At 42.4% G+C, this 54305-nt stretch carries 58 protein-coding genes and 1 pseudogene; 25 read left to right on the forward strand and 34 right to left on the reverse strand.

From position 1 onward, the window contains the following. Positions 1–393: 393 nt before the first annotated feature. The 4 genes and pseudogenes from NI455_RS11460 to ftsY all read right to left on the reverse strand — a co-directional run bounded on the left by NI455_RS11460 (position 394) and on the right by ftsY (position 3980). A complete protein-coding gene (locus NI455_RS11460) occupies positions 394–1008 on the reverse strand; it encodes a DUF2057 family protein (protein WP_253114260.1) in 615 nt (204 codons plus the stop codon). Between the two features lie 211 nt (positions 1009–1219). Then, positions 1220–1813, reverse strand: coding sequence for a nitroreductase family protein (locus tag NI455_RS11465; RefSeq protein ID WP_004278677.1), 594 nt, complete (start codon positions 1811–1813; stop codon positions 1220–1222). 196 nt (positions 1814–2009) lie between these two features. Further along, positions 2010–2699: pseudogene (locus NI455_RS11470) on the reverse strand (nitroreductase family protein). A gap of 177 nt (positions 2700–2876) precedes the next feature. Further along, a complete protein-coding gene (gene ftsY, locus NI455_RS11475) occupies positions 2877–3980 on the reverse strand; it encodes a signal recognition particle-docking protein FtsY (RefSeq protein ID WP_004278679.1) in 1104 nt (367 codons plus the stop codon). A gap of 177 nt (positions 3981–4157) precedes the next feature. Between ftsY and NI455_RS11480 the strand changes: the two genes are divergently transcribed. Further along, on the forward strand, positions 4158–5567 hold the full coding sequence (locus tag NI455_RS11480; protein WP_253114263.1) for a M16 family metallopeptidase: 1410 nt from the start codon (positions 4158–4160) through the stop codon (positions 5565–5567). Beyond that, on the forward strand, positions 5567–7141 hold the full coding sequence (locus tag NI455_RS11485) for a M16 family metallopeptidase (RefSeq protein WP_253114266.1): 1575 nt from the start codon (positions 5567–5569) through the stop codon (positions 7139–7141). Before NI455_RS11480 ends, NI455_RS11485 begins: the two co-directional genes overlap by 1 nt. Here NI455_RS11485 and NI455_RS11490 read toward each other — a convergent pair. Together NI455_RS11490 and NI455_RS11495 are read right to left on the reverse strand one after the other, a co-directional pair. Further along, positions 7065–7388, reverse strand: a complete 324-nt coding sequence (locus tag NI455_RS11490; RefSeq protein ID WP_253114269.1) for a hypothetical protein — start codon at positions 7386–7388, stop codon at positions 7065–7067. The genes NI455_RS11485 and NI455_RS11490 overlap by 77 nt on opposite strands. Positions 7389–7486: 98 nt before the next feature. Continuing rightward, positions 7487–7846 carry a hypothetical protein gene (locus NI455_RS11495; protein ID WP_034436454.1) on the reverse strand — a complete coding sequence of 120 codons (360 nt, stop codon included), beginning with the start codon at positions 7844–7846 and terminating at the stop codon, positions 7487–7489. A gap of 224 nt (positions 7847–8070) precedes the next feature. Between NI455_RS11495 and NI455_RS11500 the strand changes: the two genes are divergently transcribed. The 3 genes from NI455_RS11500 to NI455_RS11510 all read left to right on the forward strand — a co-directional run bounded on the left by NI455_RS11500 (position 8071) and on the right by NI455_RS11510 (position 9372). Next, complete coding sequence (locus NI455_RS11500; protein WP_004278686.1) at positions 8071–8304, forward strand: SEL1-like repeat protein; 234 nt, start codon at positions 8071–8073, stop codon at positions 8302–8304. Between the two features lie 151 nt (positions 8305–8455). After that, complete coding sequence (locus NI455_RS11505; RefSeq protein ID WP_004645256.1) at positions 8456–8836, forward strand: DUF2750 domain-containing protein; 381 nt, start codon at positions 8456–8458, stop codon at positions 8834–8836. A 104-nt stretch (positions 8837–8940) separates the two neighbouring features. Further along, positions 8941–9372, forward strand: a complete 432-nt coding sequence (locus NI455_RS11510) for a CBS domain-containing protein (RefSeq protein WP_004278688.1) — start codon at positions 8941–8943, stop codon at positions 9370–9372. Between the two features lie 129 nt (positions 9373–9501). On the opposite strand, the gene trpB is transcribed toward NI455_RS11510, so the two are convergent. The 9 genes from trpB to NI455_RS11555 all read right to left on the reverse strand — a co-directional run bounded on the left by trpB (position 9502) and on the right by NI455_RS11555 (position 17209). After that, entirely contained in the window at positions 9502–10710 is a 1209-nt protein-coding gene (gene trpB / locus NI455_RS11515) for a tryptophan synthase subunit beta (protein WP_253114270.1), read from the reverse strand. Positions 10711–10817: 107 nt separating this feature from the next. Beyond that, the gene (locus tag NI455_RS11520) at positions 10818–12005 is read right to left on the reverse strand and encodes a vWA domain-containing protein (protein WP_253114271.1); all 1188 of its coding nucleotides are present in this window, start codon (positions 12003–12005) and stop codon (positions 10818–10820) included. Between the two features lie 13 nt (positions 12006–12018). Beyond that, positions 12019–12870 carry an AAA family ATPase gene (locus NI455_RS11525; protein WP_005262763.1) on the reverse strand — a complete coding sequence of 284 codons (852 nt, stop codon included), beginning with the start codon at positions 12868–12870 and terminating at the stop codon, positions 12019–12021. A 21-nt stretch (positions 12871–12891) separates the two neighbouring features. Beyond that, positions 12892–13275, reverse strand: coding sequence for a hypothetical protein (locus NI455_RS11530; RefSeq protein WP_005106668.1), 384 nt, complete (start codon positions 13273–13275; stop codon positions 12892–12894). Positions 13276–13296: 21 nt separating this feature from the next. Then, a complete protein-coding gene (locus NI455_RS11535) occupies positions 13297–13602 on the reverse strand; it encodes a YcgL domain-containing protein (RefSeq protein ID WP_004278695.1) in 306 nt (101 codons plus the stop codon). Between the two features lie 130 nt (positions 13603–13732). After that, on the reverse strand, positions 13733–14875 hold the full coding sequence (locus NI455_RS11540; RefSeq protein ID WP_004278697.1) for a ribonuclease D: 1143 nt from the start codon (positions 14873–14875) through the stop codon (positions 13733–13735). 178 nt (positions 14876–15053) lie between these two features. Next, positions 15054–15650 carry a recombination mediator RecR gene (gene recR, locus NI455_RS11545; RefSeq protein WP_005100074.1) on the reverse strand — a complete coding sequence of 199 codons (597 nt, stop codon included), beginning with the start codon at positions 15648–15650 and terminating at the stop codon, positions 15054–15056. 13 nt (positions 15651–15663) lie between these two features. Further along, on the reverse strand, positions 15664–15993 hold the full coding sequence (locus tag NI455_RS11550) for a YbaB/EbfC family nucleoid-associated protein (protein ID WP_004278699.1): 330 nt from the start codon (positions 15991–15993) through the stop codon (positions 15664–15666). A gap of 28 nt (positions 15994–16021) precedes the next feature. Continuing rightward, the gene (locus tag NI455_RS11555) at positions 16022–17209 is read right to left on the reverse strand and encodes an O-succinylhomoserine sulfhydrylase (RefSeq protein WP_005100072.1); all 1188 of its coding nucleotides are present in this window, start codon (positions 17207–17209) and stop codon (positions 16022–16024) included. 142 nt (positions 17210–17351) lie between these two features. On the opposite strand from NI455_RS11555, the gene NI455_RS11560 reads away from it, so the two are divergent. The 10 genes from NI455_RS11560 to NI455_RS11605 all read left to right on the forward strand — a co-directional run bounded on the left by NI455_RS11560 (position 17352) and on the right by NI455_RS11605 (position 25452). Continuing rightward, complete coding sequence (locus tag NI455_RS11560; RefSeq protein ID WP_005252044.1) at positions 17352–18449, forward strand: alpha/beta fold hydrolase; 1098 nt, start codon at positions 17352–17354, stop codon at positions 18447–18449. 62 nt (positions 18450–18511) lie between these two features. Next, positions 18512–19384 carry an NAD(P)-dependent oxidoreductase gene (locus NI455_RS11565; RefSeq protein WP_005106663.1) on the forward strand — a complete coding sequence of 291 codons (873 nt, stop codon included), beginning with the start codon at positions 18512–18514 and terminating at the stop codon, positions 19382–19384. An 86-nt stretch (positions 19385–19470) separates the two neighbouring features. Continuing rightward, a complete protein-coding gene (locus NI455_RS11570) occupies positions 19471–19740 on the forward strand; it encodes a YARHG domain-containing protein (RefSeq protein WP_004278704.1) in 270 nt (89 codons plus the stop codon). A gap of 31 nt (positions 19741–19771) precedes the next feature. Next, the gene (locus tag NI455_RS11575; RefSeq protein WP_004278705.1) at positions 19772–20185 is read left to right on the forward strand and encodes an HIT family protein; all 414 of its coding nucleotides are present in this window, start codon (positions 19772–19774) and stop codon (positions 20183–20185) included. A 344-nt stretch (positions 20186–20529) separates the two neighbouring features. After that, complete coding sequence (locus tag NI455_RS11580) at positions 20530–21663, forward strand: porin (RefSeq protein ID WP_253114272.1); 1134 nt, start codon at positions 20530–20532, stop codon at positions 21661–21663. 436 nt (positions 21664–22099) lie between these two features. After that, on the forward strand, positions 22100–22291 hold the full coding sequence (gene cydP, locus NI455_RS11585; protein WP_004645265.1) for a cytochrome oxidase putative small subunit CydP: 192 nt from the start codon (positions 22100–22102) through the stop codon (positions 22289–22291). Continuing rightward, entirely contained in the window at positions 22291–23877 is a 1587-nt protein-coding gene (locus NI455_RS11590; RefSeq protein WP_253114273.1) for a cytochrome ubiquinol oxidase subunit I, read from the forward strand. Before cydP ends, NI455_RS11590 begins: the two co-directional genes overlap by 1 nt. Further along, complete coding sequence (gene cydB / locus NI455_RS11595) at positions 23874–25019, forward strand: cytochrome d ubiquinol oxidase subunit II (protein ID WP_004731264.1); 1146 nt, start codon at positions 23874–23876, stop codon at positions 25017–25019. The genes NI455_RS11590 and cydB overlap by 4 nt, the downstream gene beginning before the upstream one ends. A 25-nt stretch (positions 25020–25044) precedes the next feature. After that, positions 25045–25146, forward strand: a complete 102-nt coding sequence (gene cydX, locus NI455_RS11600) for a cytochrome bd-I oxidase subunit CydX (RefSeq protein ID WP_191112112.1) — start codon at positions 25045–25047, stop codon at positions 25144–25146. Between the two features lie 3 nt (positions 25147–25149). Continuing rightward, on the forward strand, positions 25150–25452 hold the full coding sequence (locus NI455_RS11605) for a cyd operon YbgE family protein (RefSeq protein ID WP_253114274.1): 303 nt from the start codon (positions 25150–25152) through the stop codon (positions 25450–25452). Positions 25453–25473: 21 nt separating this feature from the next. On the opposite strand, the gene NI455_RS11610 is transcribed toward NI455_RS11605, so the two are convergent. From NI455_RS11610 to pyrG, 7 genes are all read right to left on the reverse strand, one after another. Next, a complete protein-coding gene (locus tag NI455_RS11610) occupies positions 25474–26142 on the reverse strand; it encodes a DUF6988 family protein (protein ID WP_005247214.1) in 669 nt (222 codons plus the stop codon). Between the two features lie 91 nt (positions 26143–26233). Beyond that, positions 26234–27373 (reverse strand): rod shape-determining protein RodA, encoded by a 1140-nt coding sequence (gene rodA / locus NI455_RS11615; protein ID WP_004645269.1) that lies wholly within the window; start codon positions 27371–27373, stop codon positions 26234–26236. Positions 27374–27485: 112 nt separating this feature from the next. Beyond that, positions 27486–28199 carry a 2-C-methyl-D-erythritol 4-phosphate cytidylyltransferase gene (gene ispD / locus NI455_RS11620; RefSeq protein WP_253114275.1) on the reverse strand — a complete coding sequence of 238 codons (714 nt, stop codon included), beginning with the start codon at positions 28197–28199 and terminating at the stop codon, positions 27486–27488. After that, positions 28168–28560: a septum formation initiator family protein gene (locus NI455_RS11625; protein ID WP_004645271.1), complete on the reverse strand. Its 393-nt coding sequence runs from the start codon at positions 28558–28560 to the stop codon at positions 28168–28170. The genes ispD and NI455_RS11625 overlap by 32 nt, the downstream gene beginning before the upstream one ends. Positions 28561–28567: 7 nt before the next feature. Next, positions 28568–29857: a phosphopyruvate hydratase gene (gene eno, locus NI455_RS11630; protein WP_004278719.1), complete on the reverse strand. Its 1290-nt coding sequence runs from the start codon at positions 29855–29857 to the stop codon at positions 28568–28570. Between the two features lie 59 nt (positions 29858–29916). After that, the gene (gene kdsA, locus NI455_RS11635; protein WP_004278721.1) at positions 29917–30774 is read right to left on the reverse strand and encodes a 3-deoxy-8-phosphooctulonate synthase; all 858 of its coding nucleotides are present in this window, start codon (positions 30772–30774) and stop codon (positions 29917–29919) included. A gap of 32 nt (positions 30775–30806) precedes the next feature. Further along, entirely contained in the window at positions 30807–32447 is a 1641-nt protein-coding gene (pyrG, locus tag NI455_RS11640; protein WP_005100051.1) for a CTP synthase, read from the reverse strand. A gap of 225 nt (positions 32448–32672) precedes the next feature. On the opposite strand from pyrG, the gene NI455_RS11645 reads away from it, so the two are divergent. Beyond that, a complete protein-coding gene (locus tag NI455_RS11645) occupies positions 32673–33095 on the forward strand; it encodes a hypothetical protein (protein WP_370940779.1) in 423 nt (140 codons plus the stop codon). A 56-nt stretch (positions 33096–33151) separates the two neighbouring features. On the opposite strand, the gene NI455_RS11650 is transcribed toward NI455_RS11645, so the two are convergent. The 3 genes from NI455_RS11650 to NI455_RS11660 all read right to left on the reverse strand — a co-directional run bounded on the left by NI455_RS11650 (position 33152) and on the right by NI455_RS11660 (position 36921). Further along, positions 33152–34264 (reverse strand): YheT family hydrolase, encoded by a 1113-nt coding sequence (locus NI455_RS11650; protein WP_243475151.1) that lies wholly within the window; start codon positions 34262–34264, stop codon positions 33152–33154. A 70-nt stretch (positions 34265–34334) separates the two neighbouring features. Continuing rightward, positions 34335–34745 (reverse strand): nuclear transport factor 2 family protein, encoded by a 411-nt coding sequence (locus tag NI455_RS11655; protein ID WP_114541138.1) that lies wholly within the window; start codon positions 34743–34745, stop codon positions 34335–34337. 151 nt (positions 34746–34896) lie between these two features. After that, positions 34897–36921: an NADPH-dependent 2,4-dienoyl-CoA reductase gene (locus NI455_RS11660; protein WP_253114276.1), complete on the reverse strand. Its 2025-nt coding sequence runs from the start codon at positions 36919–36921 to the stop codon at positions 34897–34899. Positions 36922–37087: 166 nt separating this feature from the next. Here NI455_RS11660 and NI455_RS11665 point away from each other — a divergent pair, with 166 nt between their 5' ends. The 4 genes from NI455_RS11665 (at position 37088) to NI455_RS11680 (ending at position 40292) form a co-directional block, all read left to right on the forward strand. Further along, positions 37088–37636: a PadR family transcriptional regulator gene (locus tag NI455_RS11665; protein ID WP_148334890.1), complete on the forward strand. Its 549-nt coding sequence runs from the start codon at positions 37088–37090 to the stop codon at positions 37634–37636. 14 nt (positions 37637–37650) lie between these two features. Then, complete coding sequence (locus NI455_RS11670) at positions 37651–38583, forward strand: alpha/beta fold hydrolase (protein WP_180181305.1); 933 nt, start codon at positions 37651–37653, stop codon at positions 38581–38583. A gap of 19 nt (positions 38584–38602) precedes the next feature. Next, the gene (locus NI455_RS11675; protein ID WP_180181306.1) at positions 38603–39307 is read left to right on the forward strand and encodes an SIR2 family NAD-dependent protein deacylase; all 705 of its coding nucleotides are present in this window, start codon (positions 38603–38605) and stop codon (positions 39305–39307) included. 85 nt (positions 39308–39392) lie between these two features. Continuing rightward, positions 39393–40292 carry a LysR substrate-binding domain-containing protein gene (locus tag NI455_RS11680; RefSeq protein ID WP_253114280.1) on the forward strand — a complete coding sequence of 300 codons (900 nt, stop codon included), beginning with the start codon at positions 39393–39395 and terminating at the stop codon, positions 40290–40292. A gap of 293 nt (positions 40293–40585) precedes the next feature. On the opposite strand, the gene map is transcribed toward NI455_RS11680, so the two are convergent. Further along, entirely contained in the window at positions 40586–41380 is a 795-nt protein-coding gene (gene map / locus NI455_RS11685) for a type I methionyl aminopeptidase (RefSeq protein ID WP_253114283.1), read from the reverse strand. A 350-nt stretch (positions 41381–41730) separates the two neighbouring features. Between map and brnQ the strand changes: the two genes are divergently transcribed. Further along, entirely contained in the window at positions 41731–43017 is a 1287-nt protein-coding gene (gene brnQ, locus NI455_RS11690) for a branched-chain amino acid transport system II carrier protein (protein WP_148334894.1), read from the forward strand. A 586-nt stretch (positions 43018–43603) separates the two neighbouring features. Then, positions 43604–43822 carry a hypothetical protein gene (locus NI455_RS11695; protein WP_004645284.1) on the forward strand — a complete coding sequence of 73 codons (219 nt, stop codon included), beginning with the start codon at positions 43604–43606 and terminating at the stop codon, positions 43820–43822. 113 nt (positions 43823–43935) lie between these two features. On the opposite strand, the gene NI455_RS11700 is transcribed toward NI455_RS11695, so the two are convergent. Continuing rightward, positions 43936–44394 (reverse strand): hypothetical protein, encoded by a 459-nt coding sequence (locus NI455_RS11700; RefSeq protein ID WP_253114285.1) that lies wholly within the window; start codon positions 44392–44394, stop codon positions 43936–43938. A gap of 118 nt (positions 44395–44512) precedes the next feature. On the opposite strand from NI455_RS11700, the gene NI455_RS11705 reads away from it, so the two are divergent. After that, positions 44513–45376, forward strand: a complete 864-nt coding sequence (locus tag NI455_RS11705; protein WP_253114287.1) for an alpha/beta hydrolase family protein — start codon at positions 44513–44515, stop codon at positions 45374–45376. Positions 45377–45529: 153 nt separating this feature from the next. On the opposite strand, the gene gltS is transcribed toward NI455_RS11705, so the two are convergent. The 7 genes from gltS to NI455_RS11740 all read right to left on the reverse strand — a co-directional run bounded on the left by gltS (position 45530) and on the right by NI455_RS11740 (position 52330). After that, positions 45530–46753 (reverse strand): sodium/glutamate symporter, encoded by a 1224-nt coding sequence (gene gltS, locus NI455_RS11710; protein WP_253114289.1) that lies wholly within the window; start codon positions 46751–46753, stop codon positions 45530–45532. 124 nt (positions 46754–46877) lie between these two features. Further along, positions 46878–47099: a hypothetical protein gene (locus tag NI455_RS11715; protein WP_253114291.1), complete on the reverse strand. Its 222-nt coding sequence runs from the start codon at positions 47097–47099 to the stop codon at positions 46878–46880. Positions 47100–47107: 8 nt separating this feature from the next. Further along, complete coding sequence (locus tag NI455_RS11720; protein WP_253114293.1) at positions 47108–47929, reverse strand: hypothetical protein; 822 nt, start codon at positions 47927–47929, stop codon at positions 47108–47110. A 78-nt stretch (positions 47930–48007) separates the two neighbouring features. Then, positions 48008–50647 carry a bifunctional aconitate hydratase 2/2-methylisocitrate dehydratase gene (locus NI455_RS11725; protein WP_253114295.1) on the reverse strand — a complete coding sequence of 880 codons (2640 nt, stop codon included), beginning with the start codon at positions 50645–50647 and terminating at the stop codon, positions 48008–48010. Positions 50648–50944: 297 nt separating this feature from the next. Further along, positions 50945–51214, reverse strand: a complete 270-nt coding sequence (locus NI455_RS11730; RefSeq protein ID WP_253114300.1) for a hypothetical protein — start codon at positions 51212–51214, stop codon at positions 50945–50947. A gap of 209 nt (positions 51215–51423) precedes the next feature. Further along, the gene (locus NI455_RS11735; RefSeq protein ID WP_216986116.1) at positions 51424–51783 is read right to left on the reverse strand and encodes a hypothetical protein; all 360 of its coding nucleotides are present in this window, start codon (positions 51781–51783) and stop codon (positions 51424–51426) included. A 112-nt stretch (positions 51784–51895) separates the two neighbouring features. Next, positions 51896–52330: an I78 family peptidase inhibitor gene (locus tag NI455_RS11740; protein ID WP_253114303.1), complete on the reverse strand. Its 435-nt coding sequence runs from the start codon at positions 52328–52330 to the stop codon at positions 51896–51898. A gap of 345 nt (positions 52331–52675) precedes the next feature. On the opposite strand from NI455_RS11740, the gene xseA reads away from it, so the two are divergent. Together xseA and xseB are read left to right on the forward strand one after the other, a co-directional pair. After that, positions 52676–53947: an exodeoxyribonuclease VII large subunit gene (gene xseA, locus NI455_RS11745; RefSeq protein ID WP_253114306.1), complete on the forward strand. Its 1272-nt coding sequence runs from the start codon at positions 52676–52678 to the stop codon at positions 53945–53947. Continuing rightward, on the forward strand, positions 53937–54131 hold the full coding sequence (gene xseB, locus NI455_RS11750; protein ID WP_253114308.1) for an exodeoxyribonuclease VII small subunit: 195 nt from the start codon (positions 53937–53939) through the stop codon (positions 54129–54131). Before xseA ends, xseB begins: the two co-directional genes overlap by 11 nt. Positions 54132–54305: the final 174 nt, after the last annotated feature.

A 54305-nucleotide genomic window follows, 5' to 3' on the forward strand; every position in this document is an offset into this window, starting at 1 on the left:
TAATTTCTACCATCAATCAATGAAAATAATTTCGATCAATCAACCAGTAAAAATCCACACAAGTTGTTCTTCATAATCTCTTAATGATCTTTCTTAAAACCTCATCAGCTTTAAGCTCCAACCCAATCATTTAACGTTTCGTTTCATGCATTGCGTTGGTGTGCTGCGTATTCTATACAGTTTCAAAACGAGCGCAAGGGATTTTCTTAAAAATATCCAAAAAAACCAACCATACGTTTATTTTTTAATCTAAAAGGCTATTTTTAACACTTTTTTTGCGTTTTTCTAGCTAATTCCGCATGAAAAGTTTAAGCAAATGTTAATTTTCCAGCCCTCATCTCATAAAAAAAGATCACCCTAATGGTGATCTTTTTGATTCTTCATCAAAATATTTTAATTTGTCTGCTCAGCGAGCCAAGTCATAAATTTTTGACGTTCAGCTTTAGAAGCTTTCTGCCATAATTGAATCAGCTGCTGATCATTCTGGTCTGCTGACTGAGTATATACAGCTGAAGGTTGATTAACTGGTGTCGCAGCTTGAGTTGTCATATCTACTTTTTTAGTCAACACGCGATTTCCAAACCATGGTTTCGCTGCATCTTTAGCGCCCGCCTGCTGGACTAAGAGCTGATTTTTCGCATCATATAGGCCAATAATGGGCTGATCTTTATATTTTTGCGCTGCATCAAAATCTTTAGGCGCCTGAATAAGTGCTAAACGGTAAGTTTCACCATCTTTAAGGCTTGGTGTTTTTACCGTAACCACACCTGACTTTAAAATGTCATGTGAATTGTCTGAATGCTGGAAAAATTCGTTATAGCGTACGCTGATCGCATTTACACCTGCATCCAAGCTATAAGTCTGATTAGAACGTAATAGACCCGAGTTCACCTCTTGATCATTTACGGCAACAATTTTTATTTCTTCAGGTACTGTGACGGTCACTGCCGAAAAAACTGGTGTGCTAAACAGAAACACTGCTGCAGTTGCCGCAATACGTAAACCCATATCCTATACTCATTTTTGGTTGTTTATTAAAAATTAGCTGCACTATGCCGCGTCTAAATGACAATCTTATGACAAAAGCTGGAGCGATACAGCCTGTGTTCTTAGCATTTATTTGGCTAGACATATTACATCACATCTAAATACAACTCGAAGACATAAAAAAGAAGCATCAACGTGCTTCTTTTAAATCTACTTTTTAATCTAAAATTATTTATGCAAAGGTCTTAAAGCGCTCTGCATCATCCATAAAGGTTTTTTCCCCTGCAGGAGCTTCAATCGAACCAAATACCAGTTGAGCGCGAAGCTTCCAGTGAGATGGTATTTCGAAAGTTTGTGCAACTTCTTCATCAATAATTGGATTGTAGTGCTGTAATGAAGCACCAATATTTCTTTCTGCCAAAGCGGTCCAGGTTGCAAACTGTGCAATAGCAGAAGAATGCTCAGACCAGACCGGGAAGTTATCGGCATAAAGTGCAAACTGCTCCTGCATCGACTTCACCACGTTCTGGTCTTCATAAAACAGTGCGGTACCATAACCTGCAGCAAAAGCATTGATCTTGCTATTGGTTGATTCAAATGCATCTGCTGAAACCAGATCACGTAAAGTTTCACGTACAATATGCCAGAAAGTATCATGTGATTGACCAAATAAAATCACCACACGCGAGGTTTGCGAGTTAAAAGATGACGGACTGTGCTTCACCGCATCTTTAATGATTTTCTCAATTTCTGCTTGATCCAGCTCTACATTTTTTCCAATTGAATAAATGCTACGGCGTTGTTTGATTTGATCTAAAAATGCCATGAATTCACCTCTATATATTTTGATTATTAAAAAATCGATAAAGTCATACTACGTGCTTTAAGCACCCAAGACAGGTGCATTTCGATAACAATGTGTTTTATTTATAGAACAATCAGATTTAGATCTGGGTAGCGTATTTGTATCTGATTTTATCCGCAGCTTCCATGCTGTCACATATAAAGTTCTCTATAAACTTTTAATTAAATACTTTGAAACGGTGCTGATCCGGCTTTTGTAATTTTTCTTCTACTGTTTGTTCAATTGATCCAAAGCAAAGTTGGGCTCGCAACAACCAGTTCTTTTCAATTTCAAAATGCTCAGCGACCCTTTCATCAATCAGTGGATTGTAGTGCTGTAAGGATGCCCCTAAGCCAGAATCTGCCAGCGTCGTCCACACAGCAAATTGCGCCATACCGGAAGTTTGTTCCGACCATGCTGGAAAATCTTCACTATTTAATGGCATTTTCTTTTGTAATTGTTGAATCACGGCTTGATCTTCATAAAACAAAACCGTGCCATAGGCAGCAGCACATTGATTTAACTTGATTTCCATCCCTTCGTAAATATATGCCGGCATATGCTGACGCTGTACCTGTTTCACAATTTTCCAGAATTAATGATGAGAATCTGCGAATAACACCACAATGCGCGTAGTTTGAGAATCATAAGCCGAAGGACAACTCCGCACTGCTTCCTGAATGATTTCGCTAAGATAAGCCTGACTAGAATGTACCCGCTTACCGAGTTGATCGATACTACGGCGCTTTTTCAATTGATCGACAAAAGTCAATTCTAAATCATCATTCAGTTTATTTTTTCTTGAAAATTTAAAATCCTTGGTTATATCGCTTGTTAATACCTGACCAATCTTATTTAGCAATGCCATTTTCTACCCCACAAAAAACAAGCCAAATCAGCTTAGAGAATCCCCTAAAATTATAAGGCCTTTATTAAGATAGGCAGATTTAGTGGTGGTTTTACTGTCGGTTTTTACAACACTCGAACTGGCTAAAAACAATAAACTCCGCACTTGGCGGAGTTTATGTGAAGCATTGCGCATTATTTATTTTTCAGTTTCAAATAATGCAGCAACAAAAGATTTGGCAGAGAATGGACGCAAGTCATCAATTTTTTCACCGACACCAATAAAGCGAATCGGCACATGAGTACGACTGGCGATATTAAACAGTACCCCACCTTTGGCAGTACCATCAAGTTTGGTAATAGTTAAGCCCGTCAAGCCTACCGCCTCATCAAACATCTCGACCTGATTAATAGCATTCTGACCAGTACCGGCATCGACCACCAACATCACTTCATGAGGTGCAGTGGCATCAATTTTCTGCATTACACGTTTTACTTTAGTCAATTCCTGCATCAAATGACCTTTGTTATGCAAACGGCCCGCTGTGTCTGCAATCAATACATCCACACCTTTGGCACGCGCACTTTCAAAAGCATCGAAAATCACTGAAGCTGAGTCAGCACCATGACCCTGAGCAACAACCGCAATATTATTACGCTCACCCCAGATCTGGAGCTGTTCAGTTGCAGCCGCACGGAAAGTATCGCCTGCTGCCAACATGACGGTCTTGCCTTCACCTTGCAGGCGCTTTGCCAACTTGCCAATGGTAGTCGTTTTACCGACACCATTCACACCAACTACCAGAATCACATAAGGCGATTTATTCGGATCAATATGCAGCGGTTTTACCCGTGGTGCCAATAAAGCCACCAGTTCTTCCTGAAGCGCTTTATAGAGTGAATGCGAATAGATCAAATCACCACGTGCCGTACGTTCAGTCAGGTTAGCGATAATGGTCTTGGTGGCTTCCACACCGATATCGGCCACCAGAAGCTGCTCTTCGACTTCTTCTAATAATTCATCATCAATTTCTTTACCACCGATCAGGATATTTACCATCCCATCGGCAAGGTTTTTACGGGTTTTGGTTAAACCCACTTTCATACGGCTAAAGAAGCCACCTTTCGCCGCAGAATCTTCATTTTCAGTTTCTGTTTCGACAGGTGCAGAAACTACAGCTGTTTCGCTTGGCGTTTCTACGATAGGCACATTGACCGCAGGTAAGCTCGGTAATGTGACATCATCATCTCCGATATCAGCATCAATCAAAAATTTGTTTTGCCCATTAGATTGCTGTTGCATGCCGAATCCTTGAAAAGCATTGCGTTAAAAACCCAGATTCTACCATAACTTGCCTGCTTTGCAGCTAGCAATGCAAATGCTGGACAAACATACCAAAAAGCTACAGCTCTCGGTTGCTTTCAAGCACGCATTTATTAAAAATAACTCTAAATACAAACGCCTATTTCAGGAGATCTAGTGTTCATCACCTTTTTGACTATCTCCTCTTTCTCGCAAATGATCAAACAGACGCTTTATCCACTCGGTGCAGCAGTCTTGCTTAGCCTGAGTTTTAACTCGGTTCAGGCACAAACCCGAAGCGAATTGTCACGGACTACTTTTGAAACCACGTTAAGTAACGGTTTAAAAGTCATTATTCGGGAAGACCATCGTGCGCCCATGGTAATGACACAAATTTGGTACAAAGTCGGCAGTAGTGATGAATCCGGAAATATTCTGGGGGTATCCCATGCACTTGAACATATGATGTTCAAAGGCACTCATAAAGTCCCAAATGATGAATTTACCCGTCTTAGCCGGATTTATGGCGGCAGTATCAATGCGGCCACCTTTACCAATTACACCAATTATTATCAGCTTTATCCTAAGGCCTATTTTCCTATGGCCCTGGAACTTGAATCTGACCGGATGAGTAATTTATTACTTCGACAGCAGGACTTCGAGCCAGAAATTAAAGTCGTCATGGAAGAACGGCGCCAGCGCACCGATGACAATCCGCGTGCGCAAGCCTTTGAACGGTTTAAATGGATCAGTTATCCGACCAGCCACTACCGTCAGCCGGTGATTGGACATATGAAAACCCTGAATAATATTCAGTTGAATGATGTCAAAAAATGGTATCGGGATTGGTACAGTCCGAATAATGCCATTCTGGTGATTGTTGGAAATGTAGAATCTGAAGCTGCTTTGGCTCAGGTACAAAAATATTTTGCTGACATTCCCGCACGCCCAACACCAGCACGCAATGATGTACTGGAGTTTGAGCGTTTGGGTTATCGCCATATGGAGATTAATAGCAATGTTCATGTGCCCAATCTGTACATGACCTGGAATGTAAAATCCCTTGGCACTGCCAAAAACCCCCAAGATGCTTATGCCTTGACCATTATTCGCAGTCTTTTGGACAGTGGCATTTCTTCGCGCCTGCAAGACCGTTTGGTACGTGATCGTAAAATTCTGACCTCTGTCAGCGTTTCTTATGATCCCTATAATCGCGGCGACAGCCTGTTTGGTATTTCTGCCTTACCTGCGCCGGGTATCTCTTTACAAGAGGCACAACAAGCAATTCAGGATGAAGTGGATTTACTCAAAACTACCGCCATAACCCAACAGGAAGTGGATCGTATCAGTACCCGCTTTATTTCCAATTTGATTTATAGCCAGGATGATATTGCCGGCCAGGCCAAAATGATTGGTAATCTGGAGGTCAATGGCTTGAGTTATCGCCTGATGGATGAATTACCGAAACACTTTGAAAGTGTCAGTATTCAGGATATCCAGCGTGTCGCAAACGCCTATTTTGTACGTGAAAATCTCAGCACGCTTTATCTCTCTCCTGAACAAAACACCCAGCAACGGGGATTATAATGCTTCAACTTCGTTCATTTTTGCTTATTTCAATTTTAAGTCTTAGCTCGGCTACCCATGCAAAAAACTATCTGGATCCCCAGCCTAACCAAAATGATAATCCGAGTCAGTTACAGTCTATCCCTTTGCTGCAAAGCTTAAAAAATATTAATCAGCAACGGGATTTTCAGGCGCCTTATATTCATGATCTGAACAATCGCTACAAAGTACGCACGCTGTTTGTTGAAACGCAAGATCTTCCCATGGTAGATATCCAGCTGACCTTTAATGCCGGTTCGGCCCGTGATCAGGAAATTGCCAAAGGCCTATATGGTCTATCCAATATGGCAGCCAAGTTGATGCGTGAAGGAACCGACAAATATAGCGCCAATCAGGTGGCGGAAGTTTTTGACCAAACCGGAGCACAATTCAGCGTACAAGCCTATCGGGACATGTTTGTGGTCCGTCTGCGTACGCTTTCAGACCCGGAAAAACTGGAACCCGCATTGAGCATGCTGATGGAGGTTCTTAAGAATGCGTCATTTAAACCGTCCAGCATTAATCTGGCTTTAAGCAATACCCAAGTGGGACAAAAACAGCTGCAGGAAAACCCAAGCCGACTGATGGATATCCGTTTTTATCGCGCTTTATATGGTCAGCACCCTTATGCAGAACCAATCAGCGGCACCCAAGGCAGCACCAAAAAAATTAATGCAGAATTATTGAAAAAATTTCGTGATCAGTTTTTGGTGGCGCAAAATATGAATATTGCCATTACTGGCAAACTCAGCCCGAAACAGGCACTCGAACTGTCTGAACGAATTGCCGGCAACTTACCTCAAGGGCAAAAAGCAGAAACATTGCCACAGCCTGAAATTCAATCTGGTTTTGAAGTGGTACATCTACCCTATAACTCGTCTCAGGCGCATGTCACCTTTGGGCATTTAGGCCCAACTCGCTTTACTGAAGATAAACTGGCTTTAGAGGTCGCCAATCGCATGTTTGGCGGTAGCGGATTTAATGCGGTATTGATGCAGGAACTACGGGTGAAACGTGGTTTTACTTATGGCGCTTATAGTTCATTGAGCTTTAGTCAGGCACCCGGCGTATTCAGCTTTAAGTATTCCACGCGTCAGGATCAACTGCTAGACAGCATTCAGGTCGCACATCAAGCATTTATCCACTTTGTCAGCCAACCTATTGATACTCAGCGTCTGGAAGAAACCAAAGCAGGCATGTTACGTGCTTTTCCTAATAATTACAGCAGTAATGCCACCATTAATGCCCAGCTAGGCAATATGGGTTTTTATAGTGAGCAAACTGATTATTTATCCAGTTATCCAGAACGCTTGGCTAAAATCACAGCGGCAGATGTACAAAATGCAGTGCGCAAGCATTTTCATCCTGATCACTTAACCCTAGTCGTCGTCAACAAAGAACTGGATCAAAATGCCTTGAAAATGCGTTTGGAGCGAAATTTAATGGATGCCAATTATTACTTACCAACAAATCCTATGCCTAAGGCATCTCCACAGAGACCGGCGGAAGCTGACGTGCCCGAAGCGATTCCTGCTGATAAGCCTGCATCAATTTAAGGTACTGCCCACGACGGATATGCTGCTGCTCTAACAAGGCGAGTGCCATATCTTGGGTTTGGGGAAGGTTTTGCTGTTTAGACAGTTGTTGAATCTGGGTGACTTGGGAAAGGCTAAGCGGACGATATAAAGCAAATGCGGCTAAAAGTAGAATGATCGCAATAATAAAAATAACCACACTGTTATAAATCTGTTCCAGTTTGATTCTGCTGAAAAATTGGCTTAGTTTTTCTGTATCTATAGACATACACTACCTCAGGTTAGAGGTAGTGTATGGTCGCAGTTACATAAGTTCAAGTCAGCGCACTGAATATTCACAAGAGCTGAATCCTGCTATTTCGAGGACTAATTCATGATTCTGGTAATAATTGTTGAATACAGCACCAATGCAACAACAAGCAATACCAGTGCAATTGCAAATTTACTTAAACCCGCTTCTGCTTCAGGCGGATGCAGACGATCCTCATCTGCAATGCGGACCAGCTCACCATTATAAAGCTTATAAAACTGCTCACGCTGGTTTTCATCCAGCGCACGGGTAAAGTCGTAGACTTCTTTACGTTGTGCCAGTCCATAATCACCCAGATGGGTATGTTTACTGAATATAGCTTGATCGAGTTTTTTACGATGCAAATCGGCAAGTTCCATAATTTGACCTGCAGTCGGAGGCATATCAAATTTCACACCATCTAAAGTTCTTGTCATCATGGCCTTCTCCTTATTGTTTGCTATCCATTTACAATGTAGCTTAATAATATTTATAGTTGTGTATAGTTTAATCAGTTAAACTATAACTTAAGTAAACAAATAAAATCGAATAGTTGACTTTTCCATTATTTTGTAATATTAGTTTAACAATACTAATTTATATTTGTATTTAGACTAAATAGTCTATCCTGTAATCATAATTAAAATTAAGGAGTTTTTATATGATACAACAACTCTCTCAACACGATCTGGAACATCTGTACGCAGATGCCGTGAATACCATTCAATCGCAAATGAACTTTGCTGATGCAGTAAAACAGCTTGAAGAAGCCGCTCGTGCTGGCCATGGTAAAGCAGCGCTTTTTTTAGCAGAACTTTATTATCAAGGTTTCCGTGTAGAACGAGATTCACTCAAAGCCCAGTACTGGCAAAACATGGCCACCATGCAAGCATAAAGAAACGTCACCTAGGTGGCGTTTTTTTCAGCCCTTTTTTCAATAAATAGCAATCAATACATATTTTCTTACGAATCCTTGCAAAGCTGAAACAGTAATTTCATATAAAGTTTCTAGAATAGAGCCTGAACTCCAATAGCACTTTATTCTAATGAAACCACGAAAAATTATTCAATTTGATCCGATCTGCAAAAACTTTCTGTTAAAGATCACGATGCTTAAATCTTTGATGAATTGTGGCGAGCTATGGGGCGCATATCACCAAGGCTGGGCGATGATGCGTGACCAGGAAGACTGCATCTTCCCATTCTGGCTCAATCCGCTGGATGCTAAAAATTATGCCCAGCAGCATTGGCCGGATTACATCCCGCGTAAAATCAATTCTGAAGATTTTGAAAATGCATTATTGCCGACCCTGTCGCGACTGAATGTTACGCCAGCCCTGTTCAACACCAATGGAACCAAACTCAAACTGACTGCTGCACAGATGCGTCATCTGTTTTTTTCGCAACAAAGACTGCACATTGCTTAAATAACATGCTATTTATAAAGACTAAAACCTAAACACTTAGAGATGTTCAGGTTGAATACATACTCTAGGATTAATAATAAATTAACCAATAAGGATGATTAAGCATGACCAATGTGGCACAGGTGCTCAGTGAAAAAATGCATCAAGCTATTTATACCATCCGTCCAGATTCTACTGTTTTAGAAGCCATCACCTTGATGGCGGATAAAGGAATCGGGGCGCTTGTGGTAACCCATGAAGACAATGTGGTGGGGATTTTGTCAGAGCGGGATTACACGCGTAAGATCGCCCTGATGCAAAGAACCTCATTCGACACCACTGTCAATGAGATCATGACCTCTAAAGTGATTACCGTAAATACAGCTACTAGCGTAGAAGACTGTTTATCTCTGATGACTGAACGCCACCTACGCCACTTACCCGTAGTCGAACATGAAAAACTGATCGGTCTGATTTCAATTGGGGATTTGGTCAAAGCCGCCATGGATGACCAACGCAAATTAATTGAACAGTTACAGCAATATATTTCAGGTTAAAACACCATCTAGCTTTCTCTAAGGCATTTGAAGATCACTTAAGTGACACCAAGATAAAGTTTTATATCTGATCCATAAAAAATCCCGGTACGTGTACCGGGATTTTCTAGATTAACCTTCTGAATAAAATCAGTTGAGACCTAATTTTTCTGCAGCGTAATCTGAGTCTTTATCACCACGACCCGATAAGTTCACTACAATCTTGGTATCTTTTGGCAGTTTCCCTGCTTCACGAATGGCCCAAGCCACCGCATGTGAGCTTTCTAATGCAGGTACAATGCCTTCTACGCGTGACAAGGTCATGAATGCATCCAGACATTCCTGATCGGTCGCAGTCGTATACTCGACCCGCCCCAAATCTTTCAGCAAACTATGCTGTGGCCCCACACCTGGATAATCCAGACCAGAAGCAATTGAATGCACTGGCAATGGCTCGCCTTGTTCATCTTCCAGAACATAACAGGCCATACCATGTAACTGGCTCGGCTTACCTAGAGTTAAAGTAGCTGAATGCATATCGGTATCTAAACCATGACCTGCTGGCTCAACGCCAACCAGCTTCACATCCGGTTCATTTAAAAATGCAGTGAATGCGCCGACTGCATTAGAACCACCACCAACACAAGCAACGATATAATCAGGATTTGTACCGAAACGCTCATTGGCCTGAACTTTAATTTCATCGCCAATAATCGACTGAAAATCACGTACCATCATCGGGAATGGGTGCGGTCCAACCACCGAACCAATGGCATAGATGTAGTTTTTCGGGTCTTTTAAATATTCTTCAAAAGCACTGTCGACTGCATCTTTGAGTGTGGCTGTACCGCGAGTCACAGAAATCAGTTTGGCACCCAGAATTTTCATTTTCACGACATTTGGATGTTCTTTTTCAACATCCACTTGACCCATATGAATTTCACATGGAATACCCACCAAGGCACATGCAGTTGCCAAAGCAACACCATGCTGGCCGGCACCGGTTTCTGCAATAACTTTGGTTTTACCCATATATTTGGCAAGTAGTGCTTCACCCAGACAGTGGTTGATCTTGTGCGCCCCGGTATGGTTCAGGTCTTCACGTTTTAAATAAATCTGTGCTCCACCGAGCTGCTCAGAAAGGCGTTTGGCATGAAATAGTGGACTTGGACGACCGACGTAATGAGCAAATAGGTCTTTCAGTTCATTCTGAAACTCTTCAGTCTGACGAATTTCCTGATAGGCCACATTAATATCATCCATGGCCTGTTTCAGATCGGGTGGAATAAACTGACCGCCATACTGACCAAAAAAACCCTCTTCATTCGGTAACGCAATACCATTAATTTGATGAGCCATAATCATGCCTGAAATTTTAAATAAGAGATAATGAGTGACTTTATACTAGAATAATTTGTTTTAAATCACTAATAACTCTAACTAAAGTCACTTATAGATAAATGGAATTAACGCGCCAGATATTTAGTCATGTCTTCAATGCCTTTCAGCGTCATTGGAAACATATGATTTTCAAATATTTGCTGGATCAGACCAATAGTATGGGTGTAATGCCAGTATTTTTCTTCTTCAGGATTCAGCCAAGCGGTTTTATCAAAATGCTGACGTAGACGCTGCAACCAAACTTGCCCAGCCTCATCATTCATATATTCAACCGAACCACCGACAGAATTCAGCTCATACGGCGCCATACTGGCATCACCGACCACAATCACCCGGTAATCACGGCCATAGGTATTGAGTAAATCCCAGGTATTCATACGTGAACTGGAACGACGAACATTGTCTTTCCAGACATAGTCATACAGACAGTTATGGAAATAAAAATATTCCAGGGTTTTGAATTCGGTTTTCGCAGCACTGAACAGCTTTTCACACTGAGCAATATGCGCATCCATCGAACCACCGATATCAAACAGCATTAAAACTTTAATACGGTTACGACGCTCTGGCACCAACTGCACATCCAGAATGCCCTGCTTGGCCGTTTCACGAATGGTGCCGTCAATATCCAGTTCTTCTGCTGCACCCTGACGGGCAAATTTTCGTAGACGGCGCAATGCCATCTGCATCTGGCGACTTCCTAAAATCTGTTCATCATCCAGATTGCGGTATTGACGCTGCTCCCAGACTTTCACCGCAGAACGCTTACGCCCCGGCCCGCCAATACGCACACCTTCGGGATGATCGCCATAGGCACCAAAGGGTGAAGTGCCACCGGTACCAACCATCTTGTTACCGCCCTGATGTTTTTTATGCTGTTCGCGCAGACGCTCTTCCAGCATTTTCATCAGTTCTTCCAGCGATCCGGCCTTTTTCAGCTCTTCGCGCTGCTCCGGGGTCAGATGCTTCTCGAGCAATTCGAGATCGAACCAGTCTTTGGGCAGCTTATGCACCTGATTTAGCAAGTCATCCAGATCAAAGGTCGCGATACCATCAAAATAGTCTTTCATGGCGCGATCGAACTTGTCGAAATAGCGCTCGTCTTTGACCATTACAGTTTTGGCCAGCTGATAGAACTCGTCCTGATCGGCAAAGACCAGACCTGCAGCAACTGCCTGATTCAGGTCAATCAATTCGCGGGTCGATACCGGTACACCGTATTTGCGTAAGGTATAAAACAGTCGCACAAACATGCGTGTTTCTCCCTTAACGACGTGACATAAATGCTAGACGTTCGAGCAACTGCACATCTTGCTCATTCTTGATTAATGCACCGTACAAAGGTGGAATTGCTTTAGATTTATCAGTATTGCGCAGAATATCTTCCGGCATGTCGTCAGCCATGAGTAGACTGAGCCAGTCGATCAGTTCAGACGTTGAAGGTGGTTTTTTTAAACCCGGAATCTGGCGCAATTTAAAGAAAACCTGTAAGGCTTCATTCACCAGTGTGGTCGAGATATTGGCAAAATGCACATCAATGATTTCACGCATGGTGGCTTCATCTGGGAATTCGATGTAATGGAAGAAGCAACGACGCAGGAAAGCATCTGGCAATTCTTTTTCATTATTTGAGGTAATGATCACGATTGGGCGCTGAGTTGCGGTAATGGTCTCGCCTGTCTCGTACACATAGAACGACATTTTATCGAGTTCATGCAGCAAGTCATTTGGAAACTCGATGTCTGCCTTGTCAATTTCATCAATCAGCAGAACACAGCGTTCTTCACTGGTAAATGCTTCCCACAATTTGCCCGGCTTGATGTAGTTCTTGATGTCATAGACACGGTCATCACCCAACTGGCTATCGCGCAAGCGCGATACTGCATCATATTCATACAGACCTTGCTGTGCTTTGGTAGTAGACTTGATGTGCCAGGTGATCAGTTCCAAACCCAGACTTTCTGCAACTTGCTCGGCCAGTAAAGTCTTACCTGTACCCGGCTCCCCTTTGACCAGCAACGGTTTTTGCAAACTGCGTGCAGCTTTCACCGCAAGTTTTAAACTGTCAGTCGCGATGTACTGATCGGTACCTGAAAATTGTTGAATATCAGCAGACATGATTGAACCTTATTTTTTTACTTACAGCGGTGAACTTTTCTCGTGAACACGAATATTGCTTTTGTTCGACACATAAGTCGACCAGCAATAGCCAATCACAGATCCGATCCCAATGACAAATAAAATAAGTGACGCATTAATCCAAACCAGGGATTGCTCTTTGGTCAACACCCCAAATAACAGACCGAAGATCGCAGGTGCAATAGAAGCATTCGCCCCCTCAGATACCGTCGGTGTCAACAGAATGGCAAAGGCCACAATCCACAAAAAACCGCCCATAGGTTTAGGTAGACGTTTGGTTACGCCATACCAGCACCATAAAGCAATCAGGCTGCCGAGCAAATAAACTGCTACGGCAATGCTCTGTTCAGGAATTGAGTCTAATACAGCCACATAACCATTCATTTCACAACTCCTGAATTAACATTAAGCACCGCGTAAACCTTCTGGTGCGACCGCATTTGGATCAATCAAGCCCTCTGGCGGCATTTGCAGGAAGAAACCGCGAGTTTCAATAGAATCCATAACATGCAAGACATTGGCACGTGCCAGTTTACGTGATTCACTTAATTCAAGATGCATGACAAAAGTCGCACGTCCAAATGCTGCCTGTACTGCTTCAGTTAATACACTTAAAGGCTCGAATGTTTCAGCTTCGCTTTCATTCGCAGGACGCGCCACATACAGATACATTTCACTTTTTTTGCTGGATTTGTAGATAGACACTTGCATATTTCAAACGACTTTTCTGGAAAAACAACCGCAAGGATACATCAAAAAAAAGACAGAAACATTAGCCACGTCTCATGCATCAGTCGTGATTTTGTATAATTGCTTTTTCTTTAACCAATCCTGCAACCAATCACTCGCTGACTTTCATCTGGGTAGACAGATAAGATTCATCCTGATGCAATACCTGAATCAGTGGCTGAGTTAATAACTCATAGCGCCAGCCAAGTAGATAATCCGGCAGATCCTGCTCGTCCTTATGAAAGACTACATGCTGATACAAGGCATTCAGCCATTTCTTACGCATCAGGACTTCTTTCGGAATTGAGGTTTCATTGACGACATTCTGAATAATTGAATCAATTTTTTCGCCGATATCTTTGGAAGAATGGCGAATTGGACGTGCCAGACGTAAAGGCCAGTTTGCCGGCTCCGGCAGGAATTTCAGTAAATCTAAAATGGTTTTGCCATGCTCACGAACCACATTCGAACGAATGTCTTTCACATGACTCAGCTGGAAATTATTGCGCGGGAATTTTTCCACCAGATCAATCATGCTGGCATTTTTCAAAATGAAACTGCGTGGCTGATTCAGTGCTTTGGCAATCTGATCACGCCAAACCATTAATTGCTGCAATTGCATCAGCTGACGGCGTGAATGCCGGTAATTGCCGACATCCTGATACAACAAGGCAGTTGGGGTATCTTCGCCAATTTCCTGAGTCAGAAAACGGCAATCTTGCAAGGCAAAATCCAGCAGATCTTTCGAATCCAGATCCTGTTTAATTTTCTCTGACAGTTGCACCAGATAATGCACATCATTGGCAGCATAGAGCAACTGTTCGGAACTGAGTGGACGCGCCAACCAGTCAGAACGGGTCTGGTCTTTTTCGATATCGACTTCCAGCATCTGCTTCAATGCATTTTGATAGCTGACTTGCAGACCATGCCCAAGAAAAGACATGCCAACCTGAGTGTCAAATACATTACTCAGCGATTTCTTCTGGGTATAGTGATAGATCAGGTCGATATCTTCACTACAAGCGTGAAAAATATTCTGCTGTGCGTTAAAAATTTTATTAAGGAACTCAGTCAGATCCAGCGTGGTTCCATCCAACAAATAGACCTTGTTGTCTACGTTAATCTGAAAAACACCCAGCTTAGGCCATAAGGTATCAACCTTGATAAACTCGGTATCCAGCCCATAAACTGAATTCTGATCCATCAGCTTCAGTACATGAGTTAAGTCGTTTTGATGTTGAATAAATTGAAACATAGAACTGAGTCTAAGATTAGATTCTCGATAGATCCATATTAACTGATCTATAGAATTTTTGTATAAAAAATAACGTCAATTCTGCCCTATTTCCTAAAAAATGGCGCTTACTTATCAGGATTTATATTCTAATTAATATCTTTTTTATATTAAAACTAACAAGATATTTAAGCTTAGCTTACTTCATGCGCATCCGGTTATGTACTGCCTGACTCAAGGTATGACTGTCGACATATTCCAGCTCACCACCTTGTGGTACGCCCTGGGCAATTCGGGTCATCTGGATCGGCAAATGCTTACTGGCCTCAACCAGATAATGCGCCGTAGCCTGACCTTCTACCGTGGCATTGGTTGCCAGAATCACTTCTTTCACCTGACCATTGGCCAAACGATGCAATAAGTACGGAATACCGATTTCTTCGGGACCAATACCATCCAGTGGCGATAAATGTCCGCCCAATACATGATATTTACCTCTGAAACTACCACTTTGCTCAATCGCCATGACATCTGCAGGTGATTCCACTACACAGAGCAGTTCATCATCACGATCCAGAGAGCTGCAAATATTGCAGACTTCGTCTTCGGTCAGAGAATGACAGACTGAACATTCATGAATGTGATTGGTTGCCTCAGTCAGCGCATGTGCCAGACCAATAGCACCCTCACGATTTTTCATGATCATATGCAATGCCATACGTTGAGCCGATTTTGGCCCAACGCTTGGCAAAATGCGTAATGCTTGAACGAGTTGATCAAAACGATCACTAAACATTGCGCATTCTTCCTTAGAACATACCTGCAAGACCAGGCGGTAAACCCATACCTGAGTTCGCTGCTTTCATTCTTTCGTCAGATACCACTTCTGCCTGACGTGCTGCATCATTCATTGCTGCTGCAATCAGGTCTTCGATCATGTCTGGATCATCCTGAAGTAATTCAGGATTGATTTCGATACGCTTCACTACGTTACGGCAAGTCATGGTTACTTTCACCAGACCGCCACCCGCCTCGGCATGCACTTCAGTTTGCGCAAGCTCTTCTTTGGCTTTTTTTACGTTGTTTTCAACTTCTTTCTGCATGCGCTGAGCTTGCTGCATCAACATGTTAATGTTCATAAATATCTCCGAACATAAATTTATAAAATTAAATCAGGTCTAAACCGCGACGAATATCCTGGATAATATCACCAATCTCTTCCAAACCAACAGATACGCGAATCAAACCTTCGCGAATACCGGCAGCTTCTTTGGCTTCAGGCGACAATTTACCATGTGTCGTGGTTGCCGGATGGGTAATGGTCGATTTCACATCGCCCAAATTACCGGTAATCGAGATAAACTGGGTATTGTCGATGACAGTCCATGCTTCCTCACGGCCACCTTTGACTTCAAAAGACACAATACCGCCAAAACCGCTCTGCTGTTTGGCTGCCAGTTCATGACCGACATGTTCAGGCAAGCCCGCATAATATACTTTTTCCACTTTTGGATGCTGGTTCAAAAATTCAGCCAATTGCTGTGCACTTGCTGAATGTTCACGCATACGCAAACGTAGTGTCTCCAAGCCTTTTAGAAAAACCCAGGCATTGAATGGGCTCATTGACGGGCCGGTGGTACGGACATAGCCGAAGATTTCTTCCAGCAGCTTATGATTACCTACCACTGCACCACCCAAGGCACGGCCCTGACCATCCAGATATTTAGTCGCAGAATACACCACCAGGTCTGCACCAAATTTGATTGGTTGTTGTAACACCGGTGTACAGAAGCTGTTATCAATCGCCAATAAAGCATCATTGGCATGCGCAATATCGGCGAGTCCCTGTATATCAGCTACTTCTGCTAAAGGATTCGATGGAGACTCAACAAAGAGAATTTTAGTTTCAGGCTTGATGGCATTTTTCCATGCATCAAGATCAGTCAAATCGACGAAATCAACACTGACACCAAATTTTGCGACATATTTTTCAAACATGGAAACCGTAGAACCGAAGACTGCACGTGAACAAATCACATGATCGCCGGCTTTTAAGAATGCCATCATCACTGCCATAATGGCTGCCATACCCGAACTGGTGGCGACGGCGCGCTCTGCACCTTCAAGTGCAGCCAGACGCTTTTCAAACATGGCAACGGTCGGATTGGTAAAGCGAGAATAGATATTGCCCGGCTCCTGGCCTGAGAATTTAGCTGCGGCTTCTGCAGCATTTTCATACACAAAAGACGATGTTAGAAAAATCGGTTCGCCATGCTCACCTTCAAAAGTGCGGGTATGACCGGTACGAATGGCTAAAGTTTCTAATTGGTAAGAAATATCGTCTTGCTGGCTCATCACTTTACCTCAGCCCTCAGGCTGCCTTTTGTAAAAATTTGCCAACATTTTGAGCGCCTAAGCTATTTCAGGTCAAGGCATAATAAGCGATTATTGCTTAGACTTCGATCAATCCTCCCGCGGATACGGATATTTTATTTACATGATTCAGTTAAAACAAAACTTTCAGCGCCAGCAAAAAAAATTGAAACACCTCAGCACCCGGGTGTTTAATGCCTCCTCACTGATCCTGTCGCAAAAAACCCCTTTTGAATATATTGCCGGCACCGAGTTTTGCAAGATTCGTTATTACGCTTCACCTGAGAAAAAATATAAGGAGCCTCTGGTTTTCATCGCACCGTTAGCCATTAATATGGATATCTATGATCTGTATCCTTATCGCTCTCTGGTCAAGCATTTTCAGCATAGCGGTTTTGATGTCTATCTGGTGGAATGGAAACGCTTTAACTTTAAGCACCGTCACCTGAATTTTTTATCTTTTATCGATGCAGCCATTCCTCAATCCATTGAAACCATCTGCAAGCATTCAGGCAGTCAGTTCATTTCCTTACACGGCTGGAGTATGGCTGGGGTGTTTGTCACGCTCTATACAGCCCTGCATTCGCCTGAACATGTCAAGAATCTGATCGTGGTGGGCAGTCCTATCGACAGTTATGCGTCAGGACGTGTCGGCAAACTTTTTTCTACGACCAATAAACTGATTTCTAAAAATAAGAATTTGCAACAGGCCATTCATCAAGGATTGATCCCGAAGCAATATATTCATACGCCGGGTATTGTAAATGCCTTGGGCTTCAAGTTACTCGATCCGATCGGCTGGCTCAAAAGCCAGAAGCAGTTTTTGCTGAATCTGGATCATGTCGAAGATGTCTATGAACATGCCACCATGGGAAATTTCCTGAACAAGATGATTGATTATCCAGGTGGGATTAATCAGGACATGGTGCTGCATTTATGGCTGCAAAATCCTTTAAAACAGGGTTCTATCACTTTGGATGGCCGTGTCGTTGATCTTAAAAATATCAGCTGCTCCCTGTTGGTAGGTGCAGGTCAAACCGATCAGATTGTCACAGAACAGTCAGCTAAGCCTTTGATGGAATTGACAAGTAGCCAAGATAAGACGTTTACTCTTATACCGGGTGGTCATCTTGGACTAATGTCGAACCAGAAAACGGCAAATACATTCTGGCCCAAAATGACGACCTGGCTGGTGCAGCGCTCTACACGTCTTGATGTTTAGTGTAGATTCCCCGCACCAGAAAAAAATATTAAATAGCTTTAAACATATTCAGAGGGTACAGCATGATTCAGTCAGTGGCATTTATCGGCCTAGGTGCAATGGGTTTTCGTATGGCTGCACATTTACCCAAGCAGTTTGATACGGTCTATGTCTGGAACCGCAGCTTTAACAAAGCAGAGCAACATGCTGCTGAATATGGCACCCAAGCCGTCACACTGGAACAGGCCGTACAGGCAGATGTGATTTTTTCATGCTTGCCAACTAGCGCTGACGTTGAACGACTTCTGGAAAATTTACCGCTTAAATCCGGTTCAGTCTGGGTCGACTGCACCAGTGGTGTACCGGATTCTGCCCAAAAACTGGCAGTACAACTGGCTGAACATGGGGTAATCTTTCTGGATGCACCGGTCAGCGGTCAAACCATTGGCGCTGAAAATGGCACGTTAACTGTGATGGTGGGCGGTAATACAGAGGGTTATGAAAAAGCCCTTCCTGCGATGCAGGCTTTTGGCAAACTGATCAAGCATGTCGGTGAATCTGGCGCGGGTTTTGCAGTGAAGGCCGTAAATAATATGTTAATGGCTGTAAACCTGTGTGCTGTCGCAGAAGGCTTTACTACACTGAAAGCGCATGGGGTAAACCTGCATGAAGCACTGGATTGTATTAATGCTTCCAGCGGTAAAAGTATGGTGACTGAAACCGTTTTGCCGCAGCGTATTTTAAACCGCAGTTTTCCTGTAACCTTTGCCCTGCCACTCTTGGCCAAAGATACAGGCATTGCAATCGACCTTGCGCGTGAAGCCAAACTTTCTGCGCCTGTGCTCTCGTTGACCCAGAATCTGATTCAAGCGGCCAGCGATCTGTCGGATAAAAACAGTGATTTTTCCAGTGCTGTGAAAATGTATGAATCATGGAGTAATATTACCATCGAGTAATATCTCGCCATTGAATAATGATAACGAAACCTCATATTGTGACTAGTAGGCAGGCACATATAGTGGATAACCCAGAGGAAACTCTCATGAAGAAATTTTCTGTTGCAGCATTGATTGGCTTTGCAACTTTGTTCGGGGCTTCAACATCGGTTCTTGCATCTGAACAAGAGTGCAAAAAATTAAAAAATGATCATGACGTGATTTATGCGTCTAAAGGTTTCTGTTTCAAAGATCCTGAAGCAAAAGCCAAGTTTGGTAATGACAATTGCTATACAACCAAGCCAAAATTCTCGGAAAAAGAGCAACAACGTCTTGACGCGATCAAAGATCGTCAGAAAGAATTGAACTGTAAATAATTCAGTTTAATGACGCTCAAGGAATATACTTATGACTTATGATGATCAGAATATTTTTGCACGAATTCTACGCGGTGAACTTCCTGCGATAAAAGTGTATGAAGATGACCAGGTTCTTGCATTTATGGACATCATGCCTCAGGCAGAAGGTCATACTCTCGTGGTTCCGAAAACTCCGGCGATCACTTTACTGGATCTACCCCCTGAAGCTGCAGCCTATACGATTCAGATCGTACAGAAAGTTGCAAAAGCTATTGAAAAAGGTTTAGGTGTGGACGGTATCGTGCTGATGCAATTATCAGGGGCCGCAGCGGGTCAGACCGTACCACACGTACATTTCCATCTGGTTCCTACCTCTTTGCACAATCTGGGCAAACATGCAGCACAAATGGGCGACCAGGAAAAAATTAAAGCGCTGGCTGAGAAAATTAAAGCTGCCCTTTAAGCTATTCTTAATACCTAAAAATGGAGCCTCGGCTCCATTTTTTATGTCTAATGTATTTCACTCTTGATTAAGCCAATAAAATATCAGTAAAAGTCACCTAGCCTATTTTTAAGTTTTGCAGCAAACACCGAGCTTAGCTGTATTTGCATCAATCCTGCTTACCCCACTCGTAATCCTATAAAAAATAAGACAATGATTGTCTTTAATATTTCTGAAATATTTCCTTAATCATATTGACTTATTTGTAATGAATACTTGGCACCAATAGAGCAGTAGATGTTTCAAAACAATACTGAAACTTGTTTTTAAGACGATGAATAAAAAAGTCTTTATTGGAGCAACACATGAAAAAAACGTTATCTGCATTAGCAATCGGGGCAACAATTTTAACACCAGTGATGGCAGCTGCTGCTGATGTTAAAGTGTATGGTCGTGCACACGTTTCTTTAGATTATCTGGATGATGGCCAGGATTATAACGAAGTAGGTCTTTCTTCAAACTCTTCACGCCTAGGCTTTAAAGCTGAACAAAAACTAGAAAATGGTATGACCGTATTTGGTCAAATCGAACAGGAAATTAACTTTGCAAGTGGTTCTGCAAATGATGATGTTGAATTTGCAACTCGTGATACTTTTGTTGGTTTAAAAGGTGATTTCGGTCAAGCACGTATCGGTCGTTTTGACAGCCCATTCAAAGTAGCACGTGGCCCGGTCAACGTCTTTGGTGATATGGTCGGTGATGTTCGTAACGTCACACGTGCTGGCAACTTGCGTTTTGATGAACGTAATAACAATACCATTGAATATAAATCACCTAAGTTTGGCGGCGGCTTTAATGTTTTAGCAGCACTTTCTTTACACGAAGGTAATAGCCCTGATAGCGTGTCAACGTCTTCACCAAAAACTACTGTAATTGAAACTGTGAATGGTCCAGTAACAGTAGTCGTACCGGGAACCACAACTACTACCAATAAAGATAATCGCGATGATAAAGCATACGACCTCGCTTTAACCTATAAAGAAGGTAAAGTTGATTTTGCTGCTGCCTATGAACATTATGAAGAAGATGCAGGTCGTGGCGAACGCGATGGTTTCCGTATTGCTGGTGCTTACAAAATCACCCCTGAATTCAATCTGGGCGGTTTATACCAATTCCTTCAACATGATAATTCTGAAGCAAACCCAGATGCACAAGTATTTGGTGTAGCCGGTGAATATAAATTTGCACCAAAAACCTCATTCCGTGGTGAAGTATTCCACCGCGATGTCGATGCCGATGATGCGAATGCAACTTTACTGGCAATCGGACTTGAGCACCGTTTAGATCCAACAGTCCGCATTTATGGCAACATAGCAACTGTATTAAATGATGAAAACTCAAACCTTACCCCTTGGGCACAAGGTCGTACCAATACTGTAGGTGGCGTACGCGGTGAAGACAGTCTAGGACTTTCCCTAGGCATGCGTTACGACTTCTAAGTCCAGTCTCCCTCACAAAGCTTAAAAAGAACATGCCTCCAGCATGTTCTTTTTTTGGTGTGTTTTTTATCAATATAAATATAGTGAGAAAGATTGTGACACTGATATTCAACCCTCATAAAACCAACCAGTTTAGTTTGATTAATTTTATTCTTTATTTTAAAACCAAGCATTTTAATCAGATTAAAAAATATTAATCCAACTAAAATAATCTACATTAAAATATATAAATATAAGCATTTTAGTCGGATTTAAAAACCGATAGAATTACATAAAATAATAAAAAATATTTAGAATAAATTTTAACTCATATAAATATATATTTAATATTTTCAAACATTTATAAATATATATTTATTTAAACTGTATCGTCTATTTATTTTTTATTTACAATAGATTAATAATATACAACAAGTCATATAACAGGCTTAGTCGAATGAGCTTAGTTCCCAAAAATCTAAACCAGAGAGTGGTTAGAGAAATAACTGCCATTTTAATTATCAAGGTTATTTTACTCATGATAATTAAAAATATCTGGTTTGATGCGCCTACGATTCCTAAAAATTTTGACAACCAAGTCGCCGAGCGTATCGCCGGCAATCCTTCCCAAATCCAGGAGACACGTTGATGATTTCTGAAAGCGTGGTCGATCTCTCGCGGTTCCAGTTCGCCATGACCGCGATGTATCACTTTATTTTTGTTCCACTGACGCTAGGTCTGGCATTTCTGCTTGCCATTATGGAAACCACCTATGTGATTTCCGGCAAAGAAATCTATAAAGACATGACCAAGTTCTGGGGAAAACTGTTTGGTATTAACTTTGCCTTAGGGGTAACCACCGGCCTGACCATGGAGTTCCAGTTCGGAACCAACTGGGCTTATTACTCGCATTATGTCGGTGATATTTTCGGTGCACCGCTGGCGATTGAAGGTTTGATGGCCTTCTTCCTTGAATCGACGTTTATTGGCTTGTTCTTCTTTGGTTGGGATCGCCTGTCCAAAGTGCAACATCTGGCAGTAACCTGGCTGGTGGCTTTAGGCTCGAACATGTCCGCACTCTGGATTCTGGTCGCCAATGGCTGGATGCAAAACCCGGTCGGTTCGGCATTTAACTATGAAACCATGCGTATGGAAATGGTGGACTTTGCTGCATTGATCTTTAACCCGGTCGCTCAGGTTAAATTTGTGCATACAGTATCTGCCGGTTATGTCACAGGTGCCATCTTCGTCCTGGCTATTTCAAGTTACTACATGCTGAAAAAACGTGACTTGCCTTTTGCACGCCGTTCTTTTGCCATTGCAGCCATCTTCGGGCTTGCTTCTACACTTTCAGTGATTTTACTGGGTGATGAATCAGGGTATGAGCTGGGCGATGTACAGAAAACCAAACTGGCAGCGATTGAAGCAGAATGGGATACTCACCCTGCACCTGCGCCATTTACTTTGTTCGGTATCCCGAATAAGGAAACCATGACTACAGATTATGCAGTGAAAATTCCTTATGTAATGGGTCTGATTGCTACACGTTCTACGACTGAACAAGTTACAGGTATTAAGGACCTGCTGGTTCAGCATGAAGCGCGTATCCGTAATGGTATGGTGGCCTATTCGCAACTGGAAAAATTACGTGCTGGTGATCAGTCTCCAGAACTGAAAACCGCTTTTGAAGAAAGCCAAAAAGACCTCGGTTACGGTCTGCTGCTGAAGAAATACACGCCAAATGTCGTTGATGCCTCTGAAGAGCAAATCAAAGCAGCTGCTAAAGATACCATTCCACACGTACCAAGTCTGTTCTGGGCCTTCCGTGCCATGGTTGCTTCTGGCTTCTTGATGCTACTTCTATTTGCACTGGCAACTTTTGCGGTAGCAAAACGTAATGCTGAAAACAAACCATGGTTATTGAAATTTGCATTATTTGCACTTCCTCTGCCTTGGGTTGCTGCGCAAACTGGCTGGTATGTGGCAGAAGTAGGTCGTCAACCTTGGACCATTGGTGAGGTATTACCGACGCATCTTTCAGCATCAAGCTTAAGTACAGGTGATGTCTGGGGTTCAATCCTTGCATTGGCAGCATTCTATACCGTGTTACTGATTATCGAGATGTATCTGATGATCAAGTTCTCACGTCTTGGCCCAAGCTCACTGCATACCGGTAAATACCATTTTGAAAAGCTTGCAGCTGCAGAGAAGGCAAATGAGGAGACTCCCGCATGATCGAATATGAATTATTAAAAATCATTTGGTGGGTGCTGGTCGGCGTATTGCTGATTGGCTTTGCCCTCACCGATGGCTTCGATATGGGCTCCATGGCGATCATGCCATTTGTGGGCAAAAATGATAGCGAGCGCCGTGCAGCGATCAATACCATTGCGCCGCACTGGGACGGTAATCAGGTCTGGTTTATTACTGCCGGCGGTGCGTTATTCGCTGCCTGGCCAATGGTCTATGCAACTGCCTTCTCCGGCATGTACTGGGCCCTGCTACTAGTCCTGTTTGCCCTGTTTCTGCGTCCGGTCGGCTTTGACTATCGCTCAAAGCTGGAAAATACCAAATGGCGCAATTCATGGGACTGGGGTCTAGCCATTGGTGGTGCAGTTCCTGCATTGGTCTTTGGTGTAGCTTTCGGCAACATGTTCCTGGGTGTACCATTTACTTTAGATGAAACTGTACGTTCTACTTATACAGGTAGCTTCTTTGCCCTGCTGAATCCGTTTGCAATTGTCTGTGGTCTGGTCAGTTTATCGATGCTGTGTGCACATGGTGGTGCATGGCTGATGTTACGCACAGATGGTGACCTACGTCAGCGTTCTGCCAAAGCAACGCAAATCATGGGTCTGGTGTATTTGGCAACTTTCCTGGCAGCCGGTGCATGGTTGTATTTTGGTGGTATTCAAGGCTATACCTTGGTTACACCTTTTGATACCAATGGTGTTGCCAATCCGCTTGCAAAAGAAGTATTGACCAATGCTAATCCAGGCTGGATGAACAACTATTCGACTTATCCAATCACGATGGCAGCGCCTATTGCCGGCATTTTGGGTGGCTTGATCATTGTCTTGGCAGCAGGTAAAAACAAAGCAGGCCTGAGCTTCCTGGGTTCATCTCTGGCTGTCATCGGTGCAATTCTAACTGCTGGTTTTGCCCTATTCCCTTTCCTGATGCCTTCAAGCATTAACCCGGTTGCAAGTCTGACTATGTGGGATGCGGTATCTAGTAAAAATACTTTAACGGTCATGACCGTTGCTGCCTGTATCTTTGTTCCACTGATCCTGATCTATACCACTTGGTGTTATTACAAGATGTGGGGCGTGATTACCAACAAACACATTGAAGATAATTCACATAGCCTGTACTAAGGCTATGTCTTAAGGAGAGACAACTATGTGGTATTTTGCCTGGATTCTGGGTGTACTGATGGCATGTTTTGCCAGTGTGATTGCTGCCATTTACATAGAACAACACCAAGACCTGGATGAGGAATAAAACATGACAGAAGCTGCGCTTGAGAAAACCGTTGTAGACAAGAAACCAAACAAATTTGCGATGATGATTTCCTGCCTCCTGGCTTTTCCTCTCGCAGCCGTGTTATTGGTTCATCCTTCCGCAATACTGGATGCCAATGGTGAATATAGCCATAGTGCCATGATGTATATCATGATTGGTATTTCTGGAGGCTTTGTCCATGGTGTGGGCTTTATGCCGCGCCACTGGTTCTGGAAATGGTTGTTTAGCCCTTTCCTAGCATGGCCTTTAATGATCTGGGGCTATTACACCTGGTTTCTCAGTTAAAGTATGAAATTAAAAAAGCCCTCAAGTGAGGGCTTTTTGATATCGCTTATCGATTTCTGCTTTTTGTTCTACTGTTATATCACTCTGCATCTGGAAACAATTTCTATATTGCGCATGAATGTGATGAATATACTTTTCTTTACCCGCATGTCTTAACAATATTTGTGCAGCCATCGTAATAAATCCATTTACTTGTTTAATAATCACAAGCATTTGCTCATCAGCTAATCCTGCTCTTTTTTGAATTAATGAATTTCGTCCTGTATGAACAATAGAATGCAAATGTTTTAATGAGTAAAATTTAAACTCTTTAAATATCTCTACTATATGAGCTATCTCTACAATATTCTCTAATTTCGTTATCATTTCTACTGCTGTCGGGATTTTAATATTCTTTAAAAGGTCATCTGCATTATTTAATTCAAACTTTTGTATTTCTTGATTTGAGGCAACCATAAGTAACCAGTAAGCTCTAACGACCGCCTCAAACTGAATTCTAAACAAGGCAAGCGCAGATATATCTCTTTTTATTTCCAGTAAACTGAGAATAGCCACACCATGCTCAATCGACAATTCACAGCATTGATAAACTATCTCAAGCCGAGGCCCACCCTCCAAAAATATTGAATTATTTAATTCACTCCCAAGCTCTACCAACATTTTTTCTGATTCACGAAAAATATTACTCAAACTTAACTTCCTTTTTATACTTAATAGAGATTATTTATGTTTTGTTTTAAGAATAATAAAAAAGCCGGAACTAGTCCGACTTTTAGAATAATTATCGATGAGTATGAATCGACATCACAATGCCCATCCCGGCCAACATGGAAATCACCGCCGTTCCGCCATAGCTCATCAGCGGCAATGGATCTCCGGTCACAGGTAAAATCCCGCTCACCATGCCTGAGTTTAAAAATACAAAGAAGAAGAAAGTCAGCCCCATGGCTCCAGCATATAAACGGCCAAAGTTATGAAAGCTGTTTAAACCAATCATCAAACAGCGAATAATAATGGCAGTGAATAAACTAAACAGTAGGAAAACACCGATAAAACCGAATTCTTCGGCATAAGTCGACATAATAAAGTCAGTATGATGTTCAGGAAGATAACCTAAATGTGATTGCGTACCTTCAGTATAGCCTTTACCCGTGGAACCACCTGAACCAATCGCAATTTTGGACTGGATAATATTCCAGCCTGCACCCAAGGCATCCGACTCCGGATCAAATAGCGTAGTAATACGTTTTTTTTGATACTCTTGTAGCACGAACATCCATGCAGCCGGAGCTGCCACAGCTACCGCCGCTGCTGCACCACCAATCAGACGCCACGACATCCCACTTAAAAATAGAACAAAAATACCAGGAATTACCAAGCCAATGTTCAAGTCAGGCTGAAGTGCCACCAAAACAAATGGTACGCCCAATAAAATCAAAGCCCCGACAATATGCAAAAATTTGGGAGGAAATGGCTTACGTGCAAAATACCATGCCATCATCAAAGGCATGGCAAATTTCATCACCTCACTCGGTTGCATGCTTCCCACCCCTGGCAAGGTAATCCAGCGGGTTGCACCCAAACGTTTTTCACCAATCACAAAGACCAGAAGCAGCATGAAGATCCCGAAGGCATACAGGTATGGACTAATCGCCTGATAGACTTTCGGTGGAATCTGCGCACAGATAAATAGCAGCACAAAACCAATTCCAAAACTGATCGCCTGACGCACCACCATGCCAGAGTCTTCGGATGTCGCGCTATACACCACCATTAAACCCAGGATTGCATTGAGAACTAGAAAGCACAATAACCAGGGATCAAGGTGCAACTTGGTCCATCGAGATGAATCTTGCGGGTTAATACTACGTCCATCACGCAAAGAGTGACGTAAAAACCGATACTGCTGTGAAGGTATCATTGGCCAAAAGGTGAAAAAGAATGATGGCAAAATTATAAGTGAAAGCTATAGCGAATAGATCGCTATAGCCAGATTTATTCTGCTTTTATTTAAATATTATTTGAATATATTTTTAAGCCTGAGCCTGTAAAATCAGCCTGGCCAGTTCCAGATCATCCGGATAGGTAATTTTAATATTATCGGAACGACCTTGTACTACACTCACCGGCTTACCGATATGTTCCAGCGCACTGGCTTCATCGGTAATCGTGGCACCATCTTGCAAAGCCTGCTCAAGCGCCCGTTTCAACACACCTAGCTTGGCCATTTGTGGCGTTTGTGCCTGCCAGAGCATCGAGCGATCCACTGTTTCCTCAATATCAAAATTGGTTACTACACGCTTAAGTGTATCTCGCACCGGAATCGCCAGAATCGCAGCCTGATCATTTGTAATCGCCGTATTGACTAACTGTTGCAGACAATCCAGACTGACACAGGGACGCGCCGCATCATGTACCAGCACCCAATCATTTTCAGAAGCGATTTGAGATAAATAGTTCAGCGCATTTAACACGGAATTCACCCGCTCGGCACCACCCAAACAAAAATGGGCTTTCTCCAGACTGGAAAATGGCAATGTTTTTGCCACGTTGTCCTGTGCACCAATCGCCAGGACATAACCCATCAAAGGCAGTTGATTCAGACGAGCCACCGTATGTTCAAGAACAGTTCGCTCTTGAATCATCTGATATTGTTTCAGTTCTATTTTAGAGAAACGGCTACCGGAACCTGCAGCTGGAAGAATGACCCAAAGTTTAAGGTGTGGTTGGTGCTTCAGCTGACTCATTGGTTCGCAGGTCTACTTTAGAATTAGGATTAAGATAGATCGGTTTATATTGAGTACTGATCGTGCTCATTTGAATAAAAGTTTCGCGTGGCTTAATCAGACCAAGATCTAAACGCGCATGTTCTTCGATGGCTTCAATACCATTCTTCAAATCATAAACTTCTGCTGCCAGAACGCGATTACGCTCTTTTAGCTCATCATTCAATTCCATTTGTTGTTGGATTTTCTGGGTCAGTTGCTGATGATCATGATAACCACCTTCACCAAACCAGTATAAATATTGAAACCCTGCGATCAAAATGATCGCAAGGCCCAACAGTACTTTACTCGCAGTCGAGTCGAATACATTTAACATTGACATAAGTCGCTTAGTTCAAACCTTTGAACTCAGCTTTACCGCGATATGCAGCATTAGTCAATTCTTCAATACGAAGTAATTGATTATATTTCGCTACACGGTCAGAACGGCAAAGTGAACCCGTCTTGATTTGACCCGCTGCTGTACCTACTGCAAGATCAGCAATCGTTGAATCTTCAGTTTCGCCTGAACGGTGTGAAATTACCGTAGAGTAACCATTTTCTTTCGCAAGGTAGATGGCATCTAAAGTTTCAGTCAAGGTACCGATCTGGTTGTATTTAATCAGAATAGAGTTACCCACTTTTTCGTTGATACCACGCTGCAGGATTTTCGGATTCGTTACGAACAAGTCATCACCTACCAACTGGATCTTGTCACCAAGAATTGAAGTCAGGTAAGACCAGCCTTCCCAGTCAGATTCGTCCAGACCATCTTCAATCGAGATAATTGGGTACTGGTTTACAAGACCTGCTAAATAGTCAGAGAACTGGTTGCTTGTGAACGCTTTGTTGCCTTCGCCCGCAAGAATGTATTGACCATTTTTGTAGAATTCTGAAGATGCACAGTCAAGCGCAAGCATGATGTCAGAACCTGCTTTGTAGCCAGTTTGACCAATTGCTTCAAGAATAACCGTAATTGCTTCTTCGTTTGAACGTAAGTTCGGTGCAAAACCACCTTCATCACCTACCGCAGTGTTTAAACCTTTTTTGTTTAAAACTGATTTAAGTGAATGGAAGATTTCAGCACCGGCACGTAGCGCTTCAGAGAATGAAGTGAAGCCTACTGGCTCAATCATAAATTCTTGAATATCGACGTTGTTGTCTGCATGTGAACCACCATTGATGATGTTCATCATTGGTACAGGCATGGTTAGAATCGTTTGACCGCGAAGATCTGCGATGTATTGGAAAAGAGGAATTTTCTTTTCTTCAGCAGCAGCGCGAGCAGCAGCCAAAGACACTGCCAAAGTTGCGTTTGCACCTAGTTTTTCTTTGTTTTCAGTACCGTCAAGCGCGATCATCGTGTTATCGATGTCTTTTTGTTCGAATACTGATTTACCGACCAAAGCGTCACGGATTAACGTATTTACGTTATTTACCGCAGTTTTAACGCCTTTACCTAAGTAACGCGCTTTATCGCCATCACGAAGTTCTAAAGCTTCACGAGAACCAGTTGAAGCACCAGATGGTGCACATGCACGGCCAACTACGCCAGATGCTAAGATTACGTCTGCTTCGATGGTAGGGTTACCACGAGAGTCCAAAATTTCACGTGCACGAATGTCAACGATTTGGCTCATGAACTATTCCTCAGTTGATTAATATGAGCTGCCTATACGGCAGCGCAAGAGTGATAAACTCAGTGTGTATCTAACTTTTCGAAACCTTTAACCAAGGTATCCAATTCTTTTAGCTGTGCCAGGAACGGCTCAAGCTGAGACATGCGCAGCGCACATGGACCATCACACTTGGCTTTTTCCGGATCTGGATGTGCTTCCAAGAACAAGCCTGCAAGACCCGTTGCCATACCCGCACGTGCAAGCGTTGTAATTTGCGCACGACGACCACCGGCAGAATCTGCACGGCCGCCTGGGGTTTGTAAGGCATGGGTTACATCAAAGAACACCGGGACATTCATTTCTTTCATGATGTCGAAGCCCAGCATGTCTACAACCAGATTGTTATAGCCAAATGCCGAACCGCGTTCACAAATGATCAGCTTGTCATTTCCGGCTTCCAGACACTTATGCAAAATATGACGCATTTCGTGTGGAGCCAGGAACTGGGCTTTTTTGATGTTGATGATCGCATCGGTTTTTGCCATTGCTTCAACAAGATCCGTCTGACGGCTTAAGAAAGCTGGCAATTGAATAATGTCTGCCACTTCTGCAACAGGAGCCGCTTGGTACGGCTCATGCACATCGGTGATGATCGGTACATTAAAGTGTTTTTTAATGTCAGCTAACCACTCGAGACCTTTTTCCAGGCCAGGCCCACGGAAAGAGTTCAGGCTTGAACGGTTGGCTTTATCAAAGCTGGCTTTGAACACATAAGGAATGCCCAAACGTGTGCAGATATCGACATAAGTCTCTGCGATTTCAAAAGCCAGGTCTTTAGATTCAAGTACATTCATTCCGCCGAATAATACAAATGGCAAATGATTTGCCATTTGTATATCGCCCAAACGTACAATTTCTTGTGGTTTTAATTGCGACATTTAAACTTCCCTAGTTGTGTCCTACGCACCGATTATTTGGTTTTTTGGTACTGCTTTTTCGCAGCATCAATGAAACCGGCAAACAATGGGTGACCATCGCGTGGCGAGCTGGTAAATTCCGGGTGGAATTGTACTGCAATAAACCAAGGATGTGCAGGAATTTCAACAGTTTCTACCAAATGCTGTACCGGAGAATAACCAGAAATCTTCATGCCTTTTTCTTCCAGCACTGGGATATAACGGTTGTTCATCTCGTAACGGTGACGATGGCGCTCGATGATTTCTTCAGAACCATAAACTTCTGCAGTTTTAGTCCCTGCAACCAGTTCAGATTTTTGCGCGCCAAGACGCATCGTACCACCCAGATCAGAATCAGCAGAACGTTGCTGAACTTCACCACGCTCATCTAACCATTCAGTAATTAAACCAATCAATGGAGATTTCGTTGAACGGTTAAATTCAGTCGAAGTCGCATCTGCAATACCAGCAACATTACGTGCGTATTCGATCACAGCCAACTGCATACCCAAGCAAATACCGAGGAACGGCACACCGTTCTCACGTGCGAACTGAATCGCCTTCATTTTGCCTTCAGTACCGCGCTCACCAAAACCGCCAGGAACCAGAATCGCATCAGCATCTTTCAATACTTCTGCTACATCTTGGCTTTCAAGCTCTTCAGCGTTTACGTAGTCAATCTGAACTTTCACACGGTTTTGAATACCCGCATGTAAAAGTGCTTCGTTGACAGATTTGTAAGCATCTGGAAGTTCAACGTATTTACCAACCATTGCAACACGTACGGTGTATTCAGGATTCAGCAGTGCTTCTACAACGTTATCCCAATCTGTTAAGTCAGCTTCAGGAAGATCGTTATAACCAAAACGTTCACAAATTAAATCGTCAACATTTTGTTCGTAGAATGTACGTGGAATCTGGTAGATCGAACGTGCGTCTTTACATACCACAACGGCACGTGCTTCAACGTTGGTAAATAATGCAATCTTACGCGTCGTATCTGCATCTACATCGTATTCTGTACGGCAGATGAGAATGTCTGGCTGAATACCAATCGACAGGAGTTCTTTAACAGAGTGCTGTGTTGGTTTGGTTTTTAATTCTGCTGCAGACTTAATGTATGGGAGTAACGTTAAGTGCATTAACATGGTACGTTTATGACCAAGTTCAACCATTAACTGACGTACAGATTCCATGAATGGGAGAGATTCAATGTCACCTACAGTACCGCCGATCTCTACGATCGCAACGTCATAACCTTCGCCTGCACGAAGTACACGCTCTTTGATATTGTCAGTAATGTGTGGAATAACTTGCACAGTACCACCCAGGTAGTCACCACGGCGTTCTTTGTTCAGAACATCCTGGTAAACACGGCCTGATGTGAAATTATTCAGTTTGGTCATTTTCGCACGACGCAAGAAACGTTCGTAGTAACCCAAGTCTAAGTCTGTTTCAGCACCATCTTCTGTAACAAAAACTTCACCATGCTGGAATGGGCTCATTGTCCCTGGATCGACATTAATGTATGGATCCATTTTTACCATGGTCACTTTTAAACCACGAGCTTCTAAAAGTGCAGCAACAGAAGCAGCTGAAATACCTTTACCTAGTGATGAAACTACACCACCAGTAACGAAAATAAAATGGGTCATTGGGTTTCTCGTACAATCGAGCCTAAATCGGCCTGCAATGTTGCGCAATTTTACTTTACCTTGTACCTAGAAAGCAAAGTCAATCCGCATCAATTCAAAGAACAATAAACAATTGACTATTCTAACAGCAATTCCTATAAAAAATTACAGTAAGTTCATATGATTTCTATCTTGCATTTTGCTGCTATAATAGTGTATCCACTCCACACTTTTATGTTTGATGCAATGATGATGAAGAAACTTTTAATCTCCACCCTAATCCTGACTGGCCTGACATTAACTGCGTGTGTAAAAAAAGAAGCACCAAAAGAAGAAGAGCAAGTAGAAGTTACTCCAGCATCTGAAATCTCGACTCCAGAACCAACGCAATTTGAACCGCTTGAACCTGTAGAGCCAGCGGCAATTGAAGAGGAAGTAGCGCCAACGGTTGAAATTCAACGTGAGCAAACTGAAAACACCACGACTGAAATCCGTCGTGAAATCAAAAAACCAGAAACTACTGAGCCGGCACCAGTGCCTGAAACCCGCGAAGAACCTGCGTCAAAGCCTGCTGCGACCACACCTAAAACCAATTCAAATCCAGAAAACAAGTCTGAGGATGATGCGGTTGCTGACGCAATTGCCGCAGCGATGCCAGCACTTGACTAATTACAGTATCATTCATCAAAAAACCCAGCAGATGCTGGGTTTTTTATTGGAACTTTTTAAGCGGATACTGTTGCCGGTGCACGAGATAAGTGAATCAAATAGTCTGCCATTAGTCGGGTAGCCCAAGATTCGGTTTGCATCAAGCCCTGATAAAAGCCGCAATGACTGCCTTTTTTGGTGGTAATCACCATAATATTAGACATCGCCCGAATTTTTTCTTTATAAGGTTCTAAATTTCGGATGTGACAAACCGGATCATCCTCCGCATTTAAAATCATCAGCGGAATTTTGATACTTTCAAACACATAAATCGGATTGGTTGCCTGGGTATAACTGGCATAATCCGTAAATCCGGCCAGTTCAAAATAGAGTTTTTCAAATTCGGACAGATCTTTAACTTCTAATAACTGTTTCCAGCTTGGGCAGACCTGCCAGGTTTCTTGATAAGGATGAATAAAGCGCTTAATCAGTTTTTTGGCCATGACTTTACTGTAAAACGGATGCACATTGGCAAAACCGGTTTCAGTGTTATAGCCAGGACATAAAGCAAAAGCTGCTTTGAGTGGGGTTTGTTCACCCTCTTCACCCAGATAACGCACCAACAATCCCGTACCCGCAGAAGAGCCAACTCCATAGAGATCGGATTGAGGAAATCTGTCCTGTATATACAAGAGTTGTTCACGCAAATCCTGAGTTGAACCAAACAGGTTCATTTTAGGCACAGGCATGGGTAAGTCTGCGTGACCACGGCGTAAACACAATGCCACACGCCAACCGGTATGTTTATGCAGATCACGAACCAGTTCACGCATCGATTCAGGAGAACCGGTAATGGTATGGAGTAAGACAATCGTTGGCGTATTTGCCGGAAGATCCAGTCCATACCAGGCAATACCGGTAATGCCGCCATCTGACATTTTCAGCTGTTCAAGCGCATCATATTTCAGCTTAATGGTACGTTTTTTAATTAAATCGAAATACAGAATATGTGCATGTGCATTGGCTAACCAAGGCGTAGGACGATATTTTTGTTGCAACTGCGGTAAGCGTTCAATGAGTCCTGAAAATACACCATTCGGATTGTAATACAGGGTCGGCTGATCTGCTCCGCTGAAACGATCCAGATATTCACTGGAAAGCTGACCCAATTTTTTAAGCAACATTTTCATCTGTCATCCCCCTCTAGTTGTACTAGCTGTGATTTACAAATTTCATGCCGACTTGAATCAATAGTTAGAATTAAGTTTTAGCTTGGAATGATTGCATCCGCTGGCCCATCTGTACAGCCAGGGCTTCAAGTCCGGACTTAGGTCGGATCATGACTTCAAAATCAATCATCTGACCCTCTTCATTAAACTGAATCATGTCAACTCCCTTTAGTTTTTTATCACCCACATTGGCAGAAAACTCAAGTACGACATTGTTACCATCTTCACTTATAAATTCACGGTGATAAGTGAAGTTTTCAAAGACTTGAATGACATTGGTCAAAATAAAAAATACCATCTGTTTTCCAGGATAAGGCTGAAACGCTACGGGTGAACGAAATACCACTTCTTCAGCAAGTAGTTCATTCAAGATCGACATATCACGGGTTTCTAGCATTTCATGCCAGCGTACAATGGATTTTCTGGTATTTTCGATGGTCATTTTGGATTCCTTTTTTGTTTTAGTATTAAAATACTCATCCCTTTTTAAAGGTGAGAAGTACTGCTTCACAAGGAGGATTCTTTCTTACAAATCCTCTCCCTAACCCTCTCCTTTAATAAAGGAGAGGGAAAAAAAGCAAGTTTTAATATTTTCAGATCACCGCTGCCAATTCAGCACCCTGACGGATGGCACGTTTGGCATCCAGCTCACCCGCTTCTTTTGCTCCACCAATCAGATGCACATTTTTACCCACCGCTTTTAGCTCATCAAACATGGCGGTATAAGATTCCTGACCGGCACAAATGATCACGTGATCGACTTCCAGCACTGCAGGTTTGTCATTCACGACGATATGTAAGCCCTGATCATCAATTTTTTCATAATTGGCGCCCGCAATCATTTTTACGTCACGGTGTTTTAAACCGGTACGATGAATCCAGCCTGTGGTTTTACCCAGACTCGCGCCGACTGAAGCGGCTTTACGTTGCAATAAATAAATTTCACGTTGCGGTTTTTCTACATTTGCGGCTTTTAAGCCACCGACATTTTCATAGTCAGTATCAATACCCCATTCATCATAGAATTTTTCCGGATTGATACTGCCACTTTCTCCTTCATGACTCAGGAATTCGGCTGTATCAAAGCCAATACCACCTGCACCAATAATGGCAACTCGCTGACCCACTGGCTTACGTTCTTTCAAAACGTCCAGATAAGACAATACTTTTGCATGATCAATGCCTGGAATCTCAAGCTGACGCGGTGTCACGCCTGTTGCCACCACAATGTCATCAAAGTTTGACTGAGCCAGCTCTTCCAGACTCGCCTTATGATTCAGTTGCAATTTGATACGTGGCTGTAATTCAATCTGGCGTTTGAAATAACGCAAGGTTTCATAAAACTCTTCCTTGCCTGGAATAGTCTTGGCAATATTAAACTGTCCACCAATCTGAGCAGCGGCTTCAAATACCGTCACCTGATGACCACGATTTGCAGCATACACAGCAAAGCTTAAACCTGCAGGACCCGCACCAATCACGGCAATATTTTTTGCTACATTGGTTTCTTTAAAAATTAGTTCTGTTTCATAGCAGGCACGTGGATTGACCAGACAGGTGGCAATTTTCATTGAGAAAATATGATCCAGACAGGCCTGATTACAACCGATACAGGTATTGATCTCATCGCTACGACCCTGCTCCGCTTTCAGAACAAACTCCGAATCAGCCAGCATTGGGCGAGCCATAGAAATCATATCAGCATCACCAGATGCCAATACATATTCAGCCATTTCCGGAGTATTGATACGATTTGAAGTGATTAAAGGAATCTTCACCTGACCTTTCAGTTTACGGGTGACCCAAGTGAAGGCTGCACGTGGCACTTTGGTGGCAATCGTCGGAATACGCGCTTCATGCCAGCCAATGCCAGTATTGATAATGGTCGCACCAGCTTTTTCAATTTCTTTGGCCAACTGGATGACTTCTTCCAGAGTTGAACCGCCTTCGACCAGATCCAGCATAGACAAGCGATAAATAATGATAAAGTTCTCACCGACCATTTCACGGGTACGGCGTACGATTTCAATCGGGAAACGGATGCGGTTTGTATAGCTTCCGCCCCACTCATCATCACGATGGTTGGTACGCGCGGCAATAAACTCGTTAATCAAATAGCCTTCCGAGCCCATGATTTCTACACCGTCATAATCGGCGTATTGAGCCAGCTTGGCACAATTGGCAAAATCATCAATGGTTTGCTGCACTTCAGCCGAAGTTAAAGCATGCGGTTTGACCGGATTGATCGGTGCCTGAATTGGGGATGGCGCGACATTTTCAGCCTGATAAGAATAGCGTCCGGTATGCAAAATCTGCATGGCAATTTTCCCGCCCGCCTCATGTACGGCCTGGGTAATTACCTTATGCTTTTCAGCTTCTTCAAGAGTGTCAAGTTTGGAACCACCATGAAACGTCACCCCATGATCATTTGGTGAAATCCCGCCGGTGACGATTAAAGCGACTCCACCTTTGGCACGCTCTGCATAGAAAGCTGCCATCCGATCATATCCGCCGGGTGCCTCTTCAAGACCAACGTGCATGGAACCCATTAACACGCGGTTTTTAAGCGTGGTAAAACCCAAGTTCAATGGGGCAAGTAAATTCGGATATTTAGACATTTCAACTCCTGAGCGTGCGTTTAGGCTGGCTATTGTTTTAGCAACTGGCAGTTTGATCCCTCAAACTTTCCAGTTTAATGCAACTTGTTGCACTAATTTATATGCCAGAATTGATTTTTATGCAACATGTTGCATAATAATCCTGAGTCACTTTTTTGAGACGCTTATGTCTTTAGCGCATGTTTTATTGACCAGCCTGATTGAAAAGCCCAGCACCGGAATCGAACTGGCCCGCCGTTTTGACCGATCCATGGGCTTCTTCTGGAATGCCACTCATCAGCAGATTTATCGCGAGCTGAATGCCATGCTGCAAAAAGGCTGGATTTCGACGATAGAAGAGGAAGACTCGAATAGCCGCAAAAAAACTTATCAGGTAAAACGTCTGGGCCGGGAAGAACTGGCCAACTGGATGCTACAACAAAGCCCACCGGCACAACTGCGCGAAGAACTAATGGTACGTCTGCGTGCCGAAGCCCAACTTGGTGGCAATAACACCTTGGCAGAACTGGAACGCCATCTGGAACTGCATAAAGAAAAACTGAAAACCTATCAGCAGATTTTTGCCAAAGACTTTGCTCAAGCGGACAAAACTGACCGTACCTTATATATTCATAAAATGATTCTGCAACTGGGAATTGATCAGGAACTGGGTTGGATTTCCTGGCTGGAACAGGTTATTCCGCGACTGCAACAATTTGACGCACAACAATTATAAATACGGAGACACACATGCCCTTTTATTGCATGCCCGATGGTGAACAGCTGTTTGTACGCGAATACGGTCGGGGACAGCCGGTACTGGTACTCTCAGGACTCGGCATGCTGAGCTGGCAATGGAAAGCTTTTCTCTATCCGCATCAGAAAAATTTCCGTTTCATTATTCCAGAATGGCGCGGCTTTGGGGCTTCCAGTCGCTGTAAAATTCCGCCAGATAGGGATGCGATTTCCAGTCACTGGTTGGATATTCAGTCGGTAATTCAACAGCTCAATTTAGATAAATTCATTGTGCTTGCTTACTCTATGGGCGCAACCACAGCAATGCACGGCATACATTATGGCAACTTTTCCAGTCAGATTTCTGCTTATTTACATATCGATCAAACACCTAAAATTCCGGTCGATGATGCTTGGGCTTTTGGACTTTTTGGTCCACGTCATCAGGAATTTATCGACATCCTGCAGCAGCTCTCTGCCCTACTTGCACAATACCAGCAAGTTGAATTGATCCGCGATCTCGACATTTCGGTACGTAAACAAATCGCTGCCCTATGGCTAAAGTTTATTCAGCTACAAAATGAACAAAAATATAGTCTGAAAGCTTTCGCATTTATCCTAAATCAACCTCGCCTGCAAAGCCTGTTATTACCTTCCAGCCGGGTGGATTATATGGCGTGGTATATCAATAATTATTTATATCATCGTGAAGATTACCGCGAGGCTCTAGCTCAGCTTAGCTGTCCGGTGACCTTCTTTAGCGGTGTACAATCCAAGTTGTATCCTTTTGAAGGTCAGCGCCTGATTGCAGAAAGCCTGCCTCATGCCAAACAGATAATTTTCAGCAAGTCTGGCCATACGCCTTTACTGACTGAACCGCTAAAATTTTCCCGAGAACTTGGCATCTTCTTGAAAGAAAATTCGCAATCTAGCGGTTCAGCTACCTAAAGATTCAGGAGACAGAATAATGAAAAAGCTGGTGGTCTTTTCCGGTGCAGGCATGAGCGCCGAAAGTGGCATTAATACTTTTCGTGACAGTGATGGACTTTGGGAACAGCATCGTATAGAAGAAGTCGCCACACCCGAAGCCTGGGCCAAAAACCCACAACTGGTACAACGCTTTTATAATGCCCGCCGTAAAAACATTCTGGAAGCACAGCCAAATGCAGCCCATCAGCTGATCGCCAATCTTGAAGCTAACTTTGATGTGCATGTAATCACTCAAAATATTGATGACTTGCATGAACGTGCCGGCAGCTCCAAGGTGATCCATTTACATGGCAATATTCGTCTGGCCAAAAGCTCAGGCCCCGATGCACAAAGCACGACCGAGTTTTATCCAATTGAAGGTGCTGAATTAGATTTAAATCAACACTTTTGTAAGGCAGGCTATCCGTTACGTCCGCATGTGGTCTGGTTTGGCGAAGCCGTGCCCGCGTATGAAGAAGCCCAAGACTGTGTACAGGATGCCGATATTTTTGTGGTGATTGGCACCAGCCTACAGGTTTATCCGGTCGCCGGGTTAATTCATGATATTCCTGCGTACTGTCAGGCCTATTACATCGACCCGAAAGCCGAACAGCAGTATTTGCCTGCACAGTTTTACAAAATCCCCCAAAACGCGACCGATGGCATGCAAACACTGCTAGGTTTACTGAAATCCGCGAATTAAAATCTTTATGCACTACATTCTCTGATTGACAGTATGCAACAATCAATTTTTAATCAGCTTATCGTTGCAAGAATGGAATTAAACCATGCTGTCTGATCTGGATGACTTTTACTGTTTCGCTCAGGTGGTGGAACATGGCGGCTTTAGTGCAGCCGAACGTGCAACCGATATTCCCAAATCCAAACTTAGCCGCCGGGTGTTTAATCTGGAAGAGCGTCTGGGTGTACGTCTGATTCAGCGCAGTTCGCGTCATTTTGCCGTCACCGATATTGGCATGAATATTTATCGGCATGCCCAAGTTATGCTGAATGCTGCACAGGCAGCGCATGATCTGGTTGACCATCTAAGCACTGAACCGCGCGGAACTATTAAAGTCAGTCTGCCAGTGTCTATTGCCCAGAACGAACTGGCAAAAATTCTGCCGGATTTTTTGAAAAAATATCCTGAAATTAAAGTTCAGATGATGATCACCAATCGCCGGGTCGATATTATCAATGAAGGCTTTGATCTGGCCTTACGTGTCCGTTCCAGCCTGGATGATGACCCGAATCTAGTGATTCGCCAGTTTGAAAAAATTGAGCAACATCTATTCGCCAGTCAAGGTTACTTAAACGAATTTGGCGATCTGAAAACGCCTGAACAACTCTCTGAACATAAAATTTTAAGCATGGCTGAGGAACATACTGAACAGTTCCTGGTATTGCAGAATGAGCAACAGCAACAGAAGAAAATCCGGATCAGCCCCACCGTAATGGGATCAGACCTGAATATGCTGGCACAGCTGGCAGCTTCAGGCTGTGGTATTACATTACTGCCCGATAATGTCGTGCAGCAATATGTAGAACGTGGCGAACTGGTTCGGGTACTTTCAGACTGGAAAACTGCTCATGGCATTTTTCATCTGGTTTATCCTTCCCGTCGTGGTCTGTTACCAGCTGTACGGGTATTTATTGATTGTCTGGTTGAACACCTGCATCTTGTATAAAAGGAATATTTCAGGCAAAAAAAATAGCTCATTCTTGGGGAAAAATGAGCTAATAAAAACGATTCACTACAGCATGAAGTGAACGAAAGGAAACTACTACCGCCAAGCCAAATCTAATATACAGCAATCAGAAATCTAACAAAGCAAACATCAACTAACTATAAATAGATTAAGAGGATTTGGCTGGTTAAACCACTTCTTCATGTAGTGTTTTGTAAGCTTTCGTCACTAATAGCAAGCAAGCTGTAATTTATGTAAGCTACTGTATTTCAATGCATAACATGAAAAATAATTTAAATTTCCGGATACTCGCCTGTACCTTCTGGCCATGGTGATAACAGCTCAAAACCTGTGTCGGTTACAACTACCATGTGTTCCCATTGAGCTGACCAGGATTTATCTGCAGTCACCACTGTCCAGCCGTCCTTCAGCTCTTTAACACGCGCTTTACCCATATTCACCATCGGTTCAATGGTAAAGACCATACCGGGTACCAGTTTGATGCCCTGACCTGGTTGTCCGTAATGCAGAATGTTTGGCTGTTCGTGATAAATTTTACCAATCCCATGACCACAATATTCACGCACGATGGTATAGCCTTCACGCTGTGCAACAGACTGAATTGCATAACCAATATCGCCTAGGGTTGCACCCGGTTTAACGGCATGAATTCCGGCAACCATAGCTTCATAAGTAGTTTCGACCAGACGTTTGGCTTCAGGAGATGGTGTGCCGACATAATACATCCGACTGGTATCGCCAAAATAACCGTCTTTAATGATCGCCACGTCAATATTAATAATATCGCCGTCTTGTAATACGGTATTTGGAGATGGAATACCATGACAAACCACTTCATTCGGTGAAATACAGGTGGTTTTGGTATAGCCATAATAGCCAATATTGGCTGGCGTCACTTTTAATGTATTGACAATAAAATCATGACAGAGATCATCCAGATATTCAGTCGTGACACCTGGCTTGACATGCCCCCCGATCATCGCTAAAACCTCTGCAGCCAAACGCCCAGATATCCGCAGTTTTTCAACATCTTGCTCAGTTTTAAGACTAATCGCTGGAGCTCGCATATACCTATCCTCACTATGAATCCCTGAATTATAATCCCTTTTTTGCGAAATATGTCGCAGTTGTTGAGTTTCAGTACAGTAATTTTCCTTGAAATAGGACTTTTCACTGCTGCTTATTTGTACAAACAATAACTGACATATTTTGATAGCAAGTGCAGATATTTATTGAGCTTATAAGGAAAAATATATTTTTCAGCGATTTATCAAACATATATTTCTACCAAGATTTGAATGACTGGTTATATGATTCGCAAACTCACTAGAATCAAGGCTTCCAGCCTTAAAATAAACTCCAAAAAATTGGACATATACACTAAAATCGCTTTCTTTTGTTCTATTGATCTCCCTTTATGACAAGTCTGCGTACCCGGGATATTGTCGCCCTAGGTTTTATGACCTTTGCACTGTTTATTGGTGCGGGCAACATTATCTTCCCACCGATTGTGGCTCAACAAGCCGGTGAACACGTATGGCTCGCTGCTTTAGGTTTCCTTATTACAGCAGTCGGCTTACCCGTGATTACCATTATTGCGTTGTCTCGCGTTGAAGGCTCCATTCAGGCACTAAGCTCGCCTCTGGGCAAAGCAGCCAGTATTTTGCTGACTGTAATCTGTTACTTAGCTGTTGGCCCTTTATTTGCGACGCCACGTACCGCAACCGTTTCTTATGAAATCGGTTTTTCATCTTACTTTGGCAATGAATCTGGCAGTCTGCTCATTTACAGCATCATCTATTTTGCTGTGGTGACCATCGTGTCCTTATATCCCAATAAGATTCTGGATACCGTCGGCTATTTCCTGTCGCCACTTAAAATTATTTCTTTGATCATTTTGGGTGTAGCAGCCGTGATGATTCCTGCCAGCAATCCGCCTGCAGCGATCGATAATTACGTTACCAGTCCAGTGACTGAAGGCTTCGTAAATGGTTATTTAACCATGGATACTTTGGGCGCTTTAGTTTTCGGTATTGTGATTGTCAAAGCCATTACTTCACGTGGCGTAACCGATAAAAAACTGATTACCAAATATGCGGTCAATGCCGGCATTATCTCTGGTATTGGTTTAACTCTGGTGTATTTAAGTCTGTTTAAACTTGGACTAGGTAGCCATGAGATTGCACCAAATGCAGCCAATGGTGCCATTATCCTGCATGCATATGTACAACATGCTTTTGGCGATATGGGTGCTTACTTCCTGTCCGGCATGATTTTTATTGCCTGTATGGTCACTGCAATTGGTCTGACCTGTGCCTGCGCTGAGTATTTTTCCAGCTTGACCAAAATTCCGTACAAGATCTTTGTATTTATTCTGGTGGGCTTCTCACTGGTGATTTCAAATCTGGGTTTAACCAAACTGATCGCTGTTTCGGTTCCAGTCTTAAGTGCGATTTATCCGCCTGCCATTAGCGTCATTATGCTGAGCTTCTGTGCAAACTTCTTCAAGAAACCATCTCATGTGATTGCGCCAGTGACCCTGGTGGCCTTGATCTTTGGTATTTTTGATGGATTAAAAGTCGCTGGTTTTGAATTGCCTGCATTACTGCAAAATTTACCTCTATCAGATCAGAATCTGGCCTGGTTTATCCCGTCCATGATTGTATTGCTGATTACAGCTGTGATTGACCGTATTAGAAACTAAAACTTCTAGGATGTCTGAAAAATCGTATTTTTACCCAAAATCCGGTTTGAGCGTGATCAATAATTGTCAGGTTTTACCCAAACGGACATTTATTGTTTCTTAATAATGACATCAAATCACCGCTGTAAATCTTGATACTAAGATTTTCTATAAAATATGATGTATAGAATTGCACTTTAATTATTTTATTTTTTATATAAATATAAACAAAACTTTAATTTCCTGATTTTAGATACCTATTGTTGCCAACTTAAACCAAGTCCCCCTCCGAGTCATACGCAGGCTTACAAAGTATTGATTAACACTACATATCTTTGGCGTAGAATTTGCATTTTCTATCTGGTCGCATTAATCAAATGATGACTACATCTTATTTCCAAAATTAGCTGGAGGTGAAATCTGAAAATATAATTCTTGCCTAATCAAGTGATTATGTAGTTATACGACTAAAGATGGCCATTTTGACTGTAAAAGCCTGCCACAGCAGTTGCAAAGGTCCAAATTAAACAGTACAACTATATATTCAATTCTGACTGATTAAATCTGCTTTAATCTTCAATAACATAAATAAATGGGAGGGATGGAGATGTTATCATTACATTTCAACAAGCAAGTCTTCATTGACGCTCTTAAAGCCAACAACACCAATCTGGTGACATTTATATGCACCACTTTTGCACTCATGCTGACTTTAACCGTCCATTGCTTAATTCAAGGTAATTTAAAACTTGAATACTTTGGCTATGCACTGATTGTCTCAGCTGCGTTTTTCCTATGGGCTGCCATAGACCAGAAATACCGATAAACAAATTTTTAATTAGCCCAGATGGATGATTTGGCCAGTCATCCATCTGGTGAAAAAAGTGTTTTAACTTTCAAGAATTCCAGCATCCTTTCAGAATAACTATAAAAAGAACATTAAAATAATCCGATAAATGCTCCATAGAGCAAGATCCCCGTCCCGCCCAATTCTGCGACAATTAAACCTAGCATGGCGAAAGTCATCAAACTTCCTGGCAAATGAAATTTACCCAGTTGATGCGGCTGTTTAAACTGATTCGTCGTGTCTTTCAGGAAACCATGCAACATATAAGCGGCAATCGAGAAGCTAAAAAACAGAATATTGACTAGTATGCAAATCAGATTCACCATACTCGGCAACACTGAACAATAGGCCAGCATTGCCAAAATTAAGGTCGCGGGCGCATAAAGCAGGCTGCTGCGATGGGCAATATCGACATAATAATGTGCACGCGACTGAGGCGATTGACGAATCTGCCAGTACTTCCAGACGCCAGTGAACATCCCGATCCACAAGAATATTCCACTAAAAATAATGGCGATTTTAACGGCCAGCTCAAGTTCCATTAGCTGCATAAGATCATTCCATTTTTATTATTTGACTGACTTTAAAGTCATGTTTTCCCCGAGCTACCCTGCTAAAAATCTATACAGTAAAAGCTTCATCAGGATTCTAAAAAATATAGTGTAACGTATGTCTGAATTTGAAACATTGACTCTCCAGTGTCAGGATGGCTATCGCTTAAGTGCACGTTTTTATGCAGCAATTTCTGAAACTGACAAACTTCCAGTATTAGTCTGTCCAGCAACTGGCATTACCAAACAGTTTTATCATAGTTTTAGCTGCTGGTTGCAAACTCAGGGTTATGCAGTGCTGGTATTTGATTTTCGAGGTATCGGCGAATCTTTAAAAGGTTCGGTTAAGCAGTCTAAAGCCAGTATTGTGCAATGGGGACAACTGGACATTCCGGCTGCAATTGATGCGCTATTGGCTAAAACTCAGGCAGCAAAGGTCATCTTACTTGGTCATAGTGCTGGTGGACAGCTGCTGGGTATTGTCCCAAACTATGCCAAAGTGGAAAAAGTCGTGGCAATTGCGGGATCGACTGGTCATGTTAAAGGTTTAAGGGGCCGCACCAAATTACTGGCACCAGTAATGTTCAATATCATTTTCCCATTGGCACGGATCACCAAAGGCTATGGTCCAACCCAAGCGATTGGTATGGGTGAAAACCTGCCAAAAGATGTGGCGCGTGAATGGGCAGAATTTTGTAGTCAACCGGGTTATGTCATGAATGCAATTGGTAAAAAGATCGCACCAGTATATGACTATCATGCCCAGATCACCTGCCCGATCACATCAATCTGGGCTTCAGATGATGAAATCGCCACTCAAGCAAATGTCAAAGACTTGCTGCGCTTATATCCAAAAGCAGCCACAGAAATGATTGAGCTAAAACCCCAGGAATATGGTCATAAAGGGATTGGCCATATGCTGATGTTTAAGAAGTCACATCAAAACTTATGGCCAGTGATTGAGCAACAGTTATCTGCCTAAAGATGATTTAAATGGCTATTGATAGGTTAATGTGCTTTAATACGCTCAGTATGAGATGAGCCTCTTACAGTATGTGCCTTAGATGTGCATACGACTAGCCCCTAACCATGGGGCTTTTTTAATGTCTATATGATTTTGAAGTCGTATTAAAATTTAACCGAAAAATGCAATGATACTCTGAATCACCACAGCATTCACAATATCAATAAAAAATGCACCACACAGCGGTACGATTAAAAAAGCTTTATGTGATGGACCATAGCTATTGGTGACCGCCTGAATATTGGCAATCGCAGTCGGGGTTGCTCCCATACCAAAACCACAATGCCCTGCTACCAATACGGCTGCATCGTAATTTTTTCCCATGATTCTAAAGGTCACAATTGCGGTAAATAAAATCAGTACCGCTGTCTGCGCAAACAAAATGGTAATGAGCGGGCCTGCCAAATCGGCCAGCAACCAGAGTTGCAGTGACAGTAAAGCCATAGATAAATACAGGGACAATGACGCATTGCCAAATACATCAATGGCACGGTCGAAAATATCGACTTTCAGTACATGCTCTAGGAAGTTACGTACAATCACCCCTGTCCCTAAGGCCCAGACAAAGGTCGGCAGTTCGAACCATCGTCCTTGACTAATCTCTGTCATTTCATTCGCAACAAAAATACATAGTGCAAACATCCCCAAAGTCGACACTGCATTACTAGCTGTAATCAACCGGGTTTTCTTTGGATATTCGAAGGGTGCGGTGTTGATGCTAGTATCGAGTTGTTGTTCATTGGTCTCTTGCGCTACTGTCTCTGCCAACTGATTTCGTTTAATCAAGAATTTGGCAACCGGACCACCCACAAGCCCACCAATAATTAAACCAAAAGTAGCACTTGCCATTCCGAGGACAATTGCCCCCTGTATTCCATATTGAGTTTCAAGCACTTCACCCCAAGCACCGGCAGTACCATGTCCACCCGTTAAGGTAACAGAACCGACAATCAGACCAATCAATGGATCAAGCCCAATTGCTGTGGCTAAACTCATGCCAACCGCATTTTGTACAACTACAAATAGAATGACACAGACCAGAAAGATCAGCAGTGATTTCCCACCTTCTTTGAGCTTGGTAAAGTCTGCACTTAAACCCACAGAGGTAAAGAACATCAGCATCAGAATGGTTTGAATTTCTGAGTCAAATGTGGCACTGATATTAAAAAATTTATAGAGAATAAAAGCTGTAATCGCTGCGATTAGACCGCCGATTACAGGCTCAGGTAAGTTATAGTTTCTAAAGAAGCCAATTTTACTAACAAGATACCGCCCAATAAAAAGAAAAAATACTGCAATCACCAAGGTGCCAAAGGCATCGATTTCATAATTCATAACATTCCCTATTGGCTTTATTTTCATACAGTTTTAGGAAAACAGTATGAAAAATCAATTTTAGAAATGTTATGCAAGTTATTGTTTCTAGTAATTGTTTAATTTATGTCCTAAATAGATTTAATTAATGCGATGGAATATCATAAACCCAGTTGCGTGCTTGTTGGTCTGTGGTGGTTTCACAGACATAGTAATCATGATCCCAAGCGTCTTGATGGAAGATTTCTTTTTTATGGTAAGACACGTGTTTGCCATTTTCGACACAGATAAAACTGTCGCCTTGGTCTTTGACTTGGGTTCCATTGAGGAACCCACCAATACAGAGGAATCGGGATTGTTTGGGCATTGATTACTTCAACTACTTTGCACTTTTAAATCATCAGGTAAATTATTATAAATTTTTCTAGTTGTCATGGTTATTTTTTGAATATTGACGATATCATCATTGATTTTTTCACCACTAACAAAACTGCGTAATGAGATTAAAGTTTTCTCATAAAAATAGTCGTGCCAAATAAACATATACTCGTCACCATATTTCTCAAATGAACTTTTAGTACTTGGTAAGTCTTTAATTATTAGTTCAACAAGCTCTTTATCTTCTTTTTTTAAAAATTCTGTGGTTTTGTCTTTAAAAGCCGCTATTAATGTTATTGCAGTAACTGTTATTCCCTGAAAAATACGCAAACTATTTAAACTTTGATGATCTAAATAAAGGTCTATAAAATCACTATTTAAGTCTTTAATTTCTTTTAAAATATTTTCAATGTTGCAGTCACGGTATAGCTGCTCACTAACCCCTTGTAATTCTAATTCTCTTTTTTCAGCATATACTTTTTTAAAATTAATTCTTATTAGTATTTGAATCAGGAAATTTGTTTTATTAAATACTTTTATTAATTTTAAACAATCTTCCGCAGCAATTAATTGCTTATCATTTCTTACTTTTGAACGATTTGTTTCTAAATCAGTTAAATAATTACTTATTAATGCTATATGACTGTCTTTTTCTCTTATTTTTTGTCGAAATTCTTCCATTTCTTTTTCAAATTTAATATTAATTTTCTTTTCGTAGTACTTAAAAATAATATCTTTAGACAAATATCCAATGCCAACAAGCAAACTTGTAGAACCTAATGTACTAAAAAACCAAACTGATAAATTTGATAATTCCATTAATAATTATTCTCAAAAAAATAAGGGCTGATTACTCAGCCCTTATTCTTAACTCAAATTAATTTAATTATCAACAAATTAAGCTAATTGAGCAGCAGCAATTTTCTTAGTATCGATGTCTTTAGCAGCATCTGTATACTCGCTCATCTTGTCGAAGTTCAAGTATTGATAGATGTCAGCAGACATGCTGTCGATTTGAGCAGCGTACTGTTGGTATTCTTCTGGAGAAGGTAATTTACCCAATACAGCAGCAACAGAAGCAAGCTCAGCAGATGCTAGGTAAACGTTAGCACCTTGACCTAGACGGTTCGGGAAGTTACGAGTAGATGTAGACACACAAGTTGTGTTTGGAGCTACACGTGCTTGGTTACCCATACACAATGAACAACCTGGCATTTCAGTACGCGCGCCAGCTTTACCATAAATGTTATAGAAACCTTCTTCCATCAACTGATGTTCGTCCATACGCGTCGGTGGAGCGATCCACAAACGAGTTGACAATGCACCACCAGGAACTTTCTCAAGCAACTTACCAGTTGCACGGAAGTGACCGATGTTAGTCATACAAGAACCAACGAATACTTCGTCAATTTTCGCGCCTTGAACGTCAGAAAGAAGTTTCGCATCATCTGGATCGTTCGGGCAGCAAAGAATAGGTTCTTTGATGTCTGCAAGATCGATTTCATACACTTTGGTGTATTCAGCATCAGCATCAGCTTTGATCAGGCTTGGGTTAGCCAACCATTTTTCCATGTTCTCAACACGACGAGCCATCGTACGCGCATCGCCATAACCTTCAGAAATCATCCACTTCAACATGGTGATGTTTGAACGAAGATATTCAGCAACTTTCTCTTCAGAAAGCGTGATAGAACAACCAGCAGCAGAACGCTCAGCAGAAGCATCAGAAAGTTCGAATGCTTGCTCAACAGTCAGGTCAGTTTCCATTTCTGTTAAGTCAATCTCAAGGATACGACCAGAGAAGATGTTTTTCTTACCTTTCTTCTCTACAGTTAGGTCACCTTCCTTAATTGCGTAGTAAGGAATTGCATGTACAAGGTCACGTAGAGTGATACCAGGCTGCATTTTACCCTTGAACTTCACAAGTACAGATTCAGGCATATCTAGTGGCATAACACCAGTTGCTGCAGCGAACGCTACAAGACCAGAACCCGCCGGGAATGAAATACCGATTGGGAAACGTGTATGCGAGTCACCACCAGTACCAACGGTATCCGGAAGAAGCATACGGTTTAACCAAGAGTGAATAATACCGTCACCTGGGCGTAAAGACACACCACCACGGTTCATGATGAAATCAGGAAGCGAGTGTTGCATTTGAACGTCAACTGGTTTTGGATAAGCAGCTGTATGACAGAAAGATTGCATAACAAGGTCAGCAGAGAAACCTAGGCAAGCCAAGTCTTTCAATTCGTCACGAGTCATTGGACCTGTTGTATCTTGCGAACCAACAGTAGTCATCTTAGGTTCACAGTAAGTACCTGGAAGTACACCTTGACCTTCAGGAAGACCACAAGCGCGACCAACCATCTTCTGAGCTTGAGTGAAACCTTTACCAGTTGCAGCAGGCTGAACCGGAGTACGGAACATTGTAGATACTGGAAGACCTAAAGCTTCACGAGCCTTAGTCGTCAAACCACGACCTACGATCAGGTTAATACGACCACCCGCACGAACTTCGTCTAGAAGAACTGGAGTTTTAAGTTCAGCTTCAGCGATTTGCGCGCCGTCTTTGAACGCAGTTACTTTAGCAGCAGCGTGATCGATCTTAAGAACGATTTCGTCGCCCATGTTCATGTTAGCAACATCGATCTCGATCGGTAACGCACCCGCATCTTCCATCGTGTTGAAGAAAATCGGAGCGATTTTAGAACCTAGGCAGTAACCACCGTCTTTTTTGTTCGGGATGTGCGGGATGTCGTCACCGAAGAACCAAAGTACAGAGTTAGTTGCAGATTTACGAGATGAACCTGTACCAACAACGTCACCCACGTAAGCAACCTGGTTGCCTTTCGCGATCAGTTCTTTAATCTGGTTAAGTGGACCCACTTCACCAGGAACTTCTGGATTGATTCCGTCACGTACGTTTTTCAACATTGCATTTGCGTGCAATGGAATGTCTGGACGGCTCCAAGCGTCTTGTGCAGGTGACAAGTCGTCAGTGTTGGTTTCGCCAGTTACTTTGAAAACAGTCAGTTTGATTTCTTCAGGAACGTCTTTACGGCTAGTGAACCATTCAGCGTCAGCCCAAGACTGCATAACTGCTTGAGCATTTGCGTTACCAGCTTTTGCTTTATCAGCAACGTCATGGAATGCATCAAATACAAGAAGCGTTTTTTTCAATGCTTCAGCTGCAAGTTCAGCAAGCTCAGCATTGTCTAAAAGTTCAACTAAAGGCGCTACGTTGTAACCACCAAGCATAGTACCTAGTAAATAAACAGCACGTTCTTTAGAAACGAGTGGAGAGGTTGCTTCGCCTTTTGCCAATGCAGCTAAGAACGCAGCTTTTACATATGCAGCTTGGTCAACACCTGCTGGTACACGGTTTTCAAGCAAATCTACCAAGTATGCTTCTTCACCAGCTGGCGGGTTTTTTAGTAGTTCAACTAATGCAGCTGTTTGGGCATCGTCAAGTGGCTTCGGTGGGACTCCGAGTGCGGCACGTTCTTCAACGTGTTGGCGGTAAGCTTCTAGCACAGTGTTATTCCTCTTTTTTAAAAAATTACTTATGAATTCCTGCTTATTCCAAGCTTCATAAATAATATGGACTCCGAAATTTTACTAAATTTCCAGTTAAAAGTTAATGCAACTCAAGTGTTTCTTCGTGATGCTCGTTATTTTATAACTAAATGATGCTCTTAATGATTATTCCATAATCAGTTACAGCTTACACCACACGAAACAAGCCCATGAATAGGCCCTTTTAACTGAATTTAATGCATAAAAAAGGCAACCTTGATGTTGCCTGATTTGACGTTAAAAAGATACTCCACCTTAGTGTACAGTGGTCGAGTTTAAATACTGCTGATATGAGTCTCGGCAGCCTTGGAATTTCACCACGCATTCATCTTCATAGGTGGTACTGTGATTATTGCTGGCAAAGGAAATGTCCACCTGATAAAGCTTTTTATCTTGTTCTAGCATCTTCTTTAAAACAACTTTGTCACCGACGCTGATTACATAGCGACTGCCGCCAATAATGACCAAACCCTCTTCATCTTCCAGCAGCAGATCAGAATGATGCAAATATCTGACGACTTCCATATTGCGCTCCTCCTCGGTTAGTTGGAGTTAAATTCATTATTCAATATAAAGATAAGTATTTCTATATTTTAGATTTAGAAATTGTCACAAAGTGTACATTTTGCTTAGGCTATTTTTATTATTCAGTCTTTTAAAGATGTATATATTTAAATACGTTTAATGGGAAATATGGGTTGGATAATTTTATTCAGATATAAAAAAACCGTTCCTTAGAACGGTTTGTAATCTGGTAATTCATCATGCGGTGTCGCAATACACTTTGCAGTAAATTCAGCGCGGACTTTTTCACGTGCTGCTTTTACATCTCCCTTAATCTCGTCGGCTGGAATTGCATAGACTTCATCAATAATATTCAGGATAAAACCTTTGGTGGTTTCGTCGTCGATCTTGTTGGCATGCTCGATTGCTTTTTCTTTCTCAATCGCATTCTGACGATCCAGCATAATGGTACGTGCCGCATTTCCGACACTTCGACAATAACCTTGCCACTGCTCTTCAGGGGTTAAGGGTTTCTTCTCGGCACAACCGGCCAGCGCCAGCATAAACGATAAAGCCAATAACTTTTTCATGAATTTCTCCTTCCGAGGGGCAATATAAAAGATCGGGGAAGATTTGTCATTTCAAAATGCGAGTTGTATGGAATTAAAAAAGCCCACTAATGGGCTTTTTCATTTTGTGTAATTAACCACATGAAGCCTGGATAATCTTTTTGCTTGTAGGATCCACCGTTACAGTCACTCGTTCTTCACGATAATCCATGGTCACCGCTTGACCCGGTTCGACCATACGTACAATTTGTGCCTTGGTTTTCTGCTTGATTTGCGCTTCAGTCAAATTGGACTGACCGACCAAAGCCGCCGCCTGATCAGCAATACATTTAGGTTGATTCATGTGCAGTAATTCCCACTCCTCGACCACCTGACCATTCTTTAAATGGCAATATCCGACCTGACCATTGCTTTCAGTACGAATTTCAAGCTTGCCGCCCTGATTGACACAATAAGCGCTTGCAGGATTCACTGAACCTATTTTAGGAGCTTCCGTCTCAGATTGCGGCGTGGTGGTACATGCGCTTAGAGCGAGAGCCAGTAAACCGAACAGCATTGTTTTTTTCATGAGAGCCTATTCTTCTTCAATAATTCTTCACCAATTTAGCATATTTCCTTGTTCTTGCCAGACACAAGTCTGTGTACATTTTTAACCGTACTTTCTCATTAAAGAATGGAAATAAGACATCTATGAATCAAATACTTCAGCTCTATAAACTTTCTTAGTGGAGAAGATGAAGAGAAGAACCTCTACAAAATGCGAAAATTCCGGATGAGTCGCCTGAACTAAGTGATTATGCATTCCAATAGCATTGCATTGTCATTACACAAATCAAATATGACTTCACTTTTGGATTTGTGATCTGTGCTGGATTGATTTAATATTTGATTGAATTTTAAACTTTCTATTGGCATGACAGACGATCCTCAACTCTCCCTCAAGGAATATCTTGCTACGGTTCAGGAAGTGATTAAACTCACTTTCGATACACCGGTATGGGTCAAAGCCGAAATTCGAAATCTAAGTATTAAAGCAGGCCATTATTATCTTGAGCTAGCAGAAAAAGAAGCCGACAGCGATCAGGTGATTGCCAGTTGCCGAGCAACCATCTGGAAATTTAGTGCCCAGAAAATTGTCACCCAGTTTGAACGTGAAAGCGGAATTGAGCTGAGTCGTGATTTGAAAGTGCTGATTAAAGTCAAAACCAACTTTGATCCGCAATATGGTTTTTCTTTAAATATTGTCGAGATTGATTCGGGCTATACCTTAGGAGATATTGCCCGGCGTTATCAGCAGATTGTTGAGCGGTTGACGACTGAAGGACTGATTCAGCGCAATAGAAACTTGCCCAGCCCTTTTGACCTGAACCGGATTCTGGTGATTGCTCTCGAAAATGCAGCAGGACTGGGAGATTTCAAAAAAGATGCCGATGCACTACAGCGTGCGCAGGTGTGTGAGTTTGTCTATCACAGTGCGACTTTTCAGGGAAATACCGCCCCGCAAAGTATTATGTACAGTCTGGCGCAAGCGCTCAAACAATGGGCACAGACTTATAATACAGCACCGGATCTGATTGTGATTATACGAGGGGGTGGCGCAGTTAATGATCTGGCTTATTTGAATGACTATGATCTGGCTGCCCTGCTTTGTAAACGTTCGGTGCCGGTCTGGGTCGGCATCGGACATGAAAAAGACCGCACTATTCTGGATGAAATTGCGCATCGCTCCTTTGATACTCCGAGTAAAGTCATTGCAGGAATCCGCAATCATATCTTTGAATTGACTCAGGATGTGCTGAATTATCTACAACGGATTCAGCGTTTATCCCAGCAACAGATTCAGGCTTATCAAAATCAGAATGATCAATTTTTGAAACTGATTCAAAGTCTGGCCAACAACCAGATTTTGGATGCACTGCAACGTCTGCAACAGATCAAGGCCAATACTGCCAGTCTGGCCCAGCAGCATACCCAGCTGATTAATCAGCAGCTTGATGCCCTAATGCGGGAAACGCTACTACAAAATCCTAAACATGTTTTATCCAAAGGTTATGCCATCGTGCGCCAGCAAGAACATGTGGTTGCATCTATTCAACAGATTCAGCCCAATGATCTGGTTGAAGTCGAATTACATGACGGCATTTTTTCAGCACAACTTATACAGGTACTTCCTCATGAATCATGATATTTTAAGCTTCCAACAAGGCTATGACATCTTGAAAAAGAATGCGGAATTGCTCGAATCTCAGCAAGAACCGGATATCGATAACTTGATGAAAATCGTGGAAGAATCCATGACTGCCTATAAAGCTTGCAAGGCCCGGGTTGAAGCGGTTCAAACTGCTTTAAATGAGACGTTTAACGATTAATTGCACCCCATTTTAAATATCTTATTAGGCTATTTTGCTAGATTGAATTGACATAAAAGCTCTCATTAATGAGGGCTTTTTTATTAGGGTGTGTTGACACTTTTAGCTTAAAAAAATAGCAAAGTAGTAAAATCAAATCGCCAAACCCAATGTTACTATTCGCTATGCCTCGTA

This window comes from Acinetobacter lwoffii, assembly GCF_024129435.1.
GTDB classification, from domain to species: Bacteria; Pseudomonadota; Gammaproteobacteria; order Pseudomonadales; family Moraxellaceae; genus Acinetobacter; species Acinetobacter lwoffii_F.

Excerpts from the sequence above, each read along its gene's own strand:
- NI455_RS11660 (WP_253114276.1), bottom strand. The coding sequence starts at position 36,921 with ATGTCTAAATATCCGAATTTACTTGCCCCATTGAACTTGGGTTTTACC.
- NI455_RS11550 (WP_004278699.1), bottom strand. The coding sequence starts at position 15,993 with ATGAACATTAACATGTTGATGCAGCAAGCTCAGCGCATGCAGAAAGAA.
- NI455_RS11650 (WP_243475151.1), bottom strand. The coding sequence starts at position 34,264 with ATGAAAATGTTGCTTAAAAAATTGGGTCAGCTTTCCAGTGAATATCTG.
- rodA (WP_004645269.1), bottom strand. The coding sequence starts at position 27,373 with ATGATACCTTCACAGCAGTATCGGTTTTTACGTCACTCTTTGCGTGAT.
- NI455_RS11500 (WP_004278686.1), top strand. The coding sequence starts at position 8,071 with ATGATACAACAACTCTCTCAACACGATCTGGAACATCTGTACGCAGAT.
- NI455_RS11670 (WP_180181305.1), top strand. The coding sequence starts at position 37,651 with ATGCCCTTTTATTGCATGCCCGATGGTGAACAGCTGTTTGTACGCGAA.
- NI455_RS11555 (WP_005100072.1), bottom strand. The coding sequence starts at position 17,209 with ATGAGCCAGCAAGACGATATTTCTTACCAATTAGAAACTTTAGCCATT.
- NI455_RS11665 (WP_148334890.1), top strand. The coding sequence starts at position 37,088 with ATGTCTTTAGCGCATGTTTTATTGACCAGCCTGATTGAAAAGCCCAGC.
- brnQ (WP_148334894.1), top strand. The coding sequence starts at position 41,731 with ATGACAAGTCTGCGTACCCGGGATATTGTCGCCCTAGGTTTTATGACC.
- ispD (WP_253114275.1), bottom strand. The coding sequence starts at position 28,199 with ATGAGTCAGCTGAAGCACCAACCACACCTTAAACTTTGGGTCATTCTT.
- NI455_RS11605 (WP_253114274.1), top strand. The coding sequence starts at position 25,150 with ATGACAGAAGCTGCGCTTGAGAAAACCGTTGTAGACAAGAAACCAAAC.
- NI455_RS11565 (WP_005106663.1), top strand. The coding sequence starts at position 18,512 with ATGATTCAGTCAGTGGCATTTATCGGCCTAGGTGCAATGGGTTTTCGT.
- NI455_RS11715 (WP_253114291.1), bottom strand. The coding sequence starts at position 47,099 with ATGCCCAAACAATCCCGATTCCTCTGTATTGGTGGGTTCCTCAATGGA.
- NI455_RS11645 (WP_370940779.1), top strand. The coding sequence starts at position 32,673 with ATGATGATGAAGAAACTTTTAATCTCCACCCTAATCCTGACTGGCCTG.
- cydP (WP_004645265.1), top strand. The coding sequence starts at position 22,100 with ATGAGCTTAGTTCCCAAAAATCTAAACCAGAGAGTGGTTAGAGAAATA.
- NI455_RS11465 (WP_004278677.1), bottom strand. The coding sequence starts at position 1,813 with ATGGCATTTTTAGATCAAATCAAACAACGCCGTAGCATTTATTCAATT.
- NI455_RS11535 (WP_004278695.1), bottom strand. The coding sequence starts at position 13,602 with ATGCAAGTGTCTATCTACAAATCCAGCAAAAAAAGTGAAATGTATCTG.
- gltS (WP_253114289.1), bottom strand. The coding sequence starts at position 46,753 with ATGAATTATGAAATCGATGCCTTTGGCACCTTGGTGATTGCAGTATTT.
- NI455_RS11705 (WP_253114287.1), top strand. The coding sequence starts at position 44,513 with ATGTCTGAATTTGAAACATTGACTCTCCAGTGTCAGGATGGCTATCGC.
- NI455_RS11505 (WP_004645256.1), top strand. The coding sequence starts at position 8,456 with ATGAAACCACGAAAAATTATTCAATTTGATCCGATCTGCAAAAACTTT.
- NI455_RS11720 (WP_253114293.1), bottom strand. The coding sequence starts at position 47,929 with ATGGAATTATCAAATTTATCAGTTTGGTTTTTTAGTACATTAGGTTCT.
- NI455_RS11540 (WP_004278697.1), bottom strand. The coding sequence starts at position 14,875 with ATGTTTCAATTTATTCAACATCAAAACGACTTAACTCATGTACTGAAG.
- xseA (WP_253114306.1), top strand. The coding sequence starts at position 52,676 with ATGACAGACGATCCTCAACTCTCCCTCAAGGAATATCTTGCTACGGTT.
- cydB (WP_004731264.1), top strand. The coding sequence starts at position 23,874 with ATGATCGAATATGAATTATTAAAAATCATTTGGTGGGTGCTGGTCGGC.
- NI455_RS11560 (WP_005252044.1), top strand. The coding sequence starts at position 17,352 with ATGATTCAGTTAAAACAAAACTTTCAGCGCCAGCAAAAAAAATTGAAA.
- cydX (WP_191112112.1), top strand. The coding sequence starts at position 25,045 with ATGTGGTATTTTGCCTGGATTCTGGGTGTACTGATGGCATGTTTTGCC.
- NI455_RS11695 (WP_004645284.1), top strand. The coding sequence starts at position 43,604 with ATGTTATCATTACATTTCAACAAGCAAGTCTTCATTGACGCTCTTAAA.
- NI455_RS11580 (WP_253114272.1), top strand. The coding sequence starts at position 20,530 with ATGAAAAAAACGTTATCTGCATTAGCAATCGGGGCAACAATTTTAACA.
- NI455_RS11525 (WP_005262763.1), bottom strand. The coding sequence starts at position 12,870 with ATGTCTGCTGATATTCAACAATTTTCAGGTACCGATCAGTACATCGCG.
- NI455_RS11625 (WP_004645271.1), bottom strand. The coding sequence starts at position 28,560 with ATGTCAATGTTAAATGTATTCGACTCGACTGCGAGTAAAGTACTGTTG.
- NI455_RS11740 (WP_253114303.1), bottom strand. The coding sequence starts at position 52,330 with ATGAAAAAAACAATGCTGTTCGGTTTACTGGCTCTCGCTCTAAGCGCA.
- NI455_RS11655 (WP_114541138.1), bottom strand. The coding sequence starts at position 34,745 with ATGACCATCGAAAATACCAGAAAATCCATTGTACGCTGGCATGAAATG.
- NI455_RS11570 (WP_004278704.1), top strand. The coding sequence starts at position 19,471 with ATGAAGAAATTTTCTGTTGCAGCATTGATTGGCTTTGCAACTTTGTTC.
- recR (WP_005100074.1), bottom strand. The coding sequence starts at position 15,650 with ATGTTTAGTGATCGTTTTGATCAACTCGTTCAAGCATTACGCATTTTG.
- trpB (WP_253114270.1), bottom strand. The coding sequence starts at position 10,710 with ATGGCTCATCAAATTAATGGTATTGCGTTACCGAATGAAGAGGGTTTT.
- ftsY (WP_004278679.1), bottom strand. The coding sequence starts at position 3,980 with ATGCAACAGCAATCTAATGGGCAAAACAAATTTTTGATTGATGCTGAT.
- NI455_RS11730 (WP_253114300.1), bottom strand. The coding sequence starts at position 51,214 with ATGGAAGTCGTCAGATATTTGCATCATTCTGATCTGCTGCTGGAAGAT.
- NI455_RS11490 (WP_253114269.1), bottom strand. The coding sequence starts at position 7,388 with ATGTCTATAGATACAGAAAAACTAAGCCAATTTTTCAGCAGAATCAAA.
- xseB (WP_253114308.1), top strand. The coding sequence starts at position 53,937 with ATGAATCATGATATTTTAAGCTTCCAACAAGGCTATGACATCTTGAAA.
- NI455_RS11590 (WP_253114273.1), top strand. The coding sequence starts at position 22,291 with ATGATTTCTGAAAGCGTGGTCGATCTCTCGCGGTTCCAGTTCGCCATG.
- NI455_RS11530 (WP_005106668.1), bottom strand. The coding sequence starts at position 13,275 with ATGAATGGTTATGTGGCTGTATTAGACTCAATTCCTGAACAGAGCATT.
- NI455_RS11510 (WP_004278688.1), top strand. The coding sequence starts at position 8,941 with ATGACCAATGTGGCACAGGTGCTCAGTGAAAAAATGCATCAAGCTATT.
- NI455_RS11575 (WP_004278705.1), top strand. The coding sequence starts at position 19,772 with ATGACTTATGATGATCAGAATATTTTTGCACGAATTCTACGCGGTGAA.
- NI455_RS11700 (WP_253114285.1), bottom strand. The coding sequence starts at position 44,394 with ATGCAGCTAATGGAACTTGAGCTGGCCGTTAAAATCGCCATTATTTTT.
- map (WP_253114283.1), bottom strand. The coding sequence starts at position 41,380 with ATGCGAGCTCCAGCGATTAGTCTTAAAACTGAGCAAGATGTTGAAAAA.
- NI455_RS11675 (WP_180181306.1), top strand. The coding sequence starts at position 38,603 with ATGAAAAAGCTGGTGGTCTTTTCCGGTGCAGGCATGAGCGCCGAAAGT.
- pyrG (WP_005100051.1), bottom strand. The coding sequence starts at position 32,447 with ATGACCCATTTTATTTTCGTTACTGGTGGTGTAGTTTCATCACTAGGT.
- NI455_RS11735 (WP_216986116.1), bottom strand. The coding sequence starts at position 51,783 with ATGAAAAAGTTATTGGCTTTATCGTTTATGCTGGCGCTGGCCGGTTGT.
- NI455_RS11495 (WP_034436454.1), bottom strand. The coding sequence starts at position 7,846 with ATGACAAGAACTTTAGATGGTGTGAAATTTGATATGCCTCCGACTGCA.
- NI455_RS11680 (WP_253114280.1), top strand. The coding sequence starts at position 39,393 with ATGCTGTCTGATCTGGATGACTTTTACTGTTTCGCTCAGGTGGTGGAA.
- NI455_RS11485 (WP_253114266.1), top strand. The coding sequence starts at position 5,567 with ATGCTTCAACTTCGTTCATTTTTGCTTATTTCAATTTTAAGTCTTAGC.
- eno (WP_004278719.1), bottom strand. The coding sequence starts at position 29,857 with ATGAGCCAAATCGTTGACATTCGTGCACGTGAAATTTTGGACTCTCGT.
- NI455_RS11460 (WP_253114260.1), bottom strand. The coding sequence starts at position 1,008 with ATGGGTTTACGTATTGCGGCAACTGCAGCAGTGTTTCTGTTTAGCACA.
- kdsA (WP_004278721.1), bottom strand. The coding sequence starts at position 30,774 with ATGTCGCAATTAAAACCACAAGAAATTGTACGTTTGGGCGATATACAA.
- NI455_RS11520 (WP_253114271.1), bottom strand. The coding sequence starts at position 12,005 with ATGTTTGTGCGACTGTTTTATACCTTACGCAAATACGGTGTACCGGTA.